This window comes from Bacillus sp. z60-11 (assembly GCF_046464135.1).
In the GTDB taxonomy this organism is placed as follows: Bacteria; Bacillota; Bacilli; order Bacillales; family Bacillaceae; genus Bacillus; species Bacillus sonorensis_A.
Genome location: NZ_JBIYSN010000001.1, coordinates 1,025,910 through 1,083,580, shown reverse-complemented (window position 1 = coordinate 1,083,580; position 57,671 = coordinate 1,025,910). Strand labels below are relative to the sequence as shown.

The window sequence follows — 57,671 nt, the reverse complement described above, 5'->3', positions numbered from 1 at the left end:
CACTTTCACTCAAAAAACAGGCAGACCTTTGGAAAACATCTTTAAGCGATCCCAACGATCAAGAGGTTGTCTTTGTTGCAGAGGAGACAGGCGGCAGCATCGCAGGCTTTGCCTCAGGAGGGCCGAGCCGCCTGCAGCACAGCGCATATCAAGGTGAAGTGTCCGCGATTTATCTTTTACCGCGGTATCACAAGCAGGGAATCGGCCGGCGGATGATGCAGACTGTGGCAAGGGAGCTCAAAAAGCAAAACATGAATTCCTTGATGGTTTGGGTATTGGCCGATAATCCATCAGCCGCCTTTTATGAAAGATTAGGGGGAAGGACATTCGCCTCCCAAAAAATCCGCTACGGCAACATGCATGTGAAAGCTATCGCCATAGGCTGGGCGGATATTAAGGACGTTTTACAATGAGATGTCCCTGATTACTTCGATTTGACTAGGGGATCTTAGTTGAAAAAGGCGGACAACATTCAGTTCAGCGTTTAAGATAAAAACCGGCAAGATATATGAGGAAAGAAACAAAAGCGATCATGCATGATCTGATGAATGAAGGCTTCGGAGTTCAACCCTGCTTAAAGATTGGGTAAAAAATCGTGAGGGCACGTCCTTAAAAGAAGTCAAGGCAGACTTTATTTGCCGCTCTAAAACCACTATTAAGAGTGCAGGGGAAGAGCGAACCAGTGTGCTCCGGAAAAGTACCGAAACACACTGGTTGCATAGTCTTTTTCACGGGGGAAAACTATGATGAACGACTGTTTCGATTTTAAAAAAAGACGCAGAACCCTATCTTTTGTTTACTTGACAGCCGCTGGAGGGGCACAAGACATGCGGATGTTGATTTCAGGGTCCATTTTTTGTGTTAAAGGGATTGAATTGGGCTCACGAATCAGAGACAGCAAAGAATCGACCATTTTGTGCGCCAATTGATCGATGGGAACGCCTACGCTAGTCAACGGGGTTTCAAGGCTTGCCATTTGCGGAATATTATCATAGGAAATTAAAGATAAATCTTTGGGAATGTTTAAGCGCTGCTCTTTTACGGCTCGTAAAACCCCTACGCTGATATCATAGCTTCCGCTAATAATCGCTGTTGGTTTTTGAGATTGCTGCAAAAGTTTTTTGGCGGCCGAATAACCGTCATACCAACTTAACCCATTCGTGTTTGCCATACTGTTTTGATTTAATTTCAAACCGGTCGCCAATATGACCTCTTCAAAACCTTTATATTTTTCGCTTTGACGCTTGTCATCAGGGGATAGGTCACCGACATAACTAATGTTTTTGTGGCCTAATTGATACAGGTACGTAACCGCTTTGAAAATCGCTTTTTTATGGTTTACATCGACAATCGGATGTGTGTTGCCACCAGACACCCCATAGGATAAGATGGGGATGGTTAAAGTTGCATCAGTGCCCAGTTGAGTTTCACCGCCTTCTTCAAAAATCATGATTCCATCCACACGAAAACTCTTAAACAATTCCACAGCTTCTTTCGCATTGTTCACAGACAAAATCATTGAATAATTGTTTTTTTCCACGACTTCATTTATTTTTGTAACAAGAGCTGATAAAGCGATCCTTTCAATTGTGGGCCAGACAAGGCCGATCGTTTGACTTTTTTTAGATGCCAAGCTTCTCGCTGCAAAATTTGGAGTATATCCTAATTGTTCGGCAAATTGCAGGACTCTTTTCTTTGTCTCTGGCTTAACAAGAGGACTGTCTCTCAAAGCTTTTGAGACAGTTGAATAACTTACACCGGAAGCCCGTGCGATGTCTTTAATTGTTACATTCATTTTGGATCCTCCAAAAGATTTAAAAATATAATATTGAAAATTTTCAAAAAGAACTTTATCATTTATAATAACAACGTTGTTATTATAAATGATACTTCATGAAATAACAATCACATAAATTTGACACCTAAAATAACAACGTTGTTAAAATGTTTTTCCAGATAATGCGGCTTATTTTTAACAACGTTGTTAAAGCAACGGGAAGGAGGTTGATTTAAAATAACACAACCCAATGATTGGAGGGTAAACCTTAAGACGCTTTCATTTGAGGCGCCCCATTCGCCATTTAAGAAAGAATGTAAACGCTATCAAAACCGATCAGACTGTAAGACAATGCAAGAAAATCTGAAACATTATGCCATTTAAGGAGGGGAGATCATGAGAAAAATCCTATCTGTGTTTTTCGTATGCGCTTTAGTTTCAGGAATGCTTACGGGATGTAAAAGCATTGATTCAAAAGGAGCTGATAAAACGGTCATGTTGCGGCTCGCCCATAATCATAATGAGGCGCATCCCACCCACAAGTCTTTAGTTGAATTTTCAAAAGAAGTGGAAAAGAAAACAAATGGCGCCGTTAAAGTGCAATTGTATCCTAATGCTCAGCTCGGTTCAGAACGTGAAGTGATCGAAATGACACAAACAGGGGCAGTCGACATTGCAAAAGTAAGTGCAAGCGCTTTGGAAAGCTTCTCCGACGTTTACTCACTCTTCAGCCTGCCGTATTTATTTGACACCAAGGATCATTTCTACGAAGTAATGGACAGTGATATTGCAAAAGACATTTACCAAACAACAAAAAGCCTGGGATTCATCGGGTTAACCTACTATGATGCCGGATCACGAAACTTTTATACAAAGAACAAGCCGATCATGCATCCAGACGACCTTCAAGGTTTAAAAATTCGGGTGCAGCCGAGCGCCACCGCGATCCGGATGGTTGAATTAATGGGGGGAGCACCTACCCCAATGGCTTACGGTGAGGTTTATACGGCATTGCAGTCAAATGTCATTGACGGCACCGAAAACAATGAAATGGCTTTAACAAGCAGCAATCATGGGGAGGTGGCCAAGGAATACTCCTACACAGAGCATGCGATGGTGCCGGATATATTAATCATGAACTTGAACAAGATGAATCAATTAAAAAAAGAGCAAAAGAATGCGGTGATGGAAGCTGCGAAAACATCTACGGCGTTTCATAAAATCGTCTGGGCTGAGGAAACCGAAAAAGCGGTAAAAAAAGCAAAGAAGATGGGTGTAACATTTCACAAGCCGGACAAAGCACAATTCCGGAAAGCGGTAAGTCCGCTCCATAATCAGTTTGCCAATAAAAAATCGACTGGAACATACTACAGGAACATTCGCGCGAAAGTTAAAAATTTAAAATGACGCTGCAGGTATGAGGGATTTCGGATCATTTTTCATAAGGCAGGGATATAAATGCACACTTTAAAAAAAGCAGTGGATAAAACGATTGAATGTTTGACAGTTACATTGATGGCAGTGATGGTTCTGGTCGCGATATGGCAAGTATTTACGAGATATGTGCTGAATACTCCTAGTACGTTTTCAGAAGAATTTTTGCGTTATTCGTTAATATGGGTGTCGATGCTGGGCGGTGCCTATGCATTTTCGAAAAAAAAGCACTTGGCCATTGAATGGCTCGTTCGAAAACTCCCAGCTAGAACAAAGGTTTTCGTTCATCTTATCATTCAGATTCTTTTGGTTGCTTTTGCTCTGATTGTGATGGTGTTGGGAGGTTTGAAAGCGGTATTCATCACAATGGGGCAATCTTCAGCGGCATTAGGAATTCCGGTTGGGTATGTTTATCTTTCACTTCCTGTGGCAGGCGTCCTCATCATGGGGTACAGCTTGGCCGATTTATATGAACATTTATATAGAAAACAAAAATCAGGTGAATATGTAGAAAGAGCAGAAAAGATGTGACGAAATCTTTTTCAGACCAAAAGGGGGGAAACGTTATGGCCATTGAAGCAAGCCTCATTTTAGCGGCGGTATTCTTCATTTTGTTGTTTCTCGGTGTACCGATCTCTGTCAGTATTGCGGCGGCGTCGATTGTGACGATGCTTGCCATTTTTCCTTTTGATGTCGCCATTTTCACAGCGGCCCAAAAAATGGTCACAGGGATTGACAATTTTTCTTTATTAGCGGTACCGTTCTTCATTTTATCAGGCATTATGATGAATAATGGCGGGATCGCGATCCGGCTCATTCACTTTGCAAAGCTGCTCAGCGGCAGATTGCCCGGCTCGCTGGCGCATACAAACGTCGTCGGGAATATGCTTTTCGGTTCCATTTCCGGTTCGTCCGTGGCTAGTGCGGCGGCCATCGGCGGGGTCATGTCACCGCTTCAGGAAAAAGAAGGATATGACCGGGCTTATTCTGCTGCAGTCAATATTGCTTCAGCGCCGACGGGTTTGCTTATTCCGCCAAGCGGTCTTTTGATCATTTTCTCACTCGTTAGCGGCGGAACGTCTGTAGCCGCTTTGTTTGTAGCTGGCTACTTGCCCGGAATTTTATGGGGAATGGCTACAATGGCCGTCGCCTGCTTGATTGCAAAAAAGAAGAAATATCCTGCAGCCTCAAAAATTCCGATCAGCCAAGGTTTTAAAGTGTTTTTGGAAGCGATTCCAAGCCTGCTGCTTATTGTGATCGTAATCGGCGGTATTATCGCCGGTGTATTTACGGCAACCGAAGGAGCAGCAATAGCGGTTGTTTATTCCTTATTGTTGTCGCTCTTTTATCGGACATTTCAATTGAAACAGCTTCCCAAAATGCTGCTGGAAACGGTTGAAATCACGGCTGTAATTATGTTCTTGGTCGGGACTTCAACGATGCTGTCATTGGTGCTGGCTTTTACAGGGATACCGGCAGCCATCAGCAGCGGCATGTTAGGATTGACCGATAATCCAATCATCATCCTGCTGATGATGAATATCATTCTGCTCATCATCGGCACATTTATGGACATCACTCCGGCCGTATTAATATTTACTCCAATCTTTCTGCCAGTTGTTCAAAGCTTCGGTATGGATCCTGTTCATTTTGGGATCATGCTCGTTTTTAACCTTTGTATCGGCAATATCACGCCACCTGTGGGGAGTGCGCTGTTTGTCGGGTGCGGCATAGGAAATGTTGAGATTGAACAAGTGGTTAAACCGATTCTGCCATTTTATGCCGCCATCATCATCGTCCTTTTACTCGTGACTTATGTTCCGCAAATCAGCTTAATGCTGCCTCAATTATTTGGACTTTAAAACGCAAAAAAAAGAGGGAGGCATCGGTTTCATGGCAATTAAAGAAGCCTATATGTTTACATTTGTAAAAGAAGAAAATAATGTACTGCATTTTCATTTAAATGAAGGGGATACCCAAGCGAAAATCTTCATTCTTGAAGAAGATGTGATTCGGATTTGGTTGACGGAGGAAGGAGCGCCAACCCTTGAAAAAACGTGGAGCGTTGCACCCGGGCAAACCGACGTGCCGGTGGAGGGCCGCCATCGTTTAGACACGAGAGGATTCACATTACCCCAATACGAATCCCGGCAAATCGAAGACGTTTTTATCGTGAAAACCGGCAAGCTAAAGCTTCATATTCAATTGAACGGGTTCAAGATCAACTGGTTTTTTCACAATGGCTCTGAATGGATCAATGCTGCAAACGATCGGCAAACACAAGCATATAACTTTGGCGGTGCTTTGGGAAAAGGTATACACCATTATTTACAACGCGATCTTCAAGACCAATACTTTGGATTTGGCGAAAAAACCGGCAATCTCGATAAACACGGCAAGCGCTACCGGATGTTAAATATAGATGCGATGGGTTACGATGCGGAGTGGTCAGATCCGCTATACAAACATATCCCATTTTATATGACGAGAAATAAGCTGACAGGTATTTCCTATGGCATATTCTATGACAATCTATCAGCCTCTATTTTTGATATGGGCGCCGAGCTTGATAACTATCATGGACTGTATCGTTATTATCAAGCGGAAAGAGGAGACTTAGACTACTATTTCATAGCAGGACCGAAAATAAAAGATGTTGTTGAGAAGTTCTCCTGGATAACAGGCAAAACCGTTTTGCCTCCGAAATGGAGTTTGGGCTACTCGGGCTCAACGATGAGCTACACCGATGCGCCAAACGCTCAGGAACAATTAAAACGTTTCGTTCGTCTTTGTGAAAAACATGATATATTATGCGACTCGTTCCAATTATCGTCAGGATACACTTCGATCGGTGACAAACGTTATGTTTTTACCTGGGACGATTCCAAAATCCCGGATCCAAAAGAGATGGTTCAACACTTTCATGAGAAGGGCTTACGCTTAGTCGCAAACATTAAACCGTGTTTGCTAAAGGATCATCCGTACTTTGATGAACTACAGGAAAAAGAGATGGTCATCATCAACAATGAAACGCAAAAGCCTGAAACAGCCCAATTTTGGGATGATATCGGAGCTTATTTAGACTTTACGAACCCGGAAACGTTCGACTGGTGGAAAGCCCAAGTAAAAGAAAGGCTGCTTGAATATGGTGTTGATTCGACTTGGAATGACAATAACGAGTTTGAAATATGGAGCGAAAATGCCAAGTGCCACGGCTTCGGCAAAGAAATGGATTTTGAACTGATACGCGCGCTTCACCCGCTTCTGATGATGAAAGCGTCTTTCGAGGCGCAGCTGGAATACAATCCGAAATTGCGCCCGTACCTTATCTCAAGATCCGGCTGCTGCGGCATGCACCGTTATGCACAAACATGGACAGGTGACAACCGCACAAGCTGGAAAACATTAAAATATAACATCAAAACAGGCATCGGCTTAAGCCTATCAGGCATATACAATTTTGGCCATGATGTCGGCGGATTCTCAGGCTCTGCCCCGGAACCGGAATTATTCGTACGATGGGTGCAAAACGGCATCATGCATCCGAGATTTACGATTCATTCGTGGAACGATGACGGAACGGTGAATGAACCGTGGATGTATCCGGAAGCAACCGATGCCGTCAGAGAATTGATCAAGTTCAGACATAGGATCATCCCATACCTTTACACAGCACTGTATGAAGCCCACCAAAACGATCAGCCGATCATTCGTCCGACATTTTATGATTTCGAACATGACGAAAGAACATTTGCAGAAAACGACGATTTTATCCTGGGTGAATCACTGCTTGTTGCATCCGTTGTCGAGAAAGGAATGACGGAGCGGGAGGTGTATTTACCAGTGCATGAACAAGGCTGGTACGATTTCCATACTGGAACATGGTATGAAGGAGGAAAAACAGTCGTACTGCCGGCACCGTTACACCATACTCCGCTTTTAGCAAAAGCAGGGGCGATTATACCGGTAAATGATGCAGAAGCGACATTCCAAACAAAGAACAAGGATGAGAGAGGCTTTATTTTATTCCCCTGCCAAGGAAATGGAAAATCATTTTACCGGCTGTATGAAGATGATGGGATATCGAATGAATACCGGCACGTATTCGCGTTGATTCATGTGGGCATGGAGACAACAGAAGACGAAATCAGACTGTCTGTTCGAAAGGAAGGCACATATGAGCTTCCGTATGATCAACTCACTTTTCATATGCCAAAGGCAGAAAACAGAAAGCTGATGATCAATGGCAGCACGCCGAATAATGAAAACAAGCAGGTTTCGTACAGTTTGCCGTTAGATAATTGCTGGTGAAATTCAAAAACGAGGATGTGCAAAAGATATGAAAATGACGTTTCGATGGTATGGAGACAGCGATCCGGTCACGTTGGAAAACATTCGTCAAATTCCCGGGGTCACCGGCATTGTTTCGGCGATTTATGATATTCCCGCAGGGGAAGCATGGCCGTATAAAAAAATTGCGGAGCTCAAAGAAAAAATTGAAAAGCACGGTTTAACGCTAAGTGTGATCGAAAGTATACCCGTTCATGAAGATATCAAATTAGGTCTGCCGACAAGAAATCAATATATTGAAAACTATAAAACAACGATACGCAATTTGGCAAAAGCGAGTGTTAAAATGGTTTGCTATAATTTTATGCCTGTCTTTGACTGGACTCGTTCTTCTCTAGATTATCCATTAGAAGACGGTTCGACAGCACTCATATATGAAGACGAAAAAGTAAAGCAAATGAATCCGTTAAATGGCGGTCTTAAACTTCCCGGCTGGGACACAAGCTATGCAGATGGACAGTTACGCAGCCTGTTTCAACAATATCAACGAGTTACAGAGGGGGACTTATGGAAAAACCTTTCGCATTTCATTCAAGAAATTATACCGGTAGCTGCAGAAGAAGAAGTAAGAATGGCAATTCACCCGGACGATCCGCCATGGTCCATTTTTGGATTACCGCGAATCATGACGAATAAAGAACATTTGGAGCGGTTTGTAAACCTTTATGACAGCCCATTTAACGGGTTGTGTATATGCAGCGGCTCACTCGGTGCAAATCCAACCAATGACATTCCAGAATTCATTCATTATTTCGGAAAAAAAGGAAGAGTCAATTTTGTACATCTTAGAAATATTAAAAGAATCGGAGAAAAGTCATTTCAGGAATCCTCTCATCGTTCGGAAGACGGTTCTCTCGATATGTATGAAATCGTAAGGGCTTTAAGAGACATAGACTTTGCCGGACCGGTGAAGCCGGATCACGGAAGAATGATTTGGAATGAGACCGGAAAGCCGGGTTACGGATTATATGATCGGGCGCTGGGCGCGACATACTTAAATGGAATATGGGAAGAATTGGCAAAAGAAAGAAATCGGTTCTCCTATAAACGCGGAACACTAACAGCAAACAGAAACGAGGGATGATCATGGAAATTCCTTTTCATGTCAACTTGAAAGATAAGGTGGCTGTAGTAACAGGCGGAGGCGGAATGTTATGCAGCTGTTTTGCAAAAGCATTGGCTCAATGCGGTGTAAAAGTAGCGGTAATGAGCCGAAGACAAACTTCTGCAGCAAAGGTAGCGAAAGAGATTCAGGAAAACGGGGGCGAAGCGATCGCCATTGCTGCAAACGTCCTTGATAAACAAAGCCTGGAACAAGCAAAACAACAGATTAGCGGGACATTTGGCAAATGCAACATTCTCATTAACGGAGCAGGCGGCAACCATCCAAAGGGAACGACAGATAAAGAATATTTGTATAAGGAAGATTTGAATTGTGAACAATTAACAACGTTTTTTGATTTGGATTTGGAAGGTGTCAGATCTGTCTTTGACTTGAATTTTCTAGGTACACTGTTAACCACCCAAGTATTTGCAAAAGACATGGCAGGTCAAGACGGAAATGTGATCGTTAATATCTCTTCCATGAACGCATATACGCCTCTGACAAAAATCCCGGCCTACAGCGGCGCAAAAGCCGCTGTCAGCAATTTCACCAGATGGCTTGCTGTGCATATGTCAAAAGCCGGGATTCGCGTCAACGCTATTGCCCCAGGCTTTTTCCTGACCGCACAAAATAAGCGGTTATTGTGTAGGGAAGACGGAACATATACAGAGAGAGCGCAAAAAATATTGGAGCAAACACCCCTGGATCGATTCGGCGACCCGGAAGATCTAATCGGAACATTACTGTGGTTGGTAAGCGACCAAGCCTCTCGGTTTGTTACCGGCACTGTCATACCGGTTGACGGAGGATTCTCCGCCTATTCTGGAGTATAGGCCGTTAACTTGAGATCAACGGCATTTCAAATCCCAATTTCTCTAAGTGTCTTAACTTAGAGAAATTGGGATTTTATGATTTGGCGCCGCCTGAAAGAAATAACGTTTCAGTGTTAAGCCTGGCACATCTCCAGCTTAAAAGAGACAATTGACAAAGGTGTTATTACTGTTTATATTGTATATATACAGTAATAACGAATTGAGGGATGTCATGCTTTGAACATTATTATTTCAAACGCTTCAGACGAACCGATCTATCTTCAGATCGTCAACCAATTAAAGGAGCAGATCGTCAAAGGAGCGCTCTCGGAAACACAGCCGCTCCCATCGATCAGAAACTTGGCCAAAGAGCTGAAAATCAGTGTGATTACAACGAAAAGAGCCTATGATGAGCTTGAGAAAGAAGGGTTCATTGTCACCGTTGCCGGAAAGGGCTCATATGTGGCAGCCATCAATAAAGACATGCTCCGTGAAACAAAAATAAAAATGATTGAAGAAAAAATGGCAGAAGCCGTCAGTGAAGCCAAGCTCGTCGGCCTGACATATGAAGAGCTCGAAGAGATGCTCAAACTGTTGTATGAAGGGTGGTAAAGATGAACAACATTCTGGAAATAAACAATCTATCGAAACATTATCAGGATTTCTCACTACAAAATATCAACTTCACTCTTGAAAAAGGGTATATCATGGGGTTTATCGGTCCAAACGGAGCAGGGAAAAGCACGACAATTAAGCTGATCATGAACCTGATCAAAAAAGATGAAGGCGAAATCAATATTTTCGGCCTTGACAGCGAAAAGCACAACATCGAGATCAAGCAAAGAATCGGCTTTGTCTACGATGAAAATCACTATTATGAAGAACTGACGCTCAGCGAAATGAAGGGCATCATCAGCCCGTTTTACAAAAGGTGGGATGAAGCCGTTTTTCAACGGTATGCAAAAGACTTTCAGCTTCCTTTGAAAAAACAGATTAAACACTTGTCAAAAGGAATGAAAATGAAATTCTCGCTGGCGATCGCCCTTTCCCATCATGCTGAACTGTTGATCATGGATGAACCGACTTCCGGATTAGACCCTCTTGTCAGGTCTGAACTGTTGGATGTTTTGCAAACACTGCTTGAAGACGAAAACAAATCGATCTTCTTTTCAACTCATATTACATCCGATTTAGAGAAAGTCGCTGACTTTATTACACTCATCGATAACGGACAGATGATATTAAGCAAAACAAAAGACGAACTGCTGGAGGGGTACTGCATTGTCAAAGGAAGCAAAGAAATCTTGAACTCGCGCCAGCCAAACACATTTATCGGTCTGAAAGAAAATCACTTTGGTTTTGAAGCGCTGTCGGACAATCGAAAAGACGTCCTGCAGCAATTCGGGGATTCCGTCATGATCGAAAAGCCTACATTGGAGGATATCATGGTATTTTCAACCAACAGGAGTGATCATCGTGTATCATCTTATTAAAAAAGATATCTTAATGCAGAAAAAAACAATCAAATTATCGCTCTTTTTGATGATCTTTTTCACATTTACGTTTTCTCAGCTTGAGCATATCGGCTATACGCTCGCCGTGTTGGCCATCACGTATCAGCTGACTCTCGGTGCAAGCTCATTGGAGGACAAAAACAACAGCGACAAAATCCTGATCAGCCTACCTATCAAACGAAATATCATCGTCATGTCCAAGTATGTTTCAGTCTATGTGTATGCAGCCTACGCGATTCTTGTCTACTTCTTGCTGAATATGATCTGTCAGTTGCTACACGTACCGCTTGAGTTTCCATTCACAGCGATAGGGGCAATGGGCGCCGTTGTGGCTGTCACTTTGTTTAGCGCCATCTCGTTTCCGTTAATTTTTAAGTACGGCTATCTGAAATCGAAAATGGCGAACCTTATCATTTTTTTCGTCTTTATATTTGGCGGAACAGCAGTTGTTAAATTTTTGAGCGAGGATGAGCATTTCGCTTTTAACAAGAAGCTCACGGAATGGATTGGAAGCACCTCAAACGCGGGAAGCTTCATTCTGTTGATTGTTGCTTTATTTGCCATCATCATTTGTTCATATGGTCTTTCTCTTAAGTTTTATCAAAAAAGAGAGTTTTAATCTAAAGGATCAGAAGGGAGCATGGCTCTTTTTGATCCTTTTTTATTTTTTGCTTTTGATAAACATCATTTTTCCGGAAGCTTCGGTAAAAAATCAAACTTTTGCCTCTTTTATTTCATTATATAATGTAAACGGTTTCGTATGTAGTATACTTATACTATAATTTTAGGCATTAAGGGAAATTGACAGGAAGGATAGAAAACAGGTGAAATCCACATGAATACGAGGCAAAAAGACATTTTATATCTGTTATTATCTGAACCTGATGATTATTTAATCGTGCAAGATGTCGCTGACAGAGTAAAGTGTTCCGAAAAAACGATCCGAAACGACCTTAAAGCGATCGAAGATTATTTAAATGAACATGCTGATGCAGAACTGATTCGCAAACCGGGGGTGGGCGTTTACTTACAAATAGAAGATGATGAGAGGGTCCGCCTGACCCATCAACTATTTCGTGAACACAGCGGCCATAAGCAGAAAACCGATGAGGAAAGAATGCTGGACATCGCTTACCACTTATTAATGAATCCAAAGCCCGCTTCTGCAAAAGACATTGCTGCGCGATATTTTTTAAATAAATCGGCCATCAAAAAAGATTTAACCAAAATAGGAGGGTGGCTGAAGCGGTTTGACCTCACATTGGTGTCAAAGCAACGGCTCGGCTTAACCATTAAAGGGAGCGAAAAAAATAAAAGAAAAGCGATGGCCAGGCTATCGGATTTAATCGACCATCCACAATTTACAAGTCAATTTATCAAAAACAAATTTTTAAGCCATGAAATCGAATGTGTGATGAATGAAATCAAATCAATGCAAAAGCGGCATTCTTTATACTTCACGGATGAAACGAGTGAAAATTTGCTGCTGCATATTTTATTGATGATCCGCCGGATCAAAATGAAGCAGCCGATTTCCATTGCTCAAAAAGACATCTCCCTTGTCGAAGAGAAAAAAGAATATCAATGGACACTATCATTGTTAAAACGGCTGGAGGCCCCTTTTGCCATCCTCTTTCCCAAAGAGGAAATCGTCTATTTGACATTGCATATCCTGGGCGGGAAAGTTCGGTATCCGGGTCATCAGGAAGAGAAAAACCTGGAAAATCCTTTGCTTCATCAGGTTGTCCGGCACCTGATCGACCGCGTATCAGAGCTGAAAATGCAGGATTTCCGCCAGGATCAGGTGTTGATGGGCGGCTTGAACATTCATCTCAACACAGTGTTAAATCGCCTAAACTATGGTCTTTCGGTATCCAATCCAATGCTTAGAGACATCAAAACAATGTATCCTTATTTGTTTCATATTGTCATCGATGCGCTGGAAGACATCAATCAAGCGTTCGCGCTTGCGATTCCGGAGGAAGAAGCCGCATATCTGACATTGCATTTTCAAGCGGCGGTCGAACGTTTTAACCGCGGCGGCCATGCAAGAAAAAAAGCCGTCATTGTCTGCCATATGGGAATCGGGATGTCGCAATTATTGCGAACAAAGATCGAGCGGAAATGCCGGCAAATCGATGTGCTCGACTGTATCGCCAAAGCCGACTTGCCGGATTATTTAGCCAGGCACAGTGATGCAGAGCTCGTCATTTCCACAGTATCCCTGGAAGATATGAAGCTTCCCCATGTTGTCGTATCACCGCTGTTAGAGTCCGGTGATGAAGAAAAGCTGAACGTGTTTGTCGAGCAAATGGATGATCGCAAAAAACAAACATTTAAAATGTTAAACAATACGACGCCATTTTTAGTATTTCTGCAGCAAGAATCAGAGCATCGCTACAAACTGATTGAAAAATTGGCAGCGGCTTTGTATGAAAAAGGCTATGTCGAAAAGGATTACGCCGCACATGCCGTCATGCGTGAAAAAATGTCGGCGACAAACATCGGTGCCGGAATTGCGATTCCCCATGCAAACGCGAAATGGATTAAACAATCGGCCATCGCTATCGCCACCTTAAAAGAGCCGCTTGACTGGGGGGCTGAAAAGGTGTCGCTCGTCTTTATGCTGGCTGTGAAACACGAGGATCAAAACATGACGCGGCAATTGTTTCACGAGCTGTCATACCTTAGCGAACAGCCGGCTTTCATTCGCATGCTGACACAGGAAACAAATGTGATGAAATTTTTATCTTATTTGGACTATGAAAGGCAGGGCTAAGCCCTGTTTTTTAATTTGATAGGGAAAAAAGCCGATTTTTCCGGAAACAACGGTAAAAACAAGCGCTTTTAACATCCTGATTTTGATATACAGTAGTGACAAGCCCTACTAAACATACTTTATTCTAAGGGGAGGACGAGCATGAAACTGTTAGCGATTACATCATGTCCAAACGGAATTGCCCACACATACATGGCCGCGGAAAATCTGCAAAAAGCGGCCGACAGGCTGGGCGTTCAACTGAAAGTCGAAACCCAAGGCGGCATCGGAGTAGAAAACGAGCTGACCGAACAAGACATTCGCGAAGCAGACGCGATTATTATTGCTGCGGACCGGTCGGTCAATAAAGACCGCTTTATCGGAAAGAAATTGTTGGCTGTCGGTGTTCAAGACGGCATCCGCAAGCCGGAAGAACTGATTAAGAGAGCGGTAAACGGCGACATCCCGACCCATCAATCAGATTCAAAATCGGCCCCGGACAGTCAGCGGGAGAAAAAACAAAACCCGATTTACCGTCATCTGATGAACGGTGTTTCCTTCATGGTTCCATTCATCGTCGTCGGCGGACTGCTGATAGCGGTTGCCCTGACGCTCGGCGGTGAGAAAACGCCGAAAGGCCTGGTGATTCCGGATGATTCTTTCTGGAAAACGATTGAACAGATCGGAAGCGCTTCATTCTCATTCATGATCCCGATTTTAGCCGGATATATCGCCTACAGCATCGCCGATAAACCAGGGCTTGTTCCAGGTATGATCGGCGGCTATATCGCGGCGACGGGAAGCTTTTACGGCAGCGTGAGCGGCGCGGGTTTCCTCGGCGGGATTATCGCCGGTTTTTTAGCGGGCTATGCGGCGCTGGCCATCAAAAAATTAAAAGTCCCAAAAGCGCTACAGCCGATTATGCCGATTATTGTCATACCGGTGGTTGCATCACTGATTGTAGGTTTGGCATTTGTACTATTGATCGGCGCGCCTGTCGCGCAAATCTTTGAATCATTGACGGTCTGGCTGGCTGGGATGAAGGGATCAAGCTCCATCCTTCTGGCTTTGATACTGGGCGCGATGATTTCGTTTGATATGGGCGGTCCCGTCAACAAAGTGGCCTTTCTGTTTGGATCTGCCATGATCGGTGAAGGAAACTACGAAATCATGGGCCCGATTGCAGTTGCCATCTGTATACCGCCAATCGGGCTCGGTATTGCGACGTTTTTAGGAAAAAGAAAATTCCAGACGGCAGAAAGAGAAATGGGAAAAGCGGCATTTACGATGGGATTGTTCGGCATTACTGAAGGCGCCATTCCATTTGCAGCGCAAGATCCGCTTCGCGTGATTCCGAGTATCATGGCTGGTTCGATGACAGGTTCTGTCATCGCGATGATCGGAAACGTCGGGGACAGAGTGGCACACGGGGGACCAATCGTTGCGGTGCTTGGAGCGGTGGATCATGTCCTGATGTTTTTTATCGCTGTCATTGCCGGATCACTTGTCACTGCCTTTTTGGTCAATGTCTTAAAAAAAGATATTGCTGAAGCACCGCAGCCAACTCGGCCCGAAACAGTCAAAGACGCACCGATGGAAGCCAAAAAGCACATCAACATGCCGGAAATCAACAAGCTGACCGACATCACCGATATCGAGCTGATCGAGCCTGCATTATCAGGGGAAACAAGAGACGAGATTATCGATGAAATGATCGAAAAATTAGCCAGCGCCGGCGCACTTTATTCAGCAAGCGGATTTAAAGAAGCGATTATGGCTCGCGAACAAGAAAGCACAACAGCGATCGGAATGAATATTGCGATTCCGCACGGAAAATCTGATGCAGTGAAACGGCCAAGCGTCGCATTTGGGATGAAAAGATCGGGTGTCGATTGGAAAAGCCTTGATGGAACAAAGGCGAAATTAATCTTTATGATCGCCGTACCGAAAGAAAGCGAAGGAAACGAGCATTTAAAACTCCTGCAAATGCTGTCGCGAAAACTAATGGATGACAGCTACCGTCAAAGACTGCTGTCTGTGGAAACAAAAGAAGAAGCATACAAGCTTTTGGACGAAATCATATAAACGGGGGAATGATGAGGATGACTGAACCGTTGTTTTTTGCACCCGTTTTCAAAGAAAGAATTTGGGGCGGCACCGCTTTAGCCGCCTTCAGCTATGACATTCCGTCAGAACAAACGGGAGAGTGCTGGGCTTTTGCCGCTCATCAAAATGGACAAAGCGTCGTTTTAAACGGAGAATATAAAGGACTCACACTCGGCGGGCTTTGGGAAAATCATCGGCATTTATTCGGACATCTGGAGGGGGATCGCTTCCCTCTGTTGACGAAGATTTTAGACGCTGATCAAGACCTATCCGTTCAGGTCCACCCAAATGACGTGTATGCGAAGGCACGCGAAAACGGGGAGCTCGGAAAAACAGAATGCTGGTATATCATAGACTGTGAAGAGGGCGCAGAAATCATTTACGGCCATCACGCCAAAACAAAGAATGAGCTGATCTCCATGATAGAAAAGGGAGAATGGGACAAGCTTTTACGGCGGGTAAAGGTGAAGCCGGGAGATTTCTTTTATGTGCCAAGCGGGACCGTGCATGCCATCGGAAAAGGTATTTTGATTTTGGAGACGCAGCAAAATTCCGATACAACCTACAGATTATATGATTATGACAGAAAGGATGCAGCTGGCAACCTTCGCGATCTCCATCTGGAAAAAAGCATTGACGTCATCAACGTTCCATTTTTGCCGGAAGAGCGAACGGTTCAATATGAACAAACAGATGACCTGGCTAGCGCCACTTTAATTGAAGGCCCTTATTTTTCAGTGGCAAAGTGGGAATTAAAAGGAACAGCCTGCTTAAAACAGGAAAAACCTTTTCTTCTCATCAGCATCATCGAAGGACAGGGGCGCGTGATCTCCGGCGAGCGCGAATACGGCTTTCAAAAGGGAGATCACATGCTGCTGCCAAATGGATTTGGTGAATTTGAACTTAACGGGCATACAAAGTGTATTGTATCGAGCATCTAAACATACATCCGTTCACCTTTTTAGAACACCTGTCTTCATACAGGTGTTCTTTTTGTATTCCATCAACTTCTTCCCCAGACCTCCGTTCAATAGCCGCCGTTTTCAGCCGTTGGGACACATCAAAGATGGCATGAACCTTAGGACGTCCGCATATGATTAGAACAATCGTTCTTTTCTTCAAACGGGAAGTGAGCACGGTTCGGGAAAAGAAAAAACGCTTCCTTCCTGAAGAACATCAACCGTAAAAAACACACCAAGAAAAGAAGGCGATGATTCGGTTAAGAAAGATAATGTAAGCGAATTCATCGCCTTTTTATCACAGTTCATATTCATGAATGGAAAGCGAGGAGGAACGTGATGGAAAAAGCAGAACTCCGGTGGAATGAACCCTTGATTTTTCATCATGAAATTGCCGCTGGCCTATTTACACCTGAGGATTTTACTGAGGAAGAGCAACTCATGGCCAAAACGACAGAATCATTTGTCAAAAACGACGTCATGCCCCTTCTTGAATCGATTGATCAGCATGATCACGTAAACGTTAAAAAATTGTTTCAAGAAGCTGGAGAGCTCGGCCTTCTCGGGATCGAGGTGCCGGAAGAATACGGCGGCCTCTCTCTCAACAAAAAGCTGTCAGGGCTTGTGGCCGAGAAAATGGGAGCCGGCGGGTCGTTCAGCGTCTCCTTTAATATTCATGCGGGTGTAGGGACTTTGCCATACGTTTATTATGGAACCGAAGAACAAAAACAAAAATACCTGCCGAAGCTCGCATCGGGAGAATGGATCGGAGCGTATGCCCTGACAGAGCCCAGTGCAGGATCAGACGCTTTAAATGCAAAAACGACGGCTGTTTTGAACAAAGAAGGAACAGCCTGGATTTTAAATGGCGAAAAACAGTGGATTACGAACGCGCAAGTGGCTGATGTCTATGTTGTCTTTGCAAAAACGGCTGAAGGCATGACCGCGTTTATCGTGGAGCGCTCGTTTAAAGGGGTTTCGGTCGGCCCTGAAGAAAAGAAAATGGGGATCAAAGGGTCTTCGACAGCGACCTTGATCTTGGATGATGTCACAGTACCCATCGGGAATGTTATCGGAAAAGCCGGAAAAGGGCATCATGTCGCCTTGAATATTTTAAACATGGCGCGCTTGAAACTCGCCTTTTCAAACATCGGAACTGCAAAACAAGCATTGAAGCTTGCCGTAAGCTACGCCAAACAACGGAAACAGTTTGACAGGCCGATCATCGATTTTTCCATGATTCAAGAAAAGATCGCCGATATGGCGATTTCGATTTACGGAGCGGAAAGTGCTGCCTACAGGACGGCGGGAAACTTAGACAATGTGTTTGAGACTGCCGGTTCACTGGGCGAAAGTTTAAGAGAACTGGCAAACTATGCATCTGAATGTGCGATCAATAAAGTAAACTGCTCCGAAGTGCTCGGCCGGATCGCAGACGAGGCGGTTCAGATTCATGGCGGCTACGGATACATGCAGGAGTATGAAGTGGAACGTTTGTACCGGGATGCGCGGATCAGCCGGATTTTCGAAGGCACAAACGAAATCAACCGCCTGACGATCGCCAAACTTTTGCTGAAAATGGTGCACCAAAACGTTGGCACAAACTTTGAAATCCCGTTAAAAAAGCAGGAAAAACGAAACAGGCAATTCATCTATCAGTCTAACCGGCTTCTCAACAAATCTTTGAATACACTGGCACACGCCAACATTAACATTCAAGAGGAGCAGGAATACTCGCGGCTTATCGCCGACATGAAGAAAGAAATCTATGTGATGGAATCCGCTGTCATACGGACGGAAAAAGCGGTACAAAAAAGCGGGAAAGCTAAAGAACGGCTGAAAGAAATCATGACAAACGTCATTTGTGAAGAAGGCTTCCGCAACATTGAAGAGATGGCGGTGTCTGTCTTAACAGGGCTGAAATCAGATGAAGCCGAAAGAAAGCTCATATTGCAAGAGATTCGCAGCCTGCCTGTCCCCCTCTTCAGCAACCTGTTTATCCAAAAGCGCGAAATCGCAGAAAGAATAGCCGAACATGAGAAATATATTGTGTGAACGGAGTGAAACTTTTGAAAAAAATCGGGTTTATCGGTTTGGGCAACATGGGTCTTCCGATGTCAAAAAATTTGCTTCTGGCAAACTTCATTGTCTATGGTATGGATCTCAACAAGGAAGCGGAGCTGTCCTTTCAGCAAGCAGGCGGAACCATCGGTATCCCGCTTGAGAAGATGGTTGAACAGTGTGACGCGATTTTGACAAGCCTTCCTTCATCAAACGCAGCAGAGGAGGTTTTTTTAGGGGAAAAGGGGCTTGTACACCTGGCTGAACCCGGCATCCTGCTGATCGACACGAGTACGGTCGCTCCCGAATTGAATCAGAGAATTGAAGAGGCGGCCGGAAATAAAGGTGTCGATTTTCTGGCGGCGCCCGTCAGCGGCGGTGTGATAGGGGCGGTAAACCGGACACTCACCTTTATGGCAGGGGGCGCAAAGTCCGCTTTCGAAAAGGCAATGCCTGTATTTAACGCTATGGGCGAAAATATCTTTCATGTGAACGAGAATATCGACAGCGGGACGAACACGAAGCTGATCAACAACCTCTTGATCGGATTTTATACAGCCGGGGTCAGTGAGGCGCTGCACCTTGCAAAAAACAGCAACCTCGATCTTGATCAATTGTTTGACATGCTGAATGTAAGCTATGGCCAAAGCCGCATCTATGAGCGCAACTATAAAAGTTTCATAGCGGATGATCACTATGAGCCGGGCTTTTCTTTGAAGCTTCTATTAAAGGACCTTGGCTTCGCCCTGGATTTGGCTCACAAAAACAACGTGGAACTGCCGGTGAGCAACATCCTCTTTGAGCTTTATCAAGAAGCGGATAAGGGTGGATACGGCGAAAAGGATATGTCTGTCTTATACAAAAAAATCAGTGAGCAAAATAGAGGTGGGAAAACGAATCATGAAAAGCAACATTAAAAAAATGCGGAACAACATCAATGGGGAATGGGTGGATTCTCTTGCTGCCGAAGTCGAAGAAGTGGTTAATCCTGCCAACGGAAAAACAATCGCCTATGTCCCCCTGTCTGTAAGAGAAGATGTGGAGCGCGCCGTACGGGCCGCACAACACGCTTACGAGACATGGTCATCGGTGCCTGTGCCCAACAGGACAAGACGTTTATACAAATACCTGCAGCTTCTTGAAGAACAAAAAGAACAGCTGGCTGACATCATTACGATGGAAAACGGAAAAACGCTCAAGGACGCCCGCGGGGAAGTGCAGCGGGGAATTGAAGTCGTGGAGCTGGCGACCGCGGCACCTACGCTCATGATGGGAGAAGCCCTGCCCGGGATAGCAGACGGCATCGACGGCTCGATCTGGCGCTATCCATTGGGAGTAGTCGCCGGCATTACGCCGTTTAACTTTCCGATGATGGTTCCCCTCTGGATGTTTCCGCTCGCCATCGCCTGCGGAAACACGTTCGTCTTGAAAGCTTCAGAACGGACGCCTCTTCTTGCAGAGAAACTAGTCGAACTGTTCTATGAATCAGGCTTTCCAAAAGGGGTTCTCAACCTCGTCCATGGCGGAAAAGACGTCGTGAACGGTTTATTGGAGAATGAAGAAATCAAAGCGATTTCCTTCGTTGGATCAGAACCTGTCGCAAAATATGTGTACCAAACAGGCACAGCAAACGGAAAACGCGTTCAAGCGCTTGCCGGCGCTAAAAACCATGCGATTGTTATGCCGGATTGCCATCTTGAAAAGTCGGTTCAAGGGATCATCGGAGCGGCATTCGGCAGCAGCGGGGAACGCTGTATGGCCTGCTCCGTTGCGGCGGTTGCCACCGACATCGCCGATGACTTCATGGAAATGCTCGTTTCTGAAACACAAAAGCTGAAGACGGGAGACGGCAGATTCGATGATCACTTTGTCGGCCCGCTGATCCGTGAAGTCCACAAAAACCGCGTCCTTGATTATATTGACAGCGGCATAAAAGAAGGAGCCGCACTAACGGTGGACGGACGCAATCCGGGTGTTCAGGAAGGATACTTTGTGGGAGCCACCATTTTCGATCATGTGAAACCGAATATGAAAATCTGGCAGGATGAAATCTTCGCGCCGGTTTTAAGTGTTGTGCGAATCAAAGACCTTGATGAGGGAATCGCACTCGCCAACAAGTCCAAATTTGCCAACGGCGCTGTCATTTATACGTCAAACGGCAAAAGCGTTCAAAAATTCCGCGACAACATTGACGCCGGCATGATCGGTGTCAATGTCAATGTCCCGGCTCCAATGGCGTTCTTTTCCTTCGCAGGAAACAAAGCCTCTTTCTATGGAGACCTTGGGACAAACGGAAAAGACGGTGTCCAGTTTTACACACGGAAAAAGGTCGTCACCGAACGCTGGTTCTAGCCTTACATTGACAAAGCAGGATCCCTCTAATTCCAGGATAAAGACTTGAGAGGGATCTTTCTATTTAAACTGGAGGGATCAATCATGAAATACGTGACACTGAAAAAAGAACATGGTATCACAACCGTCACATTGAACAATCCGCCGGCAAATGTACTGTCTTCTTCATGCATCGCTGAATTGCGCTCCCTGATTCGAGAACTGGCCCGTGACGAAGATACAAAAGCGCTCATCATCACGGGAGAGGGCCGCTTCTTTGCGGCCGGAGCGGACATCAAAGAATTCGTTTCGAAATTAGGGGATCAAAAACAAGGATTGGCGCTCGCAGAAGATGGCCAGGCGCTCTGTGATGAAATCGAAGCTTTGAAAAAACCCGTCATTGCCGCAATCAACGGACCGGCTCTTGGCGGAGGTCTTGAACTGGCGATGAGCTGCCACTTCAGAGTCATATCTGACGAGGCGACAGTCGGTCTTCCGGAATTGAAGCTCGGCCTGATTCCTGCATTTGGCGGTACTCAGCGGCTCCGCAAGATCACGGATACAGCCGCTGCGCTCGATCTTATCCTCACAAGCCGGACGCTTTCAGCTGATGAAGCAGTAGAGATGAAGATTGCCCAGCTGGCCGTGAAAGGTGAGGAGCTGTTGAAGACGGCAACAGCTATCGCCTCGTCATTTGTAAAAGGAAAAAGCATGACGAGTGTCATGCGTGCAGTGGAATGCATTATCCAGGGCGCAAACGAAAGCATGGAAAAAGCGCTGGAAAGGGAGCGAAAAAGGTTTGCCGAGCTGTTTTTAACCGCTGATGCCAAAGAAGGAATTCACGCGTTCGTGGAGAAGCGTAAACCAGAGTTTCATCATTCATAAAAGGAGTGGATCCAGATGTCAGATGACGTTTTGTGTTCCGTTAATCAAAACGGCGCAGCAACGATCGTTCTCAACCGTCCGAAAGCGCTCAACTCGCTTTCTTATGACATGGTTCGTGTGATAAGTGATCAATTAAAAGAATGGGAGAGAGAGCAAAACGTTTCTGTCGTCGTCATCAAAGGAAGCGGACCAAAAGGGCTTTGTGCCGGCGGTGATATTAAGGCACTTTATGAAGCTCGGTCATCAAAACAAGCTTTGCAAGAGGCAGAGCGTTTTTTTGAAAAAGAATATGAAGTCGACATGGCCGTCTATCGATTTTCAAAGCCGATCATCGCCTGCATGGACGGTATCGTCATGGGCGGAGGGGTAGGCCTGACATACGGGGCCAGCCACCGGATTGTGACGGAGAGAACAAAATGGTCGATGCCCGAAATGAATATCGGTTTCTTTCCGGATGTCGGCGCAGCCTACTTTTTAAACAAAGCGCCCGGGTACTTAGGACGCTATCTTGCATTAACAGCGTCTGTCATCCATGCCGCTGATGTGCTGTATATGAACGGCGCAGACATCTATATGACGAGTGTTGATTTAGAGCGCTTTATTCAAAAAGTGGAGCAGACGAATTGGAGGCATGTCAATATCGAGGAAAAGCTGGAACAGCTAATCGGCGAATTTCAAGCGAAACCGCCCCAGGAGAGCAAGCTCGCTCCTGAACAAAACGCGATTGATCATCATTTTAAGCATGATACATTGGAAAAAATTATTCAGTCTCTCGAAAGCGAGGGGAGCGTTTTTAGTCTGAATGTGAAAAAACAGCTTCTCTCCAAGTCTCCATTTTCATTGAAAATCACCTTGAAACAACTGGCAGACGGCAAACAAAAAAAGCTGGAGGAATGCTTTGCCACAGATCTTGTGCTGGCCCAGAACTTTTTGAAGCATCACGATTTCTTCGAAGGTGTGCGGTCCGTGCTGATCGATCGCGATCAATCACCGAACTATCAGTACAGGCACATTTCAGATGTAACCGATGATGCCGTGAATCAGTTTTTTCACCCCCGAGCTGACCTTTAGATGTCAGCTCTTTTTTTGCGGAAATATTCTCCAATGCAAGACATCGTTCATTGCTGGACGCTGAACAAGGGCGAGATCTGGAACGGTGATTCATTAACGCCGATTGTCGAATAAAGCTTTAGATACATGATTTCAGCTCTATTGCAATGTAAATGGCGATTCTCAATTTCCATTGAGTAAGCATAGAAACCTTGATGGGCCGTGCGCCTTTCAAATTTTTTTGTGGTGAAGGCACTGTTGTTGGCGCCATACTTCATTCACCTAAAAAAACCCCTTGCGTTAAAGCGGACTTTAAGATTTATCCTGTAAATGAAACTGCCTTTATCAAAATAGAAATAAGGTGAAATATAATGTTGGTCACAAAGCCTGCCGTTCGGCTTCCCCGGGGTCTTCAAGCCAGGCATACAACTCTATTTGTCCGCAAAGCTGCAGCATTTACGAGTGAGATCGTACTCGCTAAAAACGGCCAGACTGCAAACGGGAAAGACCTGATGGAAATCATAAATTTAGCGGTTCAAGAAGGAGATAAAATCACGTTAATCATAAATGGAGCGGATGAGCGAGCCGTAAAAGAGACTTTGGAAAAATTTCTTTTAAACTTGTAATGCAAAAGAAAAAAGCTGATGAATCCATTTCACCATCAGCTTTTCATTTCATTTTTTGTCTGGTACTCTTTTTCTAAGCTGTCATAGTAGATGATTTTCTCATCGATTTTTATAAAGGCTCGATCCAAGTCCCTTTGTTTTTCAAGCATTTTTTCTTTATGTTGTTCAAGGATTTGTTTGCGTTTTGGTACGGTCCAATCTCCTTCTCTAGTTAAATTGACAATGTCACGCAATTCCGAAAGCGCAATATCGGTTTTTCGCAAGCATATCACAAGCTCCAACCATGACAAATCTTTTTCTTCAAAAATACGATTTCCATTGGCATCTCTTTTAATAAAGGGGAGAAGACCCTCTTTTTCATAATATCGGAGTGTATGCGTAGGCAAACCTACTTTTTCCGCAACTTCTTTTATCGAATACCCCATCTGATAACCTCCAACTCAACAAAATACACATTGGCTGCGTCAGCAAGCAATATTGTAATCTCCATCATGATTATAGACCTTAAAGTTCACTTTAAAGCAAGCCCTCTAGAAGACCAAAAAGCAAAAGGGACAAAGGACCCTTATGATGAATGGGGAAGATGAATCTTTCCGCGATGGTTAAGGGACAGGAAATTGCGGCAACTCGGACGGCAAATGTGAATACTGCCCTACGGGAGGAAATACGAAAGGGGGATGTGCGGACGTATCATTCATTGGACTGCGACTTGAAAATTTCCAAATTATAGATTATTATAATATTTGTACACATTAACAAAATATGTATTTAGGAGGTTGATAACATGAAATCTGGAAGATTAAGCAAGTATGTCTTGTCACTGTTTATGACCTTCGCAATGGTTCTATCCTTTCATGCCACATCCGCAAACGCTGCATCAGACGGCGCCATAACACCAAGTGAGTGCCCAACATTCATCGTACCCGATGATCACCAACCAACAGTTAAGGTTGGCGAATCCGGCCATTGGAATCTCTATTGTGGCAGTACGAGCGGTGCTCCAATTGATTTTTCAAATGAAGATTTATATGTTTCTGTTGATGATTCGAGTGCTCTAAATGTGTATGCTAATCCAGACAGAAACACACTGGACTACGAAGGACTGGGTAAAGGGAATGTAGAGGTCATGGTTTACTGGGCAAACAAACAACCGGGCACAACATATACATTTTTATTGGTGGAAGTAAAATAATTGCCGCGGCCCGTCATTTTTTCTGAATATCATATGGAACACTCTTATCGAAACCTTGATTGGCTATAGTCGTTCAAGGTTTTTTTGTCATGGCAGGGACTCTCCGCGGGGAAAGCCGCCGCACACCGGATACGCCTCGCTTTATCCGGCAATGTCCGCCGATTCAAACATACCGTTTCGATGGCCGCTCACGATGATCGAGTGTCCCCAAAACATATCGCCGGCAATCCATCAACATATGCGCCTCTAAAATATGCCTCGTTAAAAGGGATTTTGCTTCGTTTTATACTGACTAATTCTTTGACAATGCCGGCAACAGCTACTATAGTGGGATAGTATTGCTGTTTTTTTAATATTTACTGACTATTCAGGACATTTATTTTGAAAGCTATTAACTACTAAATGATCTAACAGTTGCACGTACTAAAAATCGGAGGACTTATGATGGCAAAAAAAATCCCTTATTCTTTTATTATCATTATCGGATTAATGCTGTTTGCATTATTTTTTGGTGCGGGAAATTTAATTTTTCCGCCTATGCTTGGTCAAATGGCCGGAGAGAAGGTATGGACAGCCAATGCTGGATTTTTAGTGACCGGAGTCGGCTTGCCGCTATTAGCAATCACAGCTTTTGTTTTTTCAGGCAAAAATGATTTGCAATCATTGGCCAGCCGTGTACATCCGTTCTTTGGCATAGCATTTACAACCATCCTTTATTTAGCAATCGGCCCTTTTTACGCGATTCCCAGATCCGGTAATGTATCGTTTGAAATCGGAGTCAAACCTTTTTTATCAAATGATGCAGGCCCTGCGGCATTAATCATATTTTCAATTTTGTTTTTCACGGTTGCATGCTTGCTATCCCTGAATCCAAGCAAAATTATTGATGTCATTGGAAAATTTCTGACACCTATTAAATTAACATTTATCGGATTGCTCGTCGCGATCGCTATTATTCAGCCAATCGGAAGCTTTCAAGCGCCGTCTGAAGGATATACATCCAATGTATTTTTTAAAGGCTTCAAAGAAGGCTATTTTACATTGGATGCTCTTGTCGCGTTTGTGTTTGGAATTATTATTGTGAATGCAATGAAAGAGAAGGGAGCCACCTCTAAAAAACAGCTCATGATCGTTTGTGCAAAAGCGACAGCCATTGCTGCCGCACTCCTGGCTCTTATTTATTCCGCCCTTTCATATATGGGGGCATCCAGCGTTGAAAAACTGGGTCTTTTAGAAAATGGAGCCGCGGTTTTGGCTAAGGTTTCATCCTATTATTTCGGCAGCTATGGTGCAGTGTTTTTGGGCTTGATGATTACGGTAGCCTGTCTAACAACGAGTGTAGGGCTGATCACAGCGTGCTCTTCATTTTTTCATGGATTGTTCCCAAACATCTCCTATAAAAAAATGGCGGTCACTTTATCTATATTCAGCACCCTTGTAGCAAATATAGGGTTAACACAGCTCATTAATGTTTCAATGCCTGTATTAACGACTTTGTATCCTATCGCGATTTCTTTAATATTTTTAACATTTTTGCACCCTTTATTTAAAGGGCGGAGGGAAGTATATCAAGGCAGTTTGATATTAACCTTTATCATCAGCCTTTTTGACGGCTTGAATGCTGCCGGCATAAAAATCGATGCTATCAATCAAGTGTTCAATCGGTTTCTCCCGATGTATAACATAGGATTAGGATGGCTGCTCCCGGCGCTTGCGGGAGGAATAGGCGGTTACCTCATTCATTTGCTCCGTAAGAAAAATCACCCTGTGGGAAAATTCAATTAAATCGATGAACAAATGGTCGTAATTTGCGATATTTATAAAAGCCTCTGCTGCGCAGCAGAGGCTTTTTTTGTTCAGTTGCAGCACTCATCGCTGAAGTCCGAGGGATCCTTTCATATTTTTGCGATGGTTTTCCATAAATGGATATTCTATAATTGTGATAGTCATCCATATTATTAAAGAGAAAAGAGTGCTGAAAATGAGAATATGGTATTTTATTTTATCAGCAGGTATTTTATCAGCTATCATCGCTTTAGCTTACGATAAGACAGGAGCGAAAGAAGCGGAACCGGCAAACTGCTTATATGTTTCTCCAGATGGAAATGATCAAAATGAAGGCACGAAAGAAAAGCCGTTTCGTACATTGGCACATGCCGCAAAAGAGGCTGTCCCCGGCACAACCGTCATGATTCGGGAAGGCACATATCATGAAACACTTGATGTGAAGCACAGCGGGACGGACGAAAACCCCGTCACATTCCGAAACTATGAGAATGAAAAAGTCGTGATCAGCGGAGAAGCAGTTACAGACGCAGAATATGAAACACCGCTCGTTCATATTCATGATAAACATAACATTACAATCAGCGGGTTCACGATTCAGGATCTGTCTGTATCATCTGAAGAAGCAACCGCCATGGGAATTTATGTATCAGGCTCCAGCAGTCATATAACCATGAAGAACAATCATATTCGGGATATAAAGACAACAGCAGATGACGGAAATGCCCACGGAATTGCCGTCTATGGCTCGGGCAGCATGAAAGACATTAAGATCGAAGACAATACGGTTGAAAAGCTGACACTCGGAGCGAGTGAAGCGGTCGTGCTGAACGGAAACATTGACGGTTTCACGATCAGCGGCAATGTCGTCCGTGACAATAACAACATCGGAATTGATCTGATCGGTTATGAAGGAACGGCCGATCAAAACGATTTTGTGCGCAACGGTGTCGTAGAAAACAATACAGTTTATCATAACTCGACTTACGGAAATCCCGCATATGGAGATGATTACTCAGCGGGCGGAATCTATGTCGATGGAGGACAAAGGATTGACATTAAGAAAAACATCGTCTACGAAAACGATATCGGCATTGAAGCAACGTCTGAACATAGAGGGAAATATGCTGACGATGTTCAAATAACCGACAACACAGTGTATGAGAACGCGTATACCGGTATTTCAATCGGCGGATACGACAACAAGCGGGGAGGCACCAGCAACTCCGTCATTGCGCACAATATTATGTACCGTAATGATACAAAGGGTCTCTATGGCGGACAGCTTTTGCTGCAATATGATGCAAAAAATAACAACATCGAAAAAAACATCATGACAGCAAGTCATTCGCGAATATTTATTGCAAACGATTTTACGAAGAATGACGAAAATATAGTGAACCATAACGTGTACCATAAGGAAGCCGGTAAAGATGGCTTATGGATTTGGAAAAAGAATGAATACGACTCGTTTTCATCATATCAAAAGGCAACAAATCAAGATCAAGAATCGATTTATGCCGATCCGATGTATCGTGATGAGAAGTCTTATGACTTTACATTGGATCCAGATTCACCTGCTTGGTCAGTCATGAAGTAAAGCGCAATAATTGAATTGCTGAATCCCCCTTTATGGGGGCTTTTTTATTTATGGATAACATTGAATTCACCGGCAGCTGCCTGGTGTTTGTTTTTTAGTCATGATGTATTGACAAATCGGAAGGGAAATTTTATTATATCTATAAATGATATATCAATAATTGATATAATAAATGGGGTGACCACTTGCCTAAGCAGCGTCCGCAAGAAATGGATCAGTTCACCGATCCAGCGTATTACATCGTTTTAACATTACTGGAACCAAAACACGGATATTCCATTATGCAGGAAATAGAGGAGATGACCGACCATTCCTTTATCATCGGTCCGGCTACACTATACACCCTGTTGAAGAAATTACTTCAAGAAGAGATGATTGAACTTGTAAACAATGAAAACCCGCGCCGCAAAGTGTATCGAACAACCTTGCACGGCCGAGAACTGCTAAAGAAAGAAATTCAACGCAGAAGAGTGATGGCTGAACACGGGGAGCTCGCTTTTCAACAATTGAAAGGGGATTAACATGATACAAAAAAAATATATTATGTCCGAAGGCTTGGCTTTTTCAGAGGAAAAAGATATGAAGAAACTCAAATATATGGCCAGCAAAGGCTGGCTGCTCGACTCATTTGCATTTATGGGCTATAAACTTAAAAAAGCCAAGCCGCAAAATGTAACATACAGCATTGACTATCAGGATATTGATGATGACAGCTTTGAGGAATATACAGAAACGTTTGAAGCCGGAGGGTGGACACATGTATGCTCTTCTCATGGAATGCATATCTTCGCTGCAGAGCCCGGGACTGCTCCGATATATACAGATCGATCAACCCTGATTGAAAAGTATAAGAGAAGCGAAACTTCTGTTCGACATGTCACTATTGTCTTGATTTGCTTAACTCTCTTAGCAACAATCCTTCATTACATAACAGGCATATCAAAGTGGGTGCCTTTGACATGCTTCCTCGTGACCTTGCCGTCTGTCCTGACGTTAGCTGCAGCGAAAGGAAGGGTGCTTGGAATATGGGGAAAATCAGTGTGACAATTAGATGATGATGCAGTAACGGAGCCGCTCGAACAATGGTAGCGGGAAATGAAGAAAGAACCTGGTCAAACTATCCAGGTTCTTTTTAGATTGCATAAAAACATACGTGATGATATAATCAGATGATGTGCGTTTCTGATTATATGTTATAGATATCCCATTTTATATTTTAATTGTATCACGTCGCAAAGCTCATGTCAAATTTTTTTTAGAAGGAGAGATGCAGAATGAGTTCTTTGGTTCTCGGTTTTCACGAAATGGAAAAAACACAGCTTTTACTCGTTGGGGCAAAAGGGTTAAATTTAGGGGAATTATCAAAAATTCAAGGACTACAAGTACCAGAAGGATTTTGTGTCACAACAGCGGGATATCAAAAAGCGGTCGAACAAAACGAAACGTTCCAAGCGTTGGTGGATCAATTAACAATGCTCAAAGCGGAAGATCGAGATCAAATTGGTGAAATCAGCAGGAAGATTCGACGACTCATTATGGAAACAGAAATCCCAGCCGATGTGGTGAAAGCAGTTGCCCACTATCTCTCCCAATTTGGCGATGAACATGCTTATGCCGTGCGTTCCAGTGCAACGGCTGAAGATTTACCACATGCCTCTTTTGCCGGTCAACAAGACACCTATTTAAATATCATCGGAAAAGAAGCCATCTTGCAGCATATCAGCAAATGTTGGGCTTCCCTATTTACAGATCGCGCAATCATCTATCGTATGCAAAATGGATTTGACCACAGTCAAGTTTATTTATCTGTTATCGTTCAAAGGATGGTTTTCCCACAGGCATCAGGAGTCTTATTTACCGCTGACCCGATAACTTCCAACCGTAAGCTGCTGTCGATTGATGCCTGTTTTGGACTCGGAGAAGCGCTGGTCTCCGGCTTGGTATCTTCCGATGGTTATAAAGTACAGGAAGGAGAAATCACGGGTAAGCGGATAGCAACCAAAAAATTGGCGATCTATGGACGAAAAGAAGGCGGAACAGAAACACGGCAGATCGCTCCTGATCAACAAAAGACGCAAATACTGACTGATGAACAAATTTTACAACTGGCACGCATCGGAAGACAGATCGAAGCTCATTTCGGCCAGCCGCAAGATATCGAATGGTGTTTGGTCCACGATACATTTTATATTGTCCAGAGTCGGCCAATAACGACTTTATATCCCATCCCTGAAGCGAGCGATCAAGACAATCACGTCTATATCTCTGTCGGTCATCAACAAATGATGACGGATCCCATAAAACCACTGGGATTGTCTTTTTTTCTGCTGACGACTTCTGCACCCATGCGTAAAGCTGGTGGAAGGTTATTTGTTGATGTTACACATCATCTGGCATCACCTGACAGCAGACAATTTTTATTAAATAGCATGGGACAACACGATCCGCTCTTAAAAGACGCACTTACGACCATAATTGAGCGACGAGATTTCATTAAGTCGATACCAAATGATAACACAACACCGAATCCCAGCAGAAGCAATGCAGATATGCCGGCTCCAGCTGAAAACGATCCGACAATCGTTTCTGATTTGATGAAGAGCAGTCAAACATCGATAGAAGAGTTAAAACAAAACATCCAAACGAAATCAGGGTCGGATTTATTTAGTTTTATTCTGGAAGATATCCAGGAATTAAAGAAGATTTTATTTCACCCAAAAAGTTCGGTTGTGATTCAAGCTGCTATGAATGCTTCATCATGGATTAACGAAAAAATGAACGAGTGGTTAGGTGAAAAAAACGCAGCAGATACGCTTTCTCAATCTGTACCCCATAATATTACTTCAGAAATGGGTCTTGCGCTGCTGGACGTCGCAGATGTGATACGTCCTTATCCAGAAGTAATTGCTTATTTACAGCATGTAAAAGATGATCACTTTTTGGATGAGCTGGTTCAGTTTGAAGGTGGACAGGAAATCCAAGACGCTATCTCCGCTTATCTCAACAAATACGGAATGCGATGTGCCGGAGAAATTGATATCACTAGAACTCGATGGAGCGAAAAACCAACTACACTTGTCCCTATGATTCTTAATCATGTCAAAAACTTTGAGCCTAATGCCAGCCATCGGAAATTTGAGCAAGGACGGCAGGAAGCTTTGAAGAAAGAACAAGAATTATTAGATCGGTTGAAGCAATTGCCGGATGGTGAACAAAAAGCCAAAGAAACAAAACGAATGATCGACCTCATCCGGAATTTCAGCGGGTATCGGGAATATCCAAAATACGGCATGGTGAATCGCTACTTCGTTTATAAGCAGGCTTTGCTGAAAGAAGCCGAACAACTTGTAGAAGTAGGCGCTATTCATGAAAAAGAAGATATATACTATCTCACTTTTGAAGAACTTCACGAAGTCGTACGCACAAAAAAATTAGATGACCAGCTCATCAGCAAACGAAAAGACGAGTACAAATTATATGAAAAACTAACTCCGCCGCGTGTAATCACGTCTGATGGCGAAATCATTACAGGCGAGTACAAACGAGAACATCTCCCGTCCGGAGCGATTGCAGGTCTGCCTGTTTCCTCCGGAGTGATAGAGGGGCGAGCCCGTGTCATTTTAAACATGGAAGATGCTGATCTGGAAGCTGGAGATATATTAGTCACCTCTTTTACCGATCCTAGCTGGACACCATTGTTTGTATCCATAAAAGGCCTGATCACCGAAGTCGGTGGATTGATGACCCATGGAGCCGTTATCGCCCGCGAATATGGGTTACCGGCAGTAGTCGGAGTAGAGAATGCCACCCAGCTGATAAAGGATGGGCAACGAATTCGCGTTCATGGAACAGAAGGGTATATCGAAATATTGTAATGGCTGTCTATTGCAGCTAAGGAAAACGAGAGTAAAAAATTCACTTTACTCGCAGGAATCCTGCTTGAAAAAAAGCTCAGACATTTTCAAACAATATTTCTCCCCGAAAGTCTAGATTTGAAATCGTCGAAAACTTTCTTTGTCGTTATTAGTGTTAAGAACCATCTAATTCGTTTCCATATTTATGGAGTTTTTTAATTTTTGGATAAACAACTCTGTCACTAAAAATGACAGAATTATATATCCATGATGTGCGATTGACAGAATTTTATGTACATGATGATCGGTAACGCCGTATTACCTAAAATTTGAGATTCACGGTCATTTTTACTTTAATATAGCGGTTGGCTGGTCGGCTAAAGTAAGTCAGCCAAGGTATGCGTGTAGCATATAAGAAACAACAAGCCCGCAGAGATCATACACCGAATAATCTTTTTTCAAATTATATTTTTGGTGGAGTAAGGGAGGTAATTAGATGGTTCATCTTGAAATTGTAAGTTATGCCAGAACAACACGCCGCAAATGAAGTTTTGACCAAAGGGATTATCTACTGAAGGGACTAAATTTGGAGGGAATAGAAAATGGATGTAAAGACACTTTTGTCACAGCAATGGGCAAGCTGCTTAGATGAAGAAGACTGGTTTCCACCACTTGAAAAAGTGCTAGAGGATATCACTTTTGAACAGGCAATTTGGAAACCAGCTGATGGGGCAATGAATTCCATTTGGGAATTAGTTTGTCATTTACTTTTCTATGAAAAGAGATTTCTGATGCGGTTTCTTGGTGAAACAGCGAATGAACCACAGGCAGAAAATAATGAATCTACATTTCGATTACCAACTGAGACGTTAGAAAATTGGAAGGAAACAAAACAAGAATACTTTTATGTTCATCGTGAACTTGGAAAAATACTAGCAAAATCAGAACATGAAGATTTGTATAGACAGATCCCAGGAGAAGATAATTCATTAGTGCTTGAACTGAAGAGTTTAGCAATGCACGACGCATATCATATTGGGCAAATTGTATTCCTTAGTAAAATGCAAGGAGCTTGGGCAGCGAAACGCAGCTTTTAAAATAAAGCTTCATTAGCTTTACAGTTATTCAATTATAAGGCGCGAGTGTTGAGCAACATGGGTAGAAAATGATCAAACTTTTTTATAAAAACCAAACTTAAATCTGCTAAAGAAGAATCCTTTTTGATCAATCTTTTTTCAAAATGGATTCTTCTTATTTATCGTAAAACAAGGACCTATGAGGGATTTTTGCTCAAACTTTATTTCAAAGCTACAAAAAGAGCTCACCCAGAGCACTATACCAGAGCACTATAATAGAAGAGCCGCAGCCACCCGGCTGGTCGATACGAAGTCGGAGCAGGAAGAGCTCGCCAACAAAAGCTACTCTTTGAGAGTAGCTTTTTTATTTATTGGAAGATACCCTTTGTGACTCAACTTCTATCTGTCAACAGTCAGTTTAATCAAGTTTTATTTTTTAAATTCTGCTTATTAATAGCTTAAATTCTATAAAATTATATTTACAAACTGACCTTGGTCAGTTAAAGTCAATGCGTGAGAAGAAAAATAAAAACAGTGAGTGAGAGGTAGCCATGGAATTGAATGTAGAAAAAATACATACTGCAAAAATGTGGTCATTGTCATTTGTTTTTGTGACGCTTGCAAATGCTTTCTTGTTTATGGTATTTGAAATGTTATTGCCGACTTTGCCTTTGTTTGTGACGGCTATTGGAGGAGGGGCAAAACAAGTCGGCTATGTCACGGGTATTTTTATGATCTCTGCAATTGCTGTTCGTCCTTTTGCAGGGGCACTGGCTTTAAGGTTCAATAAAAAATATTTGCTCATTTTAGGAATTGTGATCAGCGCTTTCTCAACAGGAGCCTATTACCTGGCGCCTGATGTCAGCGTTTTATTATTGATTCGCTTAATACATGGGGCCGGGTTTGGATTGGCGACGACCTATTTTGCGACAATCGCAGCCGAAATTATCCCTAAAGAGCGAAGAGGGGAAGGAATTGGATATTTTGGAGTAGGTGAGACAATTGCAGTTTCCGTTGGACCGATGATCGGTATCGCGGCTCTGGAGCTTTATGATTTTCAAAGGCTTTTTTTAGGCGGGATGTCCGTTCTTTTGCTGGCGGTACTTATGGCTGTTTTCGTGCGCAGACAGCCGGAAACAACTGGCACTGGCGGAAAGGGAACTGTAAAGTTAAAAGTATTGGAAAAACGTGTACTGTTTCCGTCAATTCTTATTTTATTCGTTGGTATTGCTGCATCTGGAATTATGTCTTTCTTTTCGCTCTATGCAATTGAAAAGGGGTTTCATAGTGTCGGGATGTTTTTCTTTTTGATTGCAGGAGCCAGTTTTTTTATACGGCTCATTTCCGGCAGAACATTTGACCGATACGGAGCTGCCGCCATCCTTATTCCCGCCTCGCTATTTTCAATAGCAGGGCTGTCAATATTATATTTCGCACAAACAAATGCAATGTTTTTTACAGCGGCTATATGCTACGGTTTTGGATTCGGCTCAATTTTTCCCGCCATCCAAACATGGTGTATAAACCTTGTGGAAGAGCATGAACATGAGGATGCAATGGGAACGTTCTTTAACTTTTTCGATATGGGAATTGGCGGAGGCTCCTTATTATTAGGTTTGGTTGCAACGGTTTATTCCTATCGTGAGATCTATATTGCCGCTATTTTCATGTACCTGCTGTTTGTTTTATTATATATTTTATATATCTTCTTGAAGAGAAAAACAGCCTGAAAATGGAGGGGAGGACGCTATATTGACCAGAGAGAATATAAAGCGTACAGCGGTTCGCCAATTTAATGAATTGGGCTATGAGGGAGTCAAAATGTCGCATATTGCAAAAGAATTGGGAATCAGAAAACAATCTCTCGCTTATCATTTTTCATCAAAAAAAGAATTGCTGATGGAAATATACCCCGAGATTGTTGGAGAGGAAATTTCATTTATCAATGAATACTTCGATTCCCGAAAACATACATCCGCAAAGAGTCAAATGTATGACTTTTTAAAAGAAAACCAAGTCCGTTTTCATGCATTGCCAAATGTAGCTTTTTTGCAGGCAATGTCCTTTAAAGCACCTGCTGAAGTAAGTGATTTTATTTCAGCCCAATACCTTTTATATTTGCATACTTTAAAAGAACGGATAGCGAATGTTTTCAAGGAATCGGATGTGAACTGTCCGCCGGAGAAGTGCGCGATAGGATTTATTACGCTTTATGACGGGCTTAACATTCAACTGGTGTACGAAAACAAACAATCATTTGAACGGTCTTTAGAGATCTCATTTGATATTTTTTGGCGCGGACTGTTGTAGGTGCATCTGTTACCGGAATCATGGTCAAAGGTATTCATTTATGGAGAAATTCTTGAAGATGTACAGAGATGATCCAAAGCGACGGTAAGTTCAAATTTGATTATGAGGACTTATCTGAAGCCAACGACCATATCAGTAAGGAAAATCATTTGGAAATATAAAAATTTAGGACTCCAACCAGAATAACGTTTGCCCCCTATGGTATTGAGTAGGGGGTTTTGTTACAGCTAAATTAAACGATGATTCTGTTTCTTAGTTTACATAATATATATTCTCGGAAGTTATTGAATTTAATGAGATTCTGTCTCAATACCAAAGTATACTTATGTTAGTGAGACAGAATGAAAAATTTAGCGATAAACCGTATAAAAAGCAATTTCTTTTCCCCATTTATATATGTTCTTTTCAAGCGTCATGCCGATTCGTTCGGCAACTTTTCTGGACGGCAGATTTTTCGCATCAGGCAAAGAAACGATCTTTTTCAGGTTAAGTGACTCAAATCCGTAGCATTTGCATGCTGCGGCAGCTTCGGTTGCATAGCCGTTGCCCCACACGGGCCTTTTAAATAAATAGCCGATTTCCATTTCGCTTGCTCCTTCAACTTCCTGAGGAACGATTCCGCATTGGCCTAAAAATTCGCCTGTTTGTTTATGTTCTGCGATCCATAGGCCGACTCCGTGATTTTCATAGTTTCCCAGCGTCCAGTCGATCCATTGTAATGTCTGTTTTTCATTTTTTGTTGACGGATAATATTCCATCGCTTTCGGATCTGCAAAGATTTCAAGCAGGTTGTCGGCATCATCAATGGCCATTTTCCGCAAAATGAGCCGTTCTGTACGTAAGACAATTTGTGTCATGAGTCTCCTCTCCCTTATCCAAATTTATCTAGTAAGTTCATGATAAACCGTTTCTAATTCTTCCATTGTGATGTCCCCGTATGCGCATTTAATGACGGCATCGGCAAATTCATCATAGTCATCATCTGTTGAAAAGCCTTGCTGCAGTTTTTTGGCATAAAGCTTGATTTGCTCCTTGCGTTTTTCAATATCTTGATCTTTGCCTGTGTAGTCTGGTCCATTGATGATGTCGCGGTTTTCCTTCACAAGCATCATATAATGCTGCAATGTTTCATCCATGCATCCACCCCCTTTCATGTTTTCAAAAAAATTCCTCATGCTTTATATTATAATATACATGAAAACGGACACCAAGTACCGGTGTCCGTCAAGAATGCCGTTATTTAGGTTCAGTGCCCCAAATCAGCTTTCCGTTTTCATATAATGTGATCTTTTTTGTATCTTTAAACGTGTTTGAATTTAAGAATGAATAGTCGCCGCTTTGCGCATAATTGCTCCAATCATCGTTGTGGAGGCGAATCTGGATTTCCCCGGTGCTTGCTCCTGGAGACAGTGTACCGTTTGTAAAGCCAAGTTCGAGGTATGTGTCTGCTCCTTTTACAGATTTGTTCAATTTCACGAATTTGTGCTTGATGCTGCTGCAGCCGATCTGTGCGTAGTCGCAGTCGTAATTTTGTCCTTTGTTGTTCGCTTTATACCAGTAGCGGACGGTCAAATTTTTGAGCGACACCGTTTTTTTGCTGTTGTTTTTAATATTGAGCTGCGGACGGATCTGATTTCCGTTCACATTGCCGTCCCCCGCTCTGTACTGTACAGCGATTGCATTTTTCTCGGTGCTGCTGCCTTGATCTGTTTGGTCACGGTCTGAATTTTTCTGATCAGAACCTTTTGAGCCTGAATCAGAATCGGTATCTTCAGATGAATTGTCTGGATTGCTTGTGCTGCGGATGTTTTCCCTTACAAATTTTCCGGATTCGGATAAATCAGACATTGACCAGCCTCCGGTTTTAGATGCGCCCGGATTTAAAGCGGCTGACGACTCCTGTTTATCCGACAGATTCCAGTTGACCCAGCTGATCTTCTTGCTGTCCAAGAATTTTAGCCATTCGCGTGACTGGTCAAGATATACCCCGCCATTGCCGGAAGCATCGCTTGTTCCCCATTCGGTTACAAAAATCGGCGCTCCTTTGCTCAGCGCATAGTTTGCTTTATCCCGCAGCGATTGACCGTGCGTACCTGCGTAAAAATGGAGCGCATACATGACATTGTCGTCTTTCAGCTGGTTGTCTGCCGCATCGTTGACATCCTGGCTCCAAGTACCTGTCCCGACGATGACGATGTTATTGGGATCATTTTTGCGAATGACCGAAATCACGTCTTCCGCGTAAGGTTTGATGTCGCTGTTCCAGTTCACACCGCCGTTCGGCTCGTTTGCGATTTCATAAATGACATTTGGTGTATTGCCGTAAAGACTAGACATTTCTTTGAAAAATTCTTTTGCTTTCGCTTTGTTTTGGTTCGGATTGCCATCGCTTAAAATATGCCAGTCGATGATGACATATATTCCAAGCTCTTTTGCCGCTTCAACGGCTTCTTTCACTTTATTTTTAACAGACGGATTATCAATATATCCTCCCTCTGCCGTGTACATTGCCGCGCGGAACACATTGATGCCCCAGTCGTCTCTCAGCCATTTTAACGTATCTTTGTTGACATAATCGCCGTACCACTGCAGACCATGGGAGCTGATGCCTTTCAGCTGCACCGCTTTTCCATTTTGGTTGACGAGTTGTGTCCCTTTCAGCTTAAGCTGGCCGTTGACAGAAACAGGCGTTTTCGCTGCTGCTGATGCCGCTGGAACAAATGCACCGCTGATGACAAGCGCCGCCATCATGAAGCATGTGACAAAAACAGAAACAGAACGTTTGATTGATGACATTCTTTTTCCTCCATTTGATTTAGAATATGCTTTTTCTGCGAGCGTTTCTCACCTCTCTTCTCACTTTAAGCACGAACTGATTGTAAAAAACCTCTGGATGGATTGTCTATCAACCATATTTCTTGTTTTTGAATCCTTAAAAATCTATCTATTTCCTCTTTTCGTATTTATTGGGAGGCCGTAATGCTAGAAAACGGCATTCATCACTGCTAACCTTCAGGACTTTACACATCCTTTATCTATTAATTCCCAATTATAAGAATCAGAATAATAAAAATGTTTGGTTTCAAAAAAAACTATTCGGGAGAAAAGCGCTATAAAAAGATCAAACCATCGCCGCATGTCTCAAAAAATAAACCCTCCTCTTCTAAGCCCTGAAAGAAAAGGAAAGTTTACTTTTTGAAATCGGATAAAAAACCGACCAGTTTTGTGCCGACACCTACAAACGTTTCAAGAATCGCCTGTGCCCCGGCTACCGACAAAATCAAAATGAACGGAATGCTCGCTTTCGGCATCAGCATATAGCCGATTCCGATGATGATGGCGCACCAAATGCCGGCGCACCAATAGCAATTCAACAAATAGCCGAAGTTTGATTTCGGCACCTTTTTTGTGTCGACATGCCCCTGTTCATCGATCGTTTTCTTTTTCTTCATAAACGGTTTCCGGATGAACTCCGTGATTTTATCGAAGACAATCAAATGGGTCAGTCGGTAGCTGGCAAGGATCAGCATGATATACGTTAGCCAGGATATATCCTCCATCTTGGGCCTCCAAATCCGTAAGTTATCTATAGCTATTCCCGAATCCTCCCCGCTTCTATCCCGATTTTTTGAAAATGTGATATACATCACGATTTTCTCCTGGAAAACACGTTACATTGAACCTGTAACATCAATCTAGCTCCAGGAGGTTTTTTACGATGGACACAGTATTTGACCAAAACACCAAAACCGGCGAGATTGTCACCCGTTTTCCAAGAGCGAGCCGGATTCTGAAGGAATACCGCATCGATTTTTGCTGCGGAGGAAACCGCCCGATTGCAGAAGCGATTCAGGAACAAAACCTAAATGAAGAAGAGATCTTAACGAAAATCAACACCTTATACGAAGAGACAAAAGCTCTCAATGAACAAGAAACGAACTGGAGCGAAGCCCCTTATTCCCGGCTGATTGACTACGTGGTCCAGACCCATCATGCCTATCTGTACGACGTGCTGCCTGAGTTGTCGGGATTTGTTACAAAGGTATACCGCGTTCATGGGATCCATCATCCTGAGCTCGGCCGGGTTCATCAATTGTTCCATCAGCTGAAAGCTGAATTGGAGCACCATTTGATCCAGGAAGAAGAACAGATTTTCCCGAAAATCACCGCTTTCGAAGAGACAAACGATAAAGCCTATTTAACCGAGGCCGTCGAAGCGATCGACACCCTGGAACAAGAGCATGCATCATGCGGCAACATTTTAAAGGAACTGCGGAAAGTGACCAGCGACTATACACTTCCTGAAGGCGCGTGCACCACATACACACTGACTTACTTAAAGCTCGATGAATTGGAAACAGACCTTTTTCAGCACATTCATTTAGAAAATAACATTTTATTCCCTCGTTTAGCGGCCGAAGCCAAACGATAAGAAAAAAGACAGGGCATCCTGTCTTTTTTTCATTCTCTATACACGTGAAAAAGGACAGAGGATTTGATGATCCTCTGTCCTTTCTTTTTAATCCTCTGAGGCAATGTCTTTAACCGGCAGTTCTTCTCCTTCCCCATGTGTTGGTTTGCGGAGATGAAACAATGCTTTGACGCTGAAAACGACGAGCAGGACAATCCCGATTAAAAAGATGGTGTCGGGAACAGCCCGCCATGTCAATAGCCCCTGCACGGCATCCTGCTGCAAAAATGCGGACGCCCGTGAGCTCCAATAGCCGTCGCTAAATGCTTTTTTCAATTGGAGGAAACCGACGGGAAGCAGGCTGATAAAGACCATGCCGAACAGGCCAATGTTAAGCGTCCAGCAGGCGATTTTCAGCCATTTATCATTCCAGCGCTCAGGCTTGACGATATTGCGCAATGTGTACAGCCATACGGCAATCGCGAACATGCCGTAAACCCCCATCATCGCTCCGTGTCCATGGGCCGGTGTTAAAAACTGGCCGTGCTCAAAATAGCTGACGGCGGGCAGGTTGATCAAAAAGCCCAATACCCCCGCACCGACAAGATTCCAAATCGCGGTTGAAATCAAAAACCAGAATGTCGCTTTATACGGGAAGTGATGTCCTCCATCCCGCATCATTTTATATTGTTCATACGCTTCCAAAACAAGCAGGGTCAGCGGGATCACTTCCAGGCATGAGAAGACAGACCCGAGACCGATCCATACTTCTGATGATCCATTGTAATAGTAATGATGGCCGATGCCGATCACACCGCTGCCGAGCAGAAGTATCAGCTGAAAATAGAGCGCTCTTACGGTTGACTTTTTCGTCACCAAATTCATCTGCACCAACAAAAAGCCGATAACGACGACGGCGAAGACTTCAAAAATCCCTTCCACCCATAAATGGATGATCCACCAGCGCCAAAAATCGGACATGGTGATGCTTGTGCCCGGGTTGAACATAAAGGCGGCGCCGTAAAACAGCGGAATGGCGATGGCCGAATAAAACAGCAAATGAATCAAGCCGCCTTTATCAGATTCTCTTTTTAAACCGCGCTTAATGCCCCTGAAAACGATAAACAGCCAGATCAGCATGCCGAGCGCAAGAATGATCTGCCAAAAACGGCCGAGCTCGATATACTCCATTCCTTGATGGCCGAATAAGAACCAATTGTTCCCTAGATAGCCTTTTGCTCCGAGCCATTCACCGGCCATGCTTCCGCCGACAAGAACAATCAGCGCCCAAAACAGAATGTCGACAAACAAGCCTTGCCGCTTCGGCTCCCGGCCGCCGACAAGCGGAGCCACAAAAATGCCCATGCCAAGCCATGATGTCGCAATCCAAAAGATCGCCAGCTGCAGGTGGAATCCCTTTGATATGTTGAAAGGTAAAAGCTCTCTGATCCAATCGATGCCAAAGAAGCTGTCCGGCTCGATATAATAGTGGGCAAGTAATGCGCCGAGCATCGCCTGAACAAAAAACAGCACGGAAACGACGGCGAAATATTTCCCGGTTTTAACCTGTGACGCCGTAAGCGGCTGCTTTTCCAAATCAAAAACCGGAAACGCCCCTTCCTGATAAGCTTCCTTCATCCCAAGCTTATAACGGTAAAACACGAATAAAATGATGCCGATAAATAAAATGAGAATCGTGACGCTGGCGCCGCTCCACCAAACCGCGGCGAAAGACATCGTATTGCCGGCCTCTTCATCATACGGCCAGTTGTTCGTATACGTTATGTCATCGCCGGGCCTTAACGTGCTGGACAGCCATGCCGTCCAAAAGATAAAATCGGAAACCTGTGTGATCTGGTCCTCACTGTCGATCCATGCTCTAGCATGACTCGGCATATGGCTTTCCTTGATCAGCCCGGGCTCAAGCCCCCAGCCGTCGCCTTCTGTGAACACTTTACGGTAATGGGCGCGGACCTGCTCTAAACCATAGACTTGCGCCTCTGTCAGCTGCAGCTTGTCGGAAGCTGAATCATAGCGGTTTTTTCTCATTTCGCGAATGACTTGATCACGGATCACGTTTTGTTTTTCTTCAGACAGCTGTTTAAAGCTCTTTCCGTACCGCTTCTCCGCCTTAAAATTCTGCATCCCTTCCGTATAGATTTTCAGCGCTTCTGCTGTATAATCAGGCCCCATGTATGATCCGTGCCCTAAAATCGTTCCGTAATCCATCAGCGCATATTTTTGAAAAACGGCCTGCCCGCCTTTGATGGACGATTTTGTCATCAGCACCTCTCCGTTTGGGGCTGATGTTTCAAGCGGTCTTGGCGCAAGGGTCTTGAATATCCAATAGCCCCCTAATAACAGCACCGAAAAACTCACAATCAGCGTAAACACGAGAACAGATTTCAAAAAGCCGTTCTTTGCCGTCTTCTTCTCGGGTACCGTCTCCCTTTGAATTTCCATGATGGTTCACTCCTTTCTCAATTTGCATGTCCTAAGATACTGGATATTGAGAGTACCGGTTGTGAACCAGATCACTTAAAAGATGGCAGATTTGTGAATTCAAAAAATCAGGCTCCCCTTATCAAAGGAAAGCCTGATGGTGCGGTGCGGCAAAGGCATACAACTAGAGCCTTTTCAGCCAATCTGAATCATGTATCAGAATCCCGCTTCTGTCGGCGGACAGCAGCTTTTTCTTTTTCATTTCATTCAATGTGCGGTTGATCGTTTCCCTTGATGTTCCGACCATATTGGCAAAATCCTGATTGGTGATCGGCAAATTGATATAGACGTCTTTTCCTTTTCGCACCCCGTGTTCAGCCGCTAACTTCTCTAAGGCGTGCATCAGCCGGTGCTGCACATCTTTGGAAATAAATCCTTGAATGCGTTCCTGCAGGTCAAGGATTTTTTTGCCCATCAGGTTCATAACCTTTATCGTCATCTCCGGATATGTCATGAGCAGATGATTAAAATCGTCAATCCGGATCACGATTAATTCGGTTTCCTGAACCGCTTCAGCCGTTGCCGGGTATGGGGAGCGGTCAAAAAAACCGACGTGCGGGAACATCTCTCCGCTTTGCAGAAGGGAAATGACTTGCTCATTGCCGTCTTCATCAATCTTATACGCTTTCACTAGCCCCGATTTGATGAAAAAAACGGCCTCCCGCTCTTCCCCTTCCATGAAAACAAACATTCTCGGCTGATATTTGCGCTTTGATGCGATCTGTTCAATCTGTTTGAACTCTTCGTCATTCAAATCGCTGAAAATCAGGAACTGCTTCAAAAATTCCATCGCAAACTTCAATCCCTTCAAATGACTGCCTTTAAGCCCCCTGTCAAAGGCGCCTTTCCAGTGCAAAAAGCTCCTCTTCTATCGCCGCCGCTTTTTCTTCCACGACCTTGCGACTGTCTTTTAACGCCTGATTGTAAAAGTAAGGACCAAGCTTTTCCTTGATAAATTCAAACGTCTGAATCGCCGCAATATCTCCGACGTCTTCTCCCCTCTCTTCAAGGTAAAAACGTTTGATCTCATTCATCATCGCCTGTTTTTCTTCCTGTGTCAGCTGTAAAAACACGCCTAGCACTCCTTTTTCTTTTCATGATAAACGAAAATGTTCATCAATGAACGACCTATTTTTGTGATTTTCTCATTTCTTTTGCCTGACCGCCTATTCAACACCATCTTATCATCTTGAACGTGTGATGTTGTTCACATTGTTTTTGAAAGACATTTTGTAAGATAAAAACATGCCAATGAAATATTTCATTTTTCTCTTTGAAAGGAGTATTCCCTAATGGTAAAACGTCAAAAAATGCAATTGCCGCTGCAGTCAATTAGTTTGGTGGCAGGATTTATGGTTTGGGTGTTGATTTCTTCCCTCATGCCTCACATTAAACAAGATATCGCTCTGACTGAAAGCCAAATCTCCCTCGTTACCGCGATCCCGGTCATCCTTGGATCCCTGCTCCGGGTTCCGCTTGGGTACTACACAAACAAATTTGGAGCAAGAATGACGTTTATGATCAGTTTTTTGCTGCTTCTATTCCCGATCTTTTGGATCAGCACTGCAGATTCTTTGTCCGATTTAATCATCGGCGGTTTTTTCCTTGGGATCAGCGGAGCGGTCTTCTCTATCGGTGTGACATCGCTGCCGAAGTATTATCCTAAAGAAAAACACGGTTTTGTAAACGGCATCTATGGTGCCGGAAACATCGGAACGGCGATTACCACATTTTCCGCTCCCGTGATCGCCAAAGCGATAGGATGGTCGAATACGGTCCGGATGTTTCTGATTTTAGTCGCCGCATTTGCCTTGCTGAACTTTTTATTTGGAGATCCAAAAGAAAAGCGGATCACCGTTTCTGTCAAGGATCAAATGAAGGCCGTCTACCGCAATCAAAAGCTTTGGTTTTTAAGCTTGTTTTACTTTATCACATTCGGTTCCTTTGTAGCTTTCACCGTCTATCTGCCGAACTTTCTTGTCAACAACTTCGGACTGGATCCCGTCGATTCGGGAATTAGAACCGCCGGCTTCATCGCCGTCGCCACTTTTCTCAGACCTGTCGGCGGCTGGCTTGCGGATAAGTTCAATCCGCTGAAACTCTTAATGTATGTATTCGCAGGATGCACATTATCAGGTGTTTTACTGGCCTTTTCTCCAGACCTGACGCTTTACGGTTTCGGTGTTTTGACCGTTGCCGTATGCGCGGGAATCGGCAATGGTGTCGTCTTTAAATTGGTCCCGTTCTACTTTCCGACAAACCAGGCGGGAATTGTCAATGGCATCGTCTCAGCGATGGGCGGTTTAGGAGGCTTTTTCCCGCCGCTCATCCTATCGAGCGTATTTCAGGCGACAGGCCAGTATGCGATCGGCTTCATGGCGCTGTCTGAAGCGGCGCTTGCCAGCTTTGTGATTGTGGCATGGATGTACTTTCAGGACATGAGAAATTCGGCATCGAAAACAAACACAAACAATATATAAAAGCCGGAATATGAAGAACCTGAGACTATTGGTCTCAGGTTTTTTCAGGACTTTAGATTCACGTTCACAAGATTGTTATTTTTAAAAGGCTGAACGGGCTCAAGTTAACGTTACAATAGAACTGCAAAAGGGGTGACACTCAATGAACATGTCTATTCGAAAATCCGACACAGATTTGCTCTCAGCCGATCTGTATCATTTATTGGAATCGATCAGTACGAAAAGAAAAATCCGGCAGGATACATTCCTTTTTCAAGAAGGCATGGATGCTGAAGAACTGTATCTCATTCAGTCAGGACTCGTCCAAATCGGTAAATTAACGTCTGACGGAAAAGAACTGACACTGAGAATGTGCAAAAAAAATGATATTGTCGGGGAGCTGACGCTTTTTTCTGATGAAGCGAAATATATGCTGAGCGCTAAAGTCCTCTTGGATGGAGAAGTATTGGTCATCAATAAAGAAAAGCTCGAAAAAGAACTGATTCAAAATGGTGCCTTAACCTTTGAATTCATGAAATGGATGAGCACTCATTTGCGAAAAATCCAATCCAAAATCCGCGACCTTCTTCTCAATGGCAAGAAAGGCGCGCTGTACTCCACCTTGATCCGCCTTGCGAACAGCTACGGCATCACGCGAAGCGACGGCATTCTCATCAACATCGTGCTGACAAATCAGGAGCTGGCGAAATTTTGTGCGGCCGCTAGAGAAAGCATCAACCGCATGCTGAGCGATCTTAGAAAAACCGGTGTCATTTCAATTGAAGATTCCGGAAAAATCGTCATCCACCAGCTCAACCATTTAAAGCGTGAAATCGACTGTGAAAACTGCCCTCTCGAAATATGTAACATCGACTAAAAACAGAGAATAAACAAGGACAGAGCAACGAATTGTCCTTGTTTTTATATTCTCAGCAAAAAGACGCTGACCACTGTCAAAAACACGCAGGCATTCACCAATTCAAAGATCCCGATTTTCTTCACCGACAGTTTCCGCCCGTAAAAAAGCCAAGCTCTGATGCTGCTCGGAATCAATCCGACAACAGCCCACCCGGCTCCAAACCCCAACGACAAAATCGGCAGGACCGTATGATAGCCCCAAGAATACCATTTAAACCGCTTGTTTTTCTTTTCGCGGATCATCGATTTGACGTAAAAGGCGCTGCCGGTGAAAAACAGGATCGATTGAATGAAAATGAACCATGCCCAGCCGTCCAGCATCCCGGCACCGATCCAATAGCTTGCTACTCCTCCCGCGCTGAACACGCCGATCGCCGCGATATCGTTCAACAGCGCCCTGTCGTTGTTTGTTTTCGCATAATAAAGATTGATGAGAAACAGCGGAAACAGAGAGACTCCCAAGAGCACGAGTCCCGGTTCCATCCATACGGCAATAACCAGAAACGAGACGGCCGGAATGCTGTAGACCCCCGCCCATTTTTGATAATAAGCAGTTTTCTTCTTTTTCACCATCATCGTCACAGGAAAAGCAGCCAGGTACAAAAACAGCCAACCGATAAACAGCGGTACATGCCGGCCATCCGCTCCGCCGCCAACCACACCGAGAATAAAAGGAACCGCAAGCATCGCCCAGGCGCCGTGCTGCTTCGGTATCAACACTTTCATCAGACATCCTCCCTTCTATTCCATTATAAAAAGTTTCACTCTATCACAAAGTGACATTTTGCATACAGAAGTGTGAATTATATCACTGCCATTTATAGCCTGTCACTCTATACTTGAGCTAACATATAGAAGGAGGATGTTCTATGGACCGGTTTGACTATTTATTATTCTTGAAAAATCTTCCGATGTTTTTCGGGGTGCCCCTCCCCATCGTCAAAAAACTGCTGAAAAACGGAAAGGTGATTGATATCGCCTCATCCCGCCCTTCCCGGTCGTTCCTTCATGCACAAGCCGTCTATTTTGTGTTAAAAGGAGAAGTTCAATTTTCGGACAGAAGGCTTCCGGAGGAAGCCCGCACCATCGCCGAATGGGAAAAGGGCGATGTTTTTCCCATCGACCAAAAGGGAGAGCCGTTTTTATCTCCGTTTATTTCGGTCAAAACCACCGCAGAAACCGCTGTTCTTGAAATTCCTTTTCATATATTCAAAAAAATGATGACCTACAATAAACAGCTGCAAGTGAACTTTCTCATTCTGCTTCAGCAAAATTTATTTTGTTCCTATCAGCTGTTTTTACGCTATCTCCACTCCTCTTCAGAAGGCGACGATTGAGAAGGGCGGCCCCCCTTCTCTTCTTTTTTTGAAATGTGATCTACTTAACTTTTTTTCTCCTCTATTTCCGCTACGCTACAGATGAATGCTCTTTAGGAAAGGACAGATCAACCATGATACATTGTGATTTTCAGAAAGCTCCGTTTATCGTCATCTGGGAACTGACAAGAGCTTGTGAGCTGAAGTGCCTTCATTGCCGGGCATCTGCGCAAAATATGCGGGATCCGCGGGAGCTCTCCCTTCAGGAAGGAAAAGAATTGATCGATCAAATCCATGCCATGAACAACCCTCTTTTGGTCCTGACCGGAGGCGACCCATTAATGAGAGAAGATGTTTTCGACATCATTGAGTATGCCGTCCAAAAAGGGGTCCGGATATCCATGACACCGAGCGCGACACCGAATGTCACGAAGGAAGCGATCAAAACCGCCAAAGATCTCGGCTTATCGCGCTGGGCTTTCAGCCTGGACGGACCGAACCGCGAGATCCATGATCATTTTAGGGGGACAGACGGATCTTTTGATTTAACGATGGACGCCATTCGGCACATCCATGCGTTCGGTTTGCCCCTGCAGATCAACACCGTCATTTCAACATATAACATCGATTATTTGGAGGAAATGGCACAGCTGATTGAAGGATTGGATTGCGTGCTGTGGAGCGTCTTTTTCCTTGTTCCGACCGGGCGCGCCAAACGGGAAGACATGATTTCTCCCGTCCAACACGAAAAAGCATTTTTGTGGCTCAGCCGCTTGGCCAAAGAAGCGCCTTTCGATATTAAAACAACAGCGGCTCAGCACTATAGACGGGTCGTGATTCAGCAAAAAATGCGTGAAGCGAAAGATCCCCACATGCAGATCCGCTACGAGCACGCTTTAGAAAAAGGCAAAATCGATGTGATCGGCGGCTTGGGACGCGCTCCTAAGGGCGTGAATGACGGAAATGGCTTTATGTTCATCTCCCATATCGGTGATGTGTATCCGAGCGGACTCCTGCCGGTTCAAGCCGGAAACGTCCGTGAGCAGCCGCTGGCCGATATTTATTGCGAGTCAGCGATCTTTAAAGATCTAAGAAATCCGGACATATTGAAAGGAAAATGCGGTGTCTGCGAATTCCGCCATGTTTGCGGAGGTTCTCGCTCACGGGCATATGCTCTGACAGGTGACTATTTGGAAAGCGACCCGAGCTGCATTTATATTCCGAAAGCATTGCGCTAATCTTTGTGATCTGCGTCACAATTTTCTCCGCCGCCCTGTATTATCGTAAAGACAGTGAGAGATCATCAATTTCAAAGGATGTGATCCATTCTGAAGAAAACCATTGATCTGAATGAGTCTGTTTATGAACTTTGCACACAGCATCCTGAAATCAAAACCTTGATGAAGGCCGTCGGCTTTGAACATATCACAAAGCCGGGAATACTTGAAACCGCCGGGCGCATCATGACAATACCTAAGGGCGCGCGGATGAAACAAATTGACCTGACGCTTGTCTTAGACAAATTAAAAGCGCACGGATTTGACCCCGTTTGGAAAGGAGACAAACAATGAGCGAATTCATCAACAACCGGGAAGAACATCGGGAAATGTCAAGCGAAAAAAAACAGCAGCTCAAAGACATCATCATTGACCTTCATAAAGGAAAATCTCTTGAAGTGGTAAAAGAGCGGTTTAAAAAAGCTTTCGGATCTGTCACTGCCGAGGAAATCGCCCAATTGGAGCAGGCGTTAATGACGGAAGAAGGCATCAAGCCTGAAGAAATCCGGGAGCTCTGTTCCGTCCACGCTTCCGTTTTCAAAGGTTCGATTGACGATATTCACAAACCGGAGGCTGACAAAGAGCCGGGCCATCCTGTTCATACGTTTATAAAGGAAAATAAAGAACTCGATCTTCTGTTGAATTTTAAGATCCAGCTCCATCTCGATCGTTTTGAAAAGGAAGACAATCAGGAAAACATACACAAGCTGATCGGAGACTTACATTTGCTGGCCGATGTCGACAAACATTACAGCAGAAAAGAAAACCTCCTTTTCCCCTACTTAGAAAAGTACGGGATCAACGGGCCGAGTCAAGTGATGTGGGCTGTTGATGATTTCATCCGCAAAAGCATCAAAGAAGCCAAGCGCTTATTGGAACACTACACATCTGATAAAAAAGATGACGTCATTCGCGAGATCGGCTTTATCATCAATGAAGGCACAGAAATGATCTACAAAGAAGAGAATATTCTTCTGCCGATGGCCCTCCGGACATTGACCGAGGATGAATGGCTGAAAATCGCGGCGGAAAGCGATGAAATCGGCTACTGTCTGACAGCCCCCGAAGCCGTCTGGCAGCCTGAACGGCACCAGATCAACATAAATGAAGAAACAGCCAGCGGATATGTCAGACTTCCAACAGGTATTTTATCTGTAACACAGCTTGAACATATGCTGAATCACCTTCCTGTTGACCTCACCTTTATCGATGAAAACGATGTGGTCCGCTACTTTTCCCACGGTAAAGAACGGATTTTTGCAAGGACAAAAGCAGTGATCGGGCGCACCGTCCAAAACTGCCATCCACCGGCAAGCGTTCATATTGTCAACAAGCTTCTCGACGATTTTAAATCGGGCAAAAAAGATGTCGAAGATTTTTGGATCAAGTTTAAAGATAAATATGTTTTCATCCGTTACTTTGCCGTACGCGATGAAAACAACAACTACATCGGCACTTTGGAATTCACGCAAAACATCGCCCCGATCCAGGAGATAACCGGGGAAAAAAGAATTTTAGATACAGGCGAATGAAAACGGCGCCCCAGCCTGCTTTCTTTTCTTAAAGAAGCAGGCTTTTTTAATTCCTCAGTCCCCGCCCCATTTTCACAGGCCGTCCTGAAATTGTGACGAATTCGTGAAATGAAGCAACATTGTGACAAAGTTAACAAGGTGCCGCTTCTCCTCCGTATATAGTGAGGGTAGCAGCACCGACAAAGGAGTGAAACAGTCATGAAAAAAAAGAAAACAAGTCCACTTTTCAGGAGATTAAACTATTTCTCTCCTATAGAACATCATTCTGATCATCACAGCCAAACCACTTATGAAGACCGGGATTGGGAAAATGTATACAGAAATAGATGGCAGCATGATAAAGTGATCCGCTCCACCCACGGGGTGAACTGCACCGGATCCTGCAGCTGGAATATCTACGTTAAAAACGGCATTGTCACATGGGAAGGACAGCGCCTTGATTACCCTTCGACAGGCCCTGATATGCCTGACTTTGAGCCTCGCGGCTGTCCGCGCGGAGCCAGCTTTTCCTGGTATATTTACAGTCCGCTCCGCGTCAAATATCCATATGTCCGCGGTGTGCTGATCCAAATGTGGCGCGAGGCGCTAAAAACTTACAAAAACCCGTTGGAAGCCTGGAAATCGATTGTCGAAAATCCTGAAAAAGCGAAAGCCTATAAACAGGCGCGCGGAAAAGGCGGCTTTGTCCGCGCCGAATGGAGCGAAGTCTTAAAGCTGATTTCCGCTTCCCTTCTATATACAGTCATGAAATACGGACCTGACCGCAATGTCGGATTCTCGCCGATACCAGCTATGTCCATGCTCAGCCATGCGGCAGGGTCACGCTTTATGTCCCTGATCGGCGGCCCGATGCTGAGCTTCTATGACTGGTATGCCGACCTTCCCCCTGCTTCACCGCAGATTTGGGGAGATCAAACCGACGTTCCCGAAAGCAGCGACTGGTACAACTCCGGCTACATCATGACTTGGGGTTCCAACGTACCGCTGACAAGAACACCTGATGCACACTTTTTGGCCGAAGCCCGCTATAAAGGAGCAAAAGTGATTTCGATCAGCCCGGATTTCGCTGAGTCATCTAAGTTTTCCGATGATTGGCTGAGCATCAGACAAGGAACCGACGGAGCACTGGCCATGGCGATGGGCCATGTCATTCTGCAAGACTTTTATGTCAACCAGAAGACGGAACGTTTTATTGATTATGCAAAACAATATACCGATTTCCCGTTTTTGGTGACTTTGAAAGAGGAAAACGGAACGTTCACAGCAGGCCGCTTCCTCCATGCTAAAGATATCGGGCGTGCGACAGAGCATGATGAATGGAAGCCTGCCGTTTGGGACGAAGACACAGATGGATTTGCGATTCCGCAGGGCACGATGGGCTCCCGCTGGGACGGCCAAGGAAAATGGAACTTGCGCATGGTTGATGAGGATTCAGAAAAACCGATCACACCTCGGCTTTCCATGCTTGGACATGAAGATATGATCGGCACGGTCAACATTCCTTACTTCTCACATGAAGGCAATAAGGTGATCGAAAGACCGATTCCGATCAAAAAAGTCATCCTGGACGGCGAGGAAGTCTTTGTTTCCACCGTTTTCGACCTGACTCTCGCCAACTATGGCGTCAACCGCGGAATCGGCGGACAGACCCCGGCATCATTTGATGATCCTGAACCATTTACACCGGCTTGGCAAGAGCCGATTACTGGCATTAAAAGTGAAATGGTGATCAAGATCGCAAGGGAATTCGCGCAAAATGCGATTGACACAGAGGGCCGCTCAATGATCATTGTCGGCGCCGGGATTAACCATTGGTTCAATTCAGACACCATTTACAGAGCTGTGCTGAACCTTGTGCTTCTCGTCGGAGCCCAAGGGGTTAACGGAGGCGGCTGGGCCCACTATGTCGGCCAGGAAAAACTCCGTCCGGCCGAAGGATGGCAGACGATCGCGATGGCCAAAGACTGGGGAGGCCCTGCCAAACTGCAAAACGGCACATCCTTCTTCTATTTCGCTACCGACCAGTGGCGCTATGAAGATCAGGAAATCAGCGGGCTCGCTTCCCCAATCGCAAAAACATCGCGCTACAAGCACCATGCTGATTACAATGTGCTGGCGGCAAGACTCGGCTGGCTTCCATCGTATCCGACGTTTGAGAAAAACGGCATCGACTTGTATAAAGAAGCAGAAAAAGCAGGCGCTGAAAACGCTCAGCAAGTCGGAAGCTATATTGCCAGACAGCTTGAAGAGAAAAAGCTCAAGTTTTCGATTGAAGATCCTGACAATGAAAAGAACTTCCCGAGAAATCTATTTGTCTGGAGAGCCAACTTAATCTCGAGCTCCGGCAAAGGTCATGAATATTTTCTGAAGCACTTGCTCGGTACGACAAACGGACTGATGAACGATGATCAGGACAGCATCCGTCCTGAAGAAATCAAATGGCGCGACGAAGCGCCTGAAGGCAAGCTCGACTTATTGATCAATCTCGACTTCAGGATGGCGGGTACCGCTCTGTACTCCGACATTGTGCTCCCTGCGGCCACCTGGTACGAAAAACACGATCTCAGCAGCACGGATATGCATCCTTTCATCCATCCGTTTAACCCGGCCATTTCAGCGCCGTGGGAATCAAAGTCTGACTGGGATATTTTCAAAGCATTAGCAAAAGCGGTTTCCGATCTGGCTGAAGAAGTTGACATGGAACCTGTCAAAGAGGCTGTTGCGACTCCTCTTCTCCATGACACTCCACAAGAAATGGCGCAGCCGCTCGGGAAAATCAAAGACTGGAGCAAAGATGACTGCCCTGCCGTTCCAGGGAAAACAATGCCGCAAATTCACGTCGTGGAACGGGATTACAAGCAGATTTACAATAAGATGACATCGCTCGGGCCGAATGTTGCCAAACAGCCGTTTGGTACGAAAGGTATGAACTGGTCCGTTGAAGCAGAATATGATTCTCTCAAAAAAACGCTCGGCGTCGTAAAAGAAGACACGATCGCCAAAGGCTGTCCTGACATCAGTGATGCAAGACAAGCTGCTGAAGCGGTATTGACCCTCTCTTCCACTTCAAACGGGAAAGTAGCCGTTAAAGCGTGGGAATCGCTTGAAAAAATAACGAATCTTGAGTTGAAAGATTTAGCTGAAGAACGGGAAGAGGAATGCTTCACATTTGAGCAAATTTCAGCTCAGCCGAAAACGGTGATCACCTCCCCTGCTTTCAGCGGTTCTGAAAAAGGCGGACGGCGCTATTCTCCGTTTACGACGAACGTTGAAAAACTGATTCCGTGGAGAACGCTGACCGGCAGACAGTCTTTTTACCTTGATCATGAAATGATGACAGAATTCGGGGAAAACATGGCGACATTCAAACCGATTCTGATCCACCGCCCTTTCGTAAATAAACGGCCTGAGCAAGAAGGGAAAGAAATCGTGTTGAACTATTTAACACCGCATAATAAATGGTCGGTGCACAGCATGTATTTTGATTCCCTGCCGATGCTCACCCTTTTCAGAGGCGGACCGACGGTCTGGATGAATAAAGACGATGCGGAAGAAACCGACATTCAGGACAACGACTGGATCGAGTGTTTTAACCGAAATGGAGTCGTCGTCGCACGGGCCGTGACATCACACCGGATTCCAAAAGGAATGGCGTTTATGCACCATGCCCAAGACCGGCATATCAACGTGCCGGGAACAAAGCTGACGAATAACCGCGGAGGAACCCATAACAGCCCGACCCGCATTCATGTCAAGCCGACGCAGATGATCGGAGGCTACGGACAGCTCAGCTACGGATTCAACTACTACGGGCCGACAGGAAATCAGCGCGACCTCAATGTCGTGATCAGAAAATTGAAGGAGGTCGATTGGCTTGAAGATTAAAGCGCAGATCGGGATGGTCATGAACCTTGACAAATGCATCGGCTGTCATACATGCAGCGTCACATGCAAAAACACTTGGACAAACCGTTCCGGAGCAGAATATATGTACTTCAACAACGTCGAAACAAAACCGGGCATCGGCTACCCGAAACAATGGGAGAACCAGGATAAATACCGAGGCGGCTGGGAGCTGAAAAAAGGCAAGCTGCAGCTCAAATCAGGCGCCAAAACAACACGGCTCATGAATTTATTCTACAACCCGTATCAGCCGACGATCGATGACTACTATGAACCTTGGAATTATGATTATGAAACACTGACAAACAGTCCGGAGAAAAAACACCAGCCTGTTGCACGGCCGAAGTCTTCCATTACGGGAGACTTCATGAACCTTGAATGGGGCCCGAACTGGGAAGATGACCTTGCCGGCGGCCACATTACAGGCCTCCAAGATCCAAACGTCAAAAAAATGGAAGAATCGATCAAGACTGAATTTGAAGACGTCTTTATGATGTATCTGCCAAGGATATGCGAACACTGCATCAATCCGTCGTGCGTCTCCTCCTGTCCGTCAGGCGCGATGTACAAACGCGAAGAAGACGGGATCGTTCTCGTCGATCAAAATGCATGCCGCTCATGGAGGCACTGTGTATCATCATGTCCTTATAAAAAAGTGTATTTCAACTGGCAGACAAACAAGGCGGAAAAATGCACACTGTGCTTCCCTCGTCTCGAAGCCGGACTGCCGACAATCTGCTCTGAGACATGTGTCGGCAGAATCCGCTATCTCGGTGTCATGCTTTATGACGCAGATAAAGTCGAGGAAGCAGCTTCAGCCGAAAATGAAAAAGATTTGTATCACTCACAGCTGGAGATTTTCCTGGATCCGAATGATCCTGCTGTCGCAGAAGAAGCAAAAGCCCAAGGCATTCCGCTGGAGTGGATCGAAGCCGCGCAAAAATCGCCAATCTACAAAATGATCATCGATTGGAAAATCGCCCTGCCGCTGCATCCGGAATACCGGACATTGCCGATGGTATGGTACATTCCTCCGCTCAGTCCGATTATGAATATGTTTGAAGGAAAAGGAACGGCCCAATCAGCTGAGGATATCTTCCCGGCCATTGATGAAATGCGGATTCCGATCGAATATTTGGCCAATCTGCTGACGGCCGGTGATACACACCATATTAGAACGACATTAAAGAAAATGTCTGTGATGCGTATGTACATGCGGGCGACCCAAACGAACAAACAGATCGATTCAGCTCTGATACAAGATACCGGATTGACTGAAGAACAGATTGAAGATATGTACCGTCTGCTTGCAATCGCCAAATACGATGACCGATTTGTCATTCCGCAAACCCATCGCGAAGAAGTCGCAGATCTGTACATGGAACAAGGAAGCTGCGGGTTATCATTTGCCGGAGGACCCGGTTCTTGCCAAACCCTATAAGACTGGAGTGAAGCACAATGGATGCAACAGATAAACAAGCCGTTTTCGCCGCACTTTCCTATCTCCTCTCCTACCCTGATGAACAGTGGAGAAAAGAACGCTCTGAATGGCAAACCATGATCAATCAGATACAGCATCAGCAATTGAAAGAGAAATTGCTTTCATTTATGGAGGAGGCGGCTCTCTATTCTCCGGAAGAGTTGATCGAAACATATGTATACACATTTGATTTCGGCAAAAAAACGAACCTTTATGTCACCTACTTCAATTCCGGAGAACAGCGGGAACGCGGGATTGAGCTCTTGCAGCTGAAAGATTTATATCAGCAATCAGGTTTTCAGCCGACAGAAAAAGAGCTTCCTGACTACCTTCCGCTCATGCTGGAGTTCGCCGCATTGGCCAACCGCGATCAAGCGGCGGCTGTCTTTCAAAAGTATGCGGGGAATCTTGAAGAGCTGAGATTGCAGCTAAGCGAAAATGAAAGCATCTATGCCGCGCTGTTGGACGGATTGTTTATAGGATTGGCGGAAATCGGTGTTGAAAGGACTGTACAGCCATGATCGAACAAATTCTTTGGGTCATTCTCCCCTATATTGTCCTGACGATCTTTATCGGCGGTCATATTTACCGCTACCAGCATGATCAGTTTGGCTGGACGGCCAAATCAAGCGAAATGCTCGAAAAGAAAAAGCTGGCGCTTGGCAGCAGCCTCTTTCATTGGGGAATCTTCTTTGTCATCGGCGGACATGTGATGGGGATTTTAATTCCGGAAAGCTTTTATGAGACAATCGGCGTCTCAGAACATCTTTATCATAAAGTCGCCATCGGTTTCGGACTGCCGGCAGGAATTGCTGCACTATCGGGACTCATCATTCTTGCTTACCGGAGAGTGACTGACAAACGAATCCGGAAAACGAGTTCAGCCGGCGATTTGATCACGTTAGCGGCCTTATTGTTCATGATGATAACCGGCCTTGCGTCAACTTTCCTCAACATCGATTCAAAAGGATTCGACTACAGAACGACAATCGGACCTTGGTTCCGCGGAATCTTCATGTTTAAACCGGATCCCTCGCTTATGGCAAGTGTACCGATCTGGTTTAAAATTCATATCGTCATGGGCTATGTCATATTCATTGTCTGGCCGTTTACGCGGCTTGTCCATGTTTTCAGCATGCCGCTGAAATATTTGACAAGAAGCTATGTCGTCTACAGGAAACGGGCGCCGCGCAAAAGCATGTAAACCATCTCCCTAAAGCCAAAATGGCTTTAGGGATTTTTTTCTCTATAAGGCAAGCTACCCATCTTTTCAGCAAATCATACGATAAAGCAAACAGTTAGAAAGGAGCGTTTTTGCTTGTATCCATACGATTATATATATGACCCGTACCGTCAGCAGTTCCCGCCCGGTCCTCCTCCTGGAGCAGGAGGACCGCAGCAGCAGGTTTTGCCTCCTCCCCCAAGCCAGCTTCCTCAAGACACCGGCGGCCCTTCGGTTTTTGCCGTTGACCCTGGAGGAATCAGAAGATGCCTGTTCAGATTTACGTACATCCGTTTAAGGAACGGCGCCCGCTTTTGGTTTTACCCGGTTTTTCTCGGTAGGCGTTCGATCGCAGGCTACCGCTGGAGGCCGCGGCAGTTCCGCTGGGTGTACTTCGGGATTGACCTGAATGAAATCACATCTTTCAGCTGCCAATAAGAAAAAGGCGTCATCTACAAGACGCCTTTTTCATCTTTTATTTTGATTTAAGTGTTTCCTTCTCATCTTCCCAAGCCTCTGTATTCTTCAGCCCCGGTATAGAGCTCGCTTTAAAGACCGGATTCTTCCCTTCTTTACGCTGTGCTGTATAATCCTTGAGCACTTTGGCCGCGATTCCTGACAGGAGGAGAATCGCGATCAGGTTGATGATGGCCATTAAGCCCATGAATAAATCGGCCATGTCCCATACGAGCTGAAAGCCGGAGACGGATCCGAAAATCACCATTGCGACAACTGCCGCGCGATAAACGGCAAGCGCCGTTTTGCTCTTTTTAATAAATTCGATATTTGTTTCACCATAGTAGTAGTTCCCGACGATTGAGCTGAAAGCGAACAGGAAAATCGCCACGGCGACAAACGCAGGCGCCCAGCTTCCGATATGATGCTGCATCGCTGCTTGTGTAATCTGAATGCCGTCAAGCTCTTTGCCCGGCGTCAAATTGAACAAAAGGATCATAAAGGCTGTCGCACTGCAGATGACAATCGTATCAAAGAATACACCGAGCGTTTGGATAAAGCCTTGTTTTGCGGGGTGAGACACATTGGCAGTCGCCGCCGCGTTCGGCGC

Annotated in this window: 51 protein-coding genes (2 of these 51 cut by a window edge); 40 read left to right on the top strand and 11 right to left on the bottom strand. The window is 44.6% G+C overall.

Annotated features, from left to right (window positions below; genetic code table 11):
- A protein-coding gene (locus ACINLD_RS05675; RefSeq protein ID WP_077736681.1) for a GNAT family N-acetyltransferase crosses the window boundary here: on the top strand, positions 1–413 show its 3' portion. The gene continues 109 nt to the left of window position 1, outside the view; only the last 413 of its 522 coding nucleotides appear in the window; its start codon lies beyond the left edge, outside the window; the stop codon is at positions 411–413.
- Between the two features lie 383 nt (positions 414–796).
- On the opposite strand, the gene ACINLD_RS05670 is transcribed toward ACINLD_RS05675, so the two are convergent.
- Positions 797–1,795 (bottom strand): LacI family DNA-binding transcriptional regulator, encoded by a 999-nt coding sequence (locus ACINLD_RS05670; RefSeq protein ID WP_077736682.1) that lies wholly within the window; start codon positions 1,793–1,795, stop codon positions 797–799.
- Between the two features lie 378 nt (positions 1,796–2,173).
- Here ACINLD_RS05670 and ACINLD_RS05665 point away from each other — a divergent pair, with 378 nt between their 5' ends.
- From ACINLD_RS05665 to ACINLD_RS05580, 18 genes are all read left to right on the top strand, one after another.
- Positions 2,174–3,184 (top strand): TRAP transporter substrate-binding protein, encoded by a 1,011-nt coding sequence (locus ACINLD_RS05665; RefSeq protein ID WP_410206944.1) that lies wholly within the window; start codon positions 2,174–2,176, stop codon positions 3,182–3,184.
- A gap of 51 nt (positions 3,185–3,235) precedes the next feature.
- Positions 3,236–3,742, top strand: a complete 507-nt coding sequence (locus tag ACINLD_RS05660) for a TRAP transporter small permease (RefSeq protein ID WP_077736684.1) — start codon at positions 3,236–3,238, stop codon at positions 3,740–3,742.
- Positions 3,743–3,777: 35 nt separating this feature from the next.
- Positions 3,778–5,073, top strand: a complete 1,296-nt coding sequence (locus ACINLD_RS05655) for a TRAP transporter large permease (RefSeq protein ID WP_077736685.1) — start codon at positions 3,778–3,780, stop codon at positions 5,071–5,073.
- 31 nt (positions 5,074–5,104) lie between these two features.
- Complete coding sequence (locus ACINLD_RS05650) at positions 5,105–7,522, top strand: TIM-barrel domain-containing protein (RefSeq protein WP_077736686.1); 2,418 nt, start codon at positions 5,105–5,107, stop codon at positions 7,520–7,522.
- 28 nt (positions 7,523–7,550) lie between these two features.
- Complete coding sequence (locus ACINLD_RS05645; RefSeq protein WP_077736687.1) at positions 7,551–8,645, top strand: mannonate dehydratase; 1,095 nt, start codon at positions 7,551–7,553, stop codon at positions 8,643–8,645.
- 2 nt (positions 8,646–8,647) lie between these two features.
- Complete coding sequence (locus ACINLD_RS05640) at positions 8,648–9,499, top strand: SDR family oxidoreductase (protein ID WP_077736688.1); 852 nt, start codon at positions 8,648–8,650, stop codon at positions 9,497–9,499.
- Between the two features lie 216 nt (positions 9,500–9,715).
- On the top strand, positions 9,716–10,090 hold the full coding sequence (locus tag ACINLD_RS05635; protein ID WP_077736689.1) for a GntR family transcriptional regulator: 375 nt from the start codon (positions 9,716–9,718) through the stop codon (positions 10,088–10,090).
- A gap of 11 nt (positions 10,091–10,101) precedes the next feature.
- Positions 10,102–10,971: an ABC transporter ATP-binding protein gene (locus tag ACINLD_RS05630; protein ID WP_201278508.1), complete on the top strand. Its 870-nt coding sequence runs from the start codon at positions 10,102–10,104 to the stop codon at positions 10,969–10,971.
- Positions 10,955–11,611 carry an ABC-2 transporter permease gene (locus ACINLD_RS05625; RefSeq protein WP_026587299.1) on the top strand — a complete coding sequence of 219 codons (657 nt, stop codon included), beginning with the start codon at positions 10,955–10,957 and terminating at the stop codon, positions 11,609–11,611. The genes ACINLD_RS05630 and ACINLD_RS05625 overlap by 17 nt, the downstream gene beginning before the upstream one ends.
- 216 nt (positions 11,612–11,827) lie before the next feature.
- Positions 11,828–13,771 (top strand): BglG family transcription antiterminator, encoded by a 1,944-nt coding sequence (locus ACINLD_RS05620; protein WP_077736690.1) that lies wholly within the window; start codon positions 11,828–11,830, stop codon positions 13,769–13,771.
- 141 nt (positions 13,772–13,912) lie between these two features.
- Positions 13,913–15,835: a fructose-specific PTS transporter subunit EIIC gene (locus ACINLD_RS05615; protein ID WP_026587297.1), complete on the top strand. Its 1,923-nt coding sequence runs from the start codon at positions 13,913–13,915 to the stop codon at positions 15,833–15,835.
- Between the two features lie 17 nt (positions 15,836–15,852).
- Complete coding sequence (manA, locus tag ACINLD_RS05610) at positions 15,853–16,797, top strand: mannose-6-phosphate isomerase, class I (protein WP_077736691.1); 945 nt, start codon at positions 15,853–15,855, stop codon at positions 16,795–16,797.
- Positions 16,798–17,154: 357 nt separating this feature from the next.
- Positions 17,155–18,870: an acyl-CoA dehydrogenase family protein gene (locus ACINLD_RS05605; protein WP_077736692.1), complete on the top strand. Its 1,716-nt coding sequence runs from the start codon at positions 17,155–17,157 to the stop codon at positions 18,868–18,870.
- A 14-nt stretch (positions 18,871–18,884) separates the two neighbouring features.
- Entirely contained in the window at positions 18,885–19,793 is a 909-nt protein-coding gene (locus tag ACINLD_RS05600; RefSeq protein ID WP_077737222.1) for an NAD(P)-dependent oxidoreductase, read from the top strand.
- Positions 19,777–21,228 (top strand): CoA-acylating methylmalonate-semialdehyde dehydrogenase, encoded by a 1,452-nt coding sequence (locus tag ACINLD_RS05595; protein ID WP_372709334.1) that lies wholly within the window; start codon positions 19,777–19,779, stop codon positions 21,226–21,228. The genes ACINLD_RS05600 and ACINLD_RS05595 overlap by 17 nt, the downstream gene beginning before the upstream one ends.
- Before the next feature lie 84 nt (positions 21,229–21,312).
- Positions 21,313–22,092, top strand: a complete 780-nt coding sequence (locus tag ACINLD_RS05590; protein WP_026587292.1) for an enoyl-CoA hydratase-related protein — start codon at positions 21,313–21,315, stop codon at positions 22,090–22,092.
- Between the two features lie 15 nt (positions 22,093–22,107).
- Positions 22,108–23,163, top strand: coding sequence for an enoyl-CoA hydratase/isomerase family protein (locus ACINLD_RS05585; RefSeq protein WP_077736693.1), 1,056 nt, complete (start codon positions 22,108–22,110; stop codon positions 23,161–23,163).
- A 350-nt stretch (positions 23,164–23,513) separates the two neighbouring features.
- On the top strand, positions 23,514–23,768 hold the full coding sequence (locus ACINLD_RS05580) for an HPr family phosphocarrier protein (RefSeq protein ID WP_077736695.1): 255 nt from the start codon (positions 23,514–23,516) through the stop codon (positions 23,766–23,768).
- A 35-nt stretch (positions 23,769–23,803) separates the two neighbouring features.
- Here ACINLD_RS05580 and ACINLD_RS05575 read toward each other — a convergent pair whose 3' ends face one another.
- Entirely contained in the window at positions 23,804–24,193 is a 390-nt protein-coding gene (locus ACINLD_RS05575) for a MerR family transcriptional regulator (protein ID WP_077736696.1), read from the bottom strand.
- Between the two features lie 359 nt (positions 24,194–24,552).
- Between ACINLD_RS05575 and ACINLD_RS05570 the strand changes: the two genes are divergently transcribed.
- The 9 genes from ACINLD_RS05570 (at position 24,553) to ACINLD_RS05530 (ending at position 35,585) form a co-directional block, all read left to right on the top strand.
- Positions 24,553–24,960, top strand: coding sequence for a hypothetical protein (locus ACINLD_RS05570; protein WP_026587289.1), 408 nt, complete (start codon positions 24,553–24,555; stop codon positions 24,958–24,960).
- A gap of 444 nt (positions 24,961–25,404) precedes the next feature.
- On the top strand, positions 25,405–26,745 hold the full coding sequence (gene brnQ / locus ACINLD_RS05565; protein ID WP_142246117.1) for a branched-chain amino acid transport system II carrier protein: 1,341 nt from the start codon (positions 25,405–25,407) through the stop codon (positions 26,743–26,745).
- A gap of 196 nt (positions 26,746–26,941) precedes the next feature.
- Complete coding sequence (locus ACINLD_RS05560) at positions 26,942–28,345, top strand: nitrous oxide reductase family maturation protein NosD (protein WP_077736698.1); 1,404 nt, start codon at positions 26,942–26,944, stop codon at positions 28,343–28,345.
- A 185-nt stretch (positions 28,346–28,530) separates the two neighbouring features.
- Positions 28,531–28,866, top strand: coding sequence for a PadR family transcriptional regulator (locus ACINLD_RS05555; RefSeq protein WP_026587286.1), 336 nt, complete (start codon positions 28,531–28,533; stop codon positions 28,864–28,866).
- A gap of 1 nt (position 28,867) precedes the next feature.
- Complete coding sequence (locus tag ACINLD_RS05550) at positions 28,868–29,389, top strand: DUF2812 domain-containing protein (RefSeq protein WP_026587285.1); 522 nt, start codon at positions 28,868–28,870, stop codon at positions 29,387–29,389.
- Between the two features lie 230 nt (positions 29,390–29,619).
- Positions 29,620–32,220, top strand: coding sequence for a phosphoenolpyruvate synthase (gene ppsA / locus ACINLD_RS05545; protein WP_410206943.1), 2,601 nt, complete (start codon positions 29,620–29,622; stop codon positions 32,218–32,220).
- 581 nt (positions 32,221–32,801) lie between these two features.
- Entirely contained in the window at positions 32,802–33,296 is a 495-nt protein-coding gene (locus ACINLD_RS05540; RefSeq protein ID WP_077736700.1) for a DinB family protein, read from the top strand.
- Between the two features lie 530 nt (positions 33,297–33,826).
- Complete coding sequence (locus ACINLD_RS05535; RefSeq protein WP_026587282.1) at positions 33,827–35,005, top strand: MFS transporter; 1,179 nt, start codon at positions 33,827–33,829, stop codon at positions 35,003–35,005.
- Positions 35,006–35,027: 22 nt separating this feature from the next.
- A complete protein-coding gene (locus tag ACINLD_RS05530; protein WP_026587281.1) occupies positions 35,028–35,585 on the top strand; it encodes a TetR/AcrR family transcriptional regulator in 558 nt (185 codons plus the stop codon).
- A 350-nt stretch (positions 35,586–35,935) separates the two neighbouring features.
- Here ACINLD_RS05530 and ACINLD_RS05525 read toward each other — a convergent pair whose 3' ends face one another.
- The 4 genes from ACINLD_RS05525 to ACINLD_RS05510 all read right to left on the bottom strand — a co-directional run bounded on the left by ACINLD_RS05525 (position 35,936) and on the right by ACINLD_RS05510 (position 39,145).
- Entirely contained in the window at positions 35,936–36,442 is a 507-nt protein-coding gene (locus ACINLD_RS05525; RefSeq protein WP_026587280.1) for a GNAT family N-acetyltransferase, read from the bottom strand.
- Between the two features lie 24 nt (positions 36,443–36,466).
- Positions 36,467–36,721 (bottom strand): YnfE family protein, encoded by a 255-nt coding sequence (locus ACINLD_RS05520; protein ID WP_077736702.1) that lies wholly within the window; start codon positions 36,719–36,721, stop codon positions 36,467–36,469.
- A gap of 100 nt (positions 36,722–36,821) precedes the next feature.
- Positions 36,822–38,372 carry a cellulase family glycosylhydrolase gene (locus ACINLD_RS05515; RefSeq protein ID WP_026587278.1) on the bottom strand — a complete coding sequence of 517 codons (1,551 nt, stop codon included), beginning with the start codon at positions 38,370–38,372 and terminating at the stop codon, positions 36,822–36,824.
- A gap of 401 nt (positions 38,373–38,773) precedes the next feature.
- The gene (locus tag ACINLD_RS05510) at positions 38,774–39,145 is read right to left on the bottom strand and encodes a DUF1360 domain-containing protein (RefSeq protein WP_026587277.1); all 372 of its coding nucleotides are present in this window, start codon (positions 39,143–39,145) and stop codon (positions 38,774–38,776) included.
- A 158-nt stretch (positions 39,146–39,303) separates the two neighbouring features.
- On the opposite strand from ACINLD_RS05510, the gene ric reads away from it, so the two are divergent.
- Positions 39,304–40,017: an iron-sulfur cluster repair di-iron protein gene (gene ric / locus ACINLD_RS05505; protein ID WP_026587276.1), complete on the top strand. Its 714-nt coding sequence runs from the start codon at positions 39,304–39,306 to the stop codon at positions 40,015–40,017.
- An 87-nt stretch (positions 40,018–40,104) separates the two neighbouring features.
- Here ric and ACINLD_RS05500 read toward each other — a convergent pair whose 3' ends face one another.
- The 3 genes from ACINLD_RS05500 to ACINLD_RS05490 all read right to left on the bottom strand — a co-directional run bounded on the left by ACINLD_RS05500 (position 40,105) and on the right by ACINLD_RS05490 (position 43,571).
- Positions 40,105–42,459 (bottom strand): nitric-oxide reductase large subunit, encoded by a 2,355-nt coding sequence (locus tag ACINLD_RS05500; RefSeq protein WP_026587275.1) that lies wholly within the window; start codon positions 42,457–42,459, stop codon positions 40,105–40,107.
- Between the two features lie 163 nt (positions 42,460–42,622).
- Positions 42,623–43,354, bottom strand: coding sequence for a Crp/Fnr family transcriptional regulator (locus tag ACINLD_RS05495; RefSeq protein ID WP_236251128.1), 732 nt, complete (start codon positions 43,352–43,354; stop codon positions 42,623–42,625).
- Positions 43,332–43,571, bottom strand: a complete 240-nt coding sequence (locus ACINLD_RS05490) for a DUF2164 domain-containing protein (protein WP_026587273.1) — start codon at positions 43,569–43,571, stop codon at positions 43,332–43,334. The genes ACINLD_RS05495 and ACINLD_RS05490 overlap by 23 nt, the downstream gene beginning before the upstream one ends.
- Before the next feature lie 219 nt (positions 43,572–43,790).
- On the opposite strand from ACINLD_RS05490, the gene ACINLD_RS05485 reads away from it, so the two are divergent.
- Together ACINLD_RS05485 and ACINLD_RS05480 are read left to right on the top strand one after the other, a co-directional pair.
- Complete coding sequence (locus ACINLD_RS05485; RefSeq protein ID WP_026587272.1) at positions 43,791–44,978, top strand: nitrate/nitrite transporter; 1,188 nt, start codon at positions 43,791–43,793, stop codon at positions 44,976–44,978.
- Positions 44,979–45,120: 142 nt separating this feature from the next.
- Positions 45,121–45,834 (top strand): Crp/Fnr family transcriptional regulator, encoded by a 714-nt coding sequence (locus tag ACINLD_RS05480; RefSeq protein WP_077736703.1) that lies wholly within the window; start codon positions 45,121–45,123, stop codon positions 45,832–45,834.
- Positions 45,835–45,878: 44 nt separating this feature from the next.
- Here the strand turns inward: ACINLD_RS05480 and ACINLD_RS05475 are convergent, their stop codons facing one another.
- On the bottom strand, positions 45,879–46,601 hold the full coding sequence (locus tag ACINLD_RS05475) for a YwiC-like family protein (RefSeq protein WP_077736704.1): 723 nt from the start codon (positions 46,599–46,601) through the stop codon (positions 45,879–45,881).
- Positions 46,602–46,744: 143 nt separating this feature from the next.
- Here ACINLD_RS05475 and ACINLD_RS05470 point away from each other — a divergent pair, with 143 nt between their 5' ends.
- The 9 genes from ACINLD_RS05470 (at position 46,745) to ACINLD_RS05430 (ending at position 57,043) form a co-directional block, all read left to right on the top strand.
- Positions 46,745–47,212 carry a transcriptional regulator gene (locus ACINLD_RS05470; protein ID WP_026587269.1) on the top strand — a complete coding sequence of 156 codons (468 nt, stop codon included), beginning with the start codon at positions 46,745–46,747 and terminating at the stop codon, positions 47,210–47,212.
- Positions 47,213–47,325: 113 nt separating this feature from the next.
- Positions 47,326–48,429 carry a TIGR04053 family radical SAM/SPASM domain-containing protein gene (locus ACINLD_RS05465; RefSeq protein WP_077736705.1) on the top strand — a complete coding sequence of 368 codons (1,104 nt, stop codon included), beginning with the start codon at positions 47,326–47,328 and terminating at the stop codon, positions 48,427–48,429.
- A 90-nt stretch (positions 48,430–48,519) separates the two neighbouring features.
- Positions 48,520–48,762, top strand: coding sequence for a DUF1858 domain-containing protein (locus ACINLD_RS05460; protein WP_077736706.1), 243 nt, complete (start codon positions 48,520–48,522; stop codon positions 48,760–48,762).
- Entirely contained in the window at positions 48,759–50,000 is a 1,242-nt protein-coding gene (locus tag ACINLD_RS05455) for a DUF438 domain-containing protein (RefSeq protein ID WP_077736707.1), read from the top strand. The genes ACINLD_RS05460 and ACINLD_RS05455 overlap by 4 nt, the downstream gene beginning before the upstream one ends.
- A 198-nt stretch (positions 50,001–50,198) precedes the next feature.
- Entirely contained in the window at positions 50,199–53,885 is a 3,687-nt protein-coding gene (locus ACINLD_RS05450) for a nitrate reductase subunit alpha (protein WP_077736708.1), read from the top strand.
- Positions 53,875–55,344, top strand: a complete 1,470-nt coding sequence (narH, locus tag ACINLD_RS05445) for a nitrate reductase subunit beta (RefSeq protein ID WP_026587264.1) — start codon at positions 53,875–53,877, stop codon at positions 55,342–55,344. Before ACINLD_RS05450 ends, narH begins: the two co-directional genes overlap by 11 nt.
- A gap of 17 nt (positions 55,345–55,361) precedes the next feature.
- Positions 55,362–55,904, top strand: a complete 543-nt coding sequence (gene narJ, locus ACINLD_RS05440; RefSeq protein WP_077736709.1) for a nitrate reductase molybdenum cofactor assembly chaperone — start codon at positions 55,362–55,364, stop codon at positions 55,902–55,904.
- Positions 55,901–56,587: a respiratory nitrate reductase subunit gamma gene (gene narI, locus ACINLD_RS05435; protein ID WP_026587262.1), complete on the top strand. Its 687-nt coding sequence runs from the start codon at positions 55,901–55,903 to the stop codon at positions 56,585–56,587. Before narJ ends, narI begins: the two co-directional genes overlap by 4 nt.
- A gap of 114 nt (positions 56,588–56,701) precedes the next feature.
- Positions 56,702–57,043 (top strand): hypothetical protein, encoded by a 342-nt coding sequence (locus ACINLD_RS05430; RefSeq protein ID WP_026587261.1) that lies wholly within the window; start codon positions 56,702–56,704, stop codon positions 57,041–57,043.
- Between the two features lie 37 nt (positions 57,044–57,080).
- On the opposite strand, the gene ACINLD_RS05425 is transcribed toward ACINLD_RS05430, so the two are convergent.
- On the bottom strand, positions 57,081–57,671 hold the end of the coding sequence (locus tag ACINLD_RS05425) for an alanine/glycine:cation symporter family protein (protein ID WP_026587260.1). The gene runs 822 nt beyond the window's last position; the window shows 591 of its 1,413 coding nt (coding positions 823–1,413); its start codon lies off the right edge, out of view — the gene reads right to left on this strand; it ends in the stop codon at positions 57,081–57,083.

Bases quoted from the DNA above. Each gene is read 5' to 3' on its own strand.
- ACINLD_RS05620 (WP_077736690.1), top strand. From the start codon at position 11,828: ATGAATACGAGGCAAAAAGACATTTTATATCTGTTATTATCTGAACCT.
- ACINLD_RS05465 (WP_077736705.1), top strand. From the start codon at position 47,326: ATGATACATTGTGATTTTCAGAAAGCTCCGTTTATCGTCATCTGGGAA.
- ACINLD_RS05590 (WP_026587292.1), top strand. From the start codon at position 21,313: ATGAAATACGTGACACTGAAAAAAGAACATGGTATCACAACCGTCACA.
- ACINLD_RS05475 (WP_077736704.1), bottom strand. From the start codon at position 46,601: ATGAAAGTGTTGATACCGAAGCAGCACGGCGCCTGGGCGATGCTTGCG.
- ACINLD_RS05660 (WP_077736684.1), top strand. From the start codon at position 3,236: ATGCACACTTTAAAAAAAGCAGTGGATAAAACGATTGAATGTTTGACA.
- ppsA (WP_410206943.1), top strand. From the start codon at position 29,620: ATGAGTTCTTTGGTTCTCGGTTTTCACGAAATGGAAAAAACACAGCTT.
- ACINLD_RS05605 (WP_077736692.1), top strand. From the start codon at position 17,155: ATGGAAAAAGCAGAACTCCGGTGGAATGAACCCTTGATTTTTCATCAT.
- ACINLD_RS05670 (WP_077736682.1), bottom strand. From the start codon at position 1,795: ATGAATGTAACAATTAAAGACATCGCACGGGCTTCCGGTGTAAGTTAT.
- ACINLD_RS05655 (WP_077736685.1), top strand. From the start codon at position 3,778: ATGGCCATTGAAGCAAGCCTCATTTTAGCGGCGGTATTCTTCATTTTG.
- ric (WP_026587276.1), top strand. From the start codon at position 39,304: ATGGACACAGTATTTGACCAAAACACCAAAACCGGCGAGATTGTCACC.
- ACINLD_RS05615 (WP_026587297.1), top strand. From the start codon at position 13,913: ATGAAACTGTTAGCGATTACATCATGTCCAAACGGAATTGCCCACACA.
- ACINLD_RS05595 (WP_372709334.1), top strand. From the start codon at position 19,777: ATGAAAAGCAACATTAAAAAAATGCGGAACAACATCAATGGGGAATGG.
- ACINLD_RS05580 (WP_077736695.1), top strand. From the start codon at position 23,514: ATGTTGGTCACAAAGCCTGCCGTTCGGCTTCCCCGGGGTCTTCAAGCC.
- ACINLD_RS05575 (WP_077736696.1), bottom strand. From the start codon at position 24,193: ATGGGGTATTCGATAAAAGAAGTTGCGGAAAAAGTAGGTTTGCCTACG.
- ACINLD_RS05480 (WP_077736703.1), top strand. From the start codon at position 45,121: ATGAACATGTCTATTCGAAAATCCGACACAGATTTGCTCTCAGCCGAT.
- ACINLD_RS05570 (WP_026587289.1), top strand. From the start codon at position 24,553: ATGAAATCTGGAAGATTAAGCAAGTATGTCTTGTCACTGTTTATGACC.
- ACINLD_RS05525 (WP_026587280.1), bottom strand. From the start codon at position 36,442: ATGACACAAATTGTCTTACGTACAGAACGGCTCATTTTGCGGAAAATG.
- brnQ (WP_142246117.1), top strand. From the start codon at position 25,405: ATGGCAAAAAAAATCCCTTATTCTTTTATTATCATTATCGGATTAATG.
- ACINLD_RS05540 (WP_077736700.1), top strand. From the start codon at position 32,802: ATGGATGTAAAGACACTTTTGTCACAGCAATGGGCAAGCTGCTTAGAT.
- narJ (WP_077736709.1), top strand. From the start codon at position 55,362: ATGGATGCAACAGATAAACAAGCCGTTTTCGCCGCACTTTCCTATCTC.
- ACINLD_RS05550 (WP_026587285.1), top strand. From the start codon at position 28,868: ATGATACAAAAAAAATATATTATGTCCGAAGGCTTGGCTTTTTCAGAG.
- ACINLD_RS05485 (WP_026587272.1), top strand. From the start codon at position 43,791: ATGGTAAAACGTCAAAAAATGCAATTGCCGCTGCAGTCAATTAGTTTG.
- manA (WP_077736691.1), top strand. From the start codon at position 15,853: ATGACTGAACCGTTGTTTTTTGCACCCGTTTTCAAAGAAAGAATTTGG.
- ACINLD_RS05470 (WP_026587269.1), top strand. From the start codon at position 46,745: ATGGACCGGTTTGACTATTTATTATTCTTGAAAAATCTTCCGATGTTT.
- narI (WP_026587262.1), top strand. From the start codon at position 55,901: ATGATCGAACAAATTCTTTGGGTCATTCTCCCCTATATTGTCCTGACG.
- ACINLD_RS05650 (WP_077736686.1), top strand. From the start codon at position 5,105: ATGGCAATTAAAGAAGCCTATATGTTTACATTTGTAAAAGAAGAAAAT.
- ACINLD_RS05645 (WP_077736687.1), top strand. From the start codon at position 7,551: ATGAAAATGACGTTTCGATGGTATGGAGACAGCGATCCGGTCACGTTG.
- ACINLD_RS05450 (WP_077736708.1), top strand. From the start codon at position 50,199: ATGAAAAAAAAGAAAACAAGTCCACTTTTCAGGAGATTAAACTATTTC.
- ACINLD_RS05510 (WP_026587277.1), bottom strand. From the start codon at position 39,145: ATGGAGGATATATCCTGGCTAACGTATATCATGCTGATCCTTGCCAGC.
- ACINLD_RS05560 (WP_077736698.1), top strand. From the start codon at position 26,942: ATGAGAATATGGTATTTTATTTTATCAGCAGGTATTTTATCAGCTATC.
- ACINLD_RS05640 (WP_077736688.1), top strand. From the start codon at position 8,648: ATGGAAATTCCTTTTCATGTCAACTTGAAAGATAAGGTGGCTGTAGTA.
- ACINLD_RS05520 (WP_077736702.1), bottom strand. From the start codon at position 36,721: ATGGATGAAACATTGCAGCATTATATGATGCTTGTGAAGGAAAACCGC.
- ACINLD_RS05665 (WP_410206944.1), top strand. From the start codon at position 2,174: ATGAGAAAAATCCTATCTGTGTTTTTCGTATGCGCTTTAGTTTCAGGA.
- ACINLD_RS05535 (WP_026587282.1), top strand. From the start codon at position 33,827: ATGGAATTGAATGTAGAAAAAATACATACTGCAAAAATGTGGTCATTG.
- ACINLD_RS05500 (WP_026587275.1), bottom strand. From the start codon at position 42,459: ATGGAAATTCAAAGGGAGACGGTACCCGAGAAGAAGACGGCAAAGAAC.
- ACINLD_RS05585 (WP_077736693.1), top strand. From the start codon at position 22,108: ATGTCAGATGACGTTTTGTGTTCCGTTAATCAAAACGGCGCAGCAACG.
- ACINLD_RS05455 (WP_077736707.1), top strand. From the start codon at position 48,759: ATGAGCGAATTCATCAACAACCGGGAAGAACATCGGGAAATGTCAAGC.